The following is a 53,911-nucleotide window of genomic DNA, read 5'->3' as shown; positions in this document are numbered from 1 at the left end:
GCAACTACTTCAAGTGCGTTGACAAAGCGACCGAGCGCACCGATATCCCGGTAGAGCACACCGCCTAACGTCGACCGATGACTACGCCCACCACCGCCCCTAAAATCCCAATCGCTTGGGAAAATCAGAGTCGGTGGTGGGCGTTGCTGATCCGTTGACCAAACAAGAGGAGGGTATCTGATGACAGGAGTAATGACAGCGATCGCTACGCTCGCACTGGCGGCATTTGTAGTTGCCGGCTGGTGTGCATGGCGAGAGGAACGTATGGAGCGGGAGGTAGCCCGATGAGTAAGTATGGATACCGACGCGAGCGCCCGCAGGCGCCTGCTGTGTGCGTAGTCAACTGCAAGGGGTGCGTTTGGTACTCCGACAACGGAGGGCGGCCTTATTGCCCGTTTCCGTGTGTTAAGCAGGATGGGTGGAAGGCAGTAGGTACTTCCGGCGAGGTTGAACACATGCGGGTGCGTGCGACCCCAAAATCCAGCTAGATTCAGTGAGAAAAACTTACTTCCGCTTCCGAGTCGCGAACTTGTGATTTTGGTGAGGAGTCTTGTGCGGCATGGGCTCTGAGGGACGCTTAGAAAGTCAAAAGCGGAAGTGGGTGCCCTTTTTTACTTCCGAACGGGAAAGGAGGTGATTTGATGGCAAACAGCGGCGAATCGGAAGTTTCAACGAGTGAATTGGCCAAAATTCTAGGGAAAACTGCACGTTGGATCAACGAATTGACCCGAGAAGGTGTGCTGGTCCAGACTGGTCGCGGTAAATATCCGCTCGCAGAAAGCGTTCAGCGTTACGTTGAACACCTCAAAAAGCAGTATGAGGAAGTGGGCGGAATCGATTATGCATTCGAAAAAGCGGCTCATGAGCGCGCGAAACGCGAAAAAGCGGAGATTGAACTGGCCGCAATGCGTGGTCAGATGCACCGAGGCGAGGATATCGCAGCCGTTATGAACGATATGGTCGGCGGCTTCCGGGCGAAAATGCTAGGTTTGCCATCGAAGGTTGCCCCGCAACTCGTTGGGAAGACGGAAACTCCGGTCATTTTGGCGATTTTAACCCAAGAGGTTCACGATTCGCTCTCTGAGTTATCCGATTACGACCCAAGGACGTTCCTCGCTGCCAGCGAGGACTACGTGGAGGTCGATGACGATGAAGATAGCGGCTAAGACTCTCAAACTCTTCGCCGCGATCGCCAAAACCGTCGCTCCTCCACCCGTCCTTACTGTTTCCCAATGGGCGGACGAGTACAGGCGCTTATCGTCGGAATCTTCGGCAGAGCCAGGTCGTTGGAGGACAGATCGGGCTCCGTATCAGCGCGGTATCATGGATGCCGTCAATGATCCGGAGTGTGAAACTGTCGTCGTAATGAGTTCGGCGCAGGTTGGGAAGACAGAGTTGATTCTTAACTCGATCGGTTACTACGTCGATTACGATCCTTCACCAATTATGCTGATCCAACCGACCTTAGAAATGGCCCAAGCCTTTTCAAAAGACCGACTCGCGCCGATGCTCCGCGACAGCCCGACACTTCGCGATAAGGTGAAAGACGTTAAGAGCAAGGACAGCGGAAATACCTTGCTTCACAAAACGTTCGTCGGCGGCCAGATTACGATGGCAGGGGCGAACTCACCGGCTTCGCTTGCGAGCCGACCGATCCGAGTTGTTCTGCTTGATGAAGTTGACCGTTACCCAGCTTCGGCTGGAACGGAAGGCGACCCTGTTTCCCTCGTCACAAAACGAACCACGACTTTCTGGAACCGGAAGCGGATCATGGTTTCCACGCCGACGGTCAAGGGCGCGTCGCGGATCGAGGATGAATACTTAACCAGCACAATGGAGCAGTGGTGTCTACCCTGCCCTTCCTGCGGCGAGCATCAGCCCCTTGAGTGGGAACGTGTTCGATTAGATGATGCTACGATGTTGTGTGACTGCTGCGGGCACCACCATACAGAAATCGAATGGAAAAGCGGAATCGCGGCTGGAAAATGGGTTGCGCAACAACCCGCAAAAAAGCGCGGGTTTCACCTGAACGAGCTCGCTAGTCCATGGAAGCGTTGGTCCGAAATCATTGAAGAGTATCACGATGCAAAATCAGACGACGAAAAGCTCAAAACGTGGTGGAACACCGCCTTGGGGTTACCGTGGGATGAGATGGAGCAGCAGGAGGATGACGATGATCGGATTGAACTAGACGAGGAAACCCTCATGTCCAGACGCGAGGAATATGGCGCGATGGTGCCCGACGAAGTGAAAGTACTAACGGCCAGTGTCGACGTTCAAGGAAACCGCTTGGAAGTCGAGGTCGTCGGATGGGGCCGGGGTAAAGAGTCATGGGGCATCGAATACCGGCAAATCGTTGGAGATCCTGCGAAACCTGAGGTTTGGGGAAAACTTGACGATTACCTTGACCGGATCTGGCGCAGGTCAGACGGAATGGGTTTGCGGGTTGCCTGCACTACGGTTGACTCCGGCGGGCATCACACTTCCGAAGTGTACAAGTATTGCGTCGCGCGAGAGTACCGTAACGTTTGGGCAATCAAGGGCAAAGGCGGGATCGGGGTTCCTGTCATCGGTCGAGTCTCTGAGACGCCCCGTGAAAAAGCTCACCTTTTCATCATTGGCGTAGACGACCTCAAGAGCAAGTTGATGACTCGCCTTAAACATCAGGCGACAGGGCCGGGCTACTGTCACTTCCCTGTAAATCCAGACTCAGGGTATGACATTATGTATTTCAAAGGGTTGCTATCTGAGAAGAAAGTGATCAGGCGACATAGAGGTGTCAAGCGCGTCGAGTGGGTGAAGAAATCCAGCGTTCGAAACGAGCCGCTTGACTTACGGAACTACGCGACGGCAGCTTTAGAAATTCTCAACCCGAACTTGGAGGCTCCTGCGAGGCTGATCGGCGATTATAATGCTTCGATTCCACCGAAGCAAGCCGTCAAAAAACGACGGGGTCGGATGATCAGCAAAGGATATTGAAACTTGAAGGGAGGTGAAAGGAACAAATGGCATGGGATTTGACAACAGCAAAGTCGCATTTGAATGCGTGGTTAACCGCAGAGTTGCAAGTTTCATCGGGTCAAAGCTATACAATCGGATCACGATCTCTCACGAGAGCGAATCTTAGCGAAATTAGCGAGCGCATCAAGTTTTGGCAGAATGAAGTGAAAAAATTGTCCAACGGACGCCGTGGCGCGCGTGTCATGCGCGTTGTTCCGCGCGACTGATGGGAAATCCAGGGCGGGTTGACCGCATGATTGCAGCGATCTCTCCGAAATGGGCGATGAAGCGTGAGATTGCGCGTAAGCAGTTGAGCATCATGAACTCCGGTTACGGGAACCATGGTGCAAGCCGATCTAAAAAATCGTTGATCGGGTGGAATTATGCAGGTGGTAGCCCTGAGGAAGACATCACCGACAACCTCGACGTGCTACGCCAGCGCTCACGTGATCTCCATATGGGTGCAGCTCCCCTCGCAACCGGTGCTCTGAAAACCATACGTACAAACGTGATCGGAACGGGATTGCGGTTGAAACCCGCTTTCGATGCCGATTTTCTTGGTCTGGGTGAACAGGAAGCCCGAGATCTGAAGCGGAGTATTGAACGAGAGTTCGAATTGTGGGCTGACTCTACCGACTGCGATGCGATGCGGATGAACAATTTCAACCAGTTGCAACAGTTGTCGTTCCTATCCATGTTAATGTCTGGGGATGCTTTTGCGTTGTTGCCCCTGAAACCACGACCGAACAACGTATACGATCTGAGAATCCGACTGTTTGAGGCGGATCGCTGCTCCAACCCGGACAAAATACCATCGGGCAAGGATATCAAGGGTGGCGTCGAGGTAGACTCTGACGGCGAAGTCATCGCCTATTGGTTTGTGAACAAACACCCCTTGGGTACAGCCTCCGGGAAAACAGAATGGAACCGAGTCGATGTGCGCGGCAAGGATACAGACCGGAGAAACGTGCTTCATCTCATGGAAGCCGAACGACCGGAGCAACGTCGGGGTATTCCGATCTTAGCTCCGGTCATCGAAGCGTTTAAGCAACTTGGGCGGTATACTGAGGCCGAGCTGATGGCTGCTGTAATCTCCGGGATGTTTACGGTATTCGTAAAATCAGAGGAGTCCGGTGATGGGCCACCACTTGGTCAAGCGTTTGACGTAGACGACCGGGTTGATGATGCTGACGATGCGTCATACGAGATGGGCAATGGCGCGATCGTAGGGCTGAATCCGGGTGAGTCCATTGAGACAGCAAACCCCGGACGCCCGAATACTGCCTTCGACGGGTTCGTCACCTCGATCCTCCGACAGATCGGGTCTGCTCTTGAGGTTCCGTATGAGTTGATGGTTAAAAACTTCACGTCCTCGTATTCAGCCAGTCGCGCCGCACTCTTGGAGGCATGGAAGATGTTCCGCATGCGGCGTAGTTGGTTTGCGGCGGATTTTTGCCAGCCTATTTACGAGGAGTGGTTTGACGAGGCTGTAGCAAAGGGGCGCATCAATGCACCTGGCTACTTTGACGACCCGGTCATCCGCAAGGCATACCGCAAAGCGGAATGGCACGGGCCATCTCCGGGACAGCTTGACCCGCTGAAGGAAGCAAATGCCGCGAAAGTCCGGGTTGAAGAAGGTTTCTCTACCCGAGAACGCGAGACGGCAGAGTTGACCGGCGGTGACTACGAATTGAACATTCGCCAGCGAATTCATGAAGAAAAACTCCGTAAGGATGGGGGTTTGGTATCAAGTGAGCAAGGCACTCAAAAAATTCTGGTCGATGACACGCAACCAGTCGACGAATAGCGGAGAGATCATCATTTACGGTGACATTTCCGATATGAGTTGGTGGGGCGATGAGATCACGCCCAAGCAATTCTCCGAAGATCTCACCGCTCTTGGCGACGTCTCTGAGATCCAAGTTCGAATCAACAGCAATGGTGGTGACGTCTTCGCTGGAATGGCGATCCATTCCATGCTTCGCCGTCACAGCGCGACCGTAACTGTCATGGTGGATGGGTTGGCCGCCTCCATCGCTTCCATAATCGCCATGAGCGGCGACAAGGTCATCATGCCCAAGGGAACGATGATGATGATCCACAACCCATGGAGCTCAGTATGGGGTGGCGATGCCGCGACATTCAGGGAGACGGCAGATCTGCTTGATAAGATCCGCGATTCACTCGTAGACGTTTATCATGCCAAGTCAGGTCTCGATGTTGAGGAAATCAAGTCGCTGATGGATTCTGAGACTTGGTTGTCGGCTGATGAAGCAGTATCAAAAGGGTTTGCAGACGAAGTTGAGGGTGCCATTCCAGTGGTCGCGAATGCGGCGAGCAGGATGGCATTTTTTAATGGCATTAGCTTCGACATGTCACCTTACCGAAACGCGCCGGTCTTGCCTGAGAAGCCTTCGTCTCCGGAAGTTCCGGCAGCACCTAAAAACGAAGGAGCGAAGAAACCTATGACGCTGGAAGAACTGAAGAATCAGCATCCGGAACTGTACGCAACAGCCGTTGCCGATGGGGTGGGCCAGGAACGCAGCCGCATGCAGGCACTTGACGGACTTGTACGTCCGGGTGCGGAGGTGATTATCAACAAGGCCCGCTACGAAACGGGTGCATCGGCAGCTGAAACGGCTTTGGAAATTCTGGCTACGGATAAGAGAACACGAGCCAAACACCTCACTGACTTGCGCAACGACGTCGCTGATTCTGGTCTCGAAGAGGTAGCGCCCGCTACTCCGACTACCAAACCGAGCGTAGCCGAAGAGGAATTCGCGGCCGTCGACGCGATGGCCAAACACATGAACAAAATCCGGGGAGGTAAGTAGGAATGTCTGAACAACTGATATCTTCTACCAGTTGCAGTGCTGATAACCTGTTTGCTGGTGGTGTGCAACGTGCAGTAACCGGTGTTGTAACTTTGAAGGCTGGACTTGCGTATACGCGTGGGACCGTTGTTGGGCTTATCACTGCAGAGGACAAGGCTGTAGCTGCGGACTCGACCAAAACTGATGGCTCCGAACGGCCGAATGGCATCCTGACCGATGATGTTGATGCCACCATGGCTGACGTAATCACCACGGTTTATCTAACCGGTGAGTTCAACGAAGCGGCTTTGACCTTTGGCGGAACCGACACTGCTGATGACCACAAACAAACGCTTCGCGATATCGGCATTTTCCTCAAATCAAACGTGAAAGCATAAGGGGGTTGCACAATGGCTATCAACATCTACACTCCACGTACTATGATGGGCGCGGTTCGACAAATGATGCCAGTCAACACGTTCTTGAAGACCACTTTCTTCGGTGGTGTCGCCAAGACGTTCGTTACGGAAGTGATCGACATCGATTACTACAAGGGTCGCCGCAAGATGGCTCCGTTCGTTTCCCCGCGTCTCGCGGGCAAGGTCATGGAACGTGACGGCTTCCAAACCCAGACCTACAAACCGCCGCTGATCAAACCGCTACGCCCGATCACGTCTGAAGATTTGAAACAGCGCGGCGCTGGTGAAAATTTGTACGCGACGAAATCACCTGACGAACGAGCTTTGGAACTTCTGGCGGAGGATATGATCTACTTGGACGATTCGATTACCCGCCGGGAGGAGTGGATGTGTTCGCAAGTCATGTTTCATGGCAAGGTCCACATGATTGGTGAAGGCGTTGACCAAATGTTGGACTACGGATTCACGAACAAAGTCACACTTTTAGGAGCCGAAAAGTGGGACAGTTCGGAAAGTGACCCGATCGAGGACCTCGAAGACTGGCGCTTGGATATCATCCAAAAATCTGGTATCACGCCCGATACGGTGGTCATGTCCACGGACGTTGTACGCACGTTCGTCAAGCACCCCAAAGTAAAAGAGGTAATGGACAACCTCCGTATCAAACTGGGTCAAATCGAACCGCGTCAACTTCCGAATGGCGTAACGTACATCGGCTCGATTACCAGTTTGGGTCTCGACATCTACAGCTACAACGAGTGGTACTTGGATGACGAAACAGACCCAGCGAACCCGGTTGAAGTTCCGATGGTACCTGCTGGTACGGTTTGCATGGCATCCACTCGTGTCCAGGCATCCATCCATTACGGAGCTGTAACCCTGATGGATACCAAGTCCGAGCAATTCAGCACCTACGAGGGTGAACGCATCCCGGACAGTTGGGTAGAAAAAAACCCAGCGCAACGTTGGCTGCAAATGAACAGCCGCCCGCTGCCAGTCCCGCAAAACGTAGAGAGCTGGCTTGTTGCCAAGGTCCAGTAATGAGCTTCAAGGACTCACTGAATGCCGACATCCGCGCCGTATTCCTCAACCCGGACGAGTTCGCGGAAATTCATCTCATCAACGGCAAGGAAACACCCTGCATCATAGATTTTTCCGCATCCGGTACAGATTTTGAAGGAACCTACGTGAAGCGTTTGACGCTTTACGTAGAGCCTTCAAAGCTCGATAAAAAGCCGATCGTCGATGGCCGACTCCGTATCGGAGACAAGCATTATACTGTGATCTCCGTCTCCGAAACTTCTGGGCTTTTAGATATCGGGCTGGAGGCAAACGAATCATGATCGATGTGGAGATCTCCGATAACATCCAACAAAGCATGAAGTATCTCGAAAGCGCGCCTCAGAAGGTGAGACGCGCTTTTTCTGCAGCTCTAAACCGAACTGCGGCGGGGGTTAGAACAGAGGCCGTCAAAGCAGCGCGGAGCACCTACGAAATCCGCGCTGCCGACGTGCGGCAAACCATCCGTTTCACAAGAGCTAGTGCCAAGGATACGAGTTTGGAATTGAGTTCTAAAGGTGGCAACATTCCGCTCATTCGCTTCAATGTCAAGCCGAAGAACCCACCTAAAAAGCAGCCACGCGTACTCAAGGCTTCCGTTAAAAAAGGTGGAGGTGTGAAACCGATTCGAGGTGCCTTTGTAACCCGAATCGGCGGTCATGTCGGCGTCTTGACGCGGATCGGACGAAAGCGACTTCCGATCAAGGAGTTGTACGGCCCTGCCGTACCGCAAATGCTTGGCGAGATCGGAGTCAAGGAACACATCGAGAAAGAAGCGGAGCGTAGGTTGCTGGAGCGTTTCGATCACGAATTGAAGCGCGCTTTAGGAGGTGGGCAAGAGTGACAAAAGTGGGGTTGATGAAAGCAATTCAATCCTTTTTGCAAGAGAATGTGCGGGAGTTTTCGTTCGAAACCAACGAGCAGACGGAAAAAGCACCAGCGGTGGTGCTCCACGGCTTGCCACCAAAAGGCGAAAAGGATACCCCTGACTTCCCTTTCATCATTGTGCGATTGCTTGAAGGCGAGAGCAATGATTCCGGATCGAAGGCACAAGTGAAACTAATATTCGGCACGTACTCCGAAGACTTTGACGGTATCATCGATTTGATGAACCTCATGGAACGCGTCGAGCAAGCCTTGTTTAAAAAGGGGATTCTCGAAAAAAGGTACCGTATCGAGAATCCATTCAAGTGGAAAGTTCCCGAAGAACAGCCTGCTCCAGAGTGGCTTGGAGAGGCTGTTTCTATTTGGAGCGTTCCACAAGTGACAGAGGAGGTGCAATGGAATGATTAAACACGGTGTATACGGAACAGAAGTGTCTACCAGCACTATCCCAGCTGCTATTGCTGCATCTGGGGTCCCTGTAGTTTTCGGGACGGCACCGATCAACTTGTCCAAACGAACTACTTTGCCCTTCAACGTTCCGGTGCTTTGCAGTAGTTTTGATGAAGCTGTCGAGGCGTTTGGTTACAGTGATAATTGGGAGGAATTTACATTGTGCGAGTTCATCTATTCGCACTTCAAACTCTACGCAGGCGGATCAGTTGTGCTAGTCAACGTCCTTAACCCGTCAGAGCATAAATTGCATACAGCCAACGAACTGATCTCGGTGGTTTCTAAAAAGGTCAAGTTAGAGGACACCGGAATTCTCCCACAATCTGTAGCCATCGACAGCGCCGATCACACCCTAGCTGCCAATGAGTACACCCTGTCCTTTGATGAGGTTGGAAAACTCATCATCCAAATCACGGCTGATCTCACTGAAACAGAATTTTTCATCACATATGATCGGATTGATCCGACAAAGGTGGTATCAACGAATGTGATCGCTGGTTTGGATCTCGTTGATGAGGTGTACCCTCGCTTCAGGATGTTGCCTGGCATCGTAATCGCTCCTGGTTGGTCTCACATTAAGGAAGTCGGGATTAAAATGGTCGAAAAGTCGACGAATATCAATGGTCATTTTCGGTGCCTGACCATCACGGACGTTCCGACGGAGACTGTGATGGTGTGGTCTGGGGTAAAAGCGTGGAAAGACGCAAACTTCCAATCGTCGAATCGACAAATGGTCTGCTGGCCGCTTGTGACGCGCGCCGGGAGGGTGTACCACTTCTCCACACATGCCGCCAGCTTGATTGCTGAAACCGATGCAGACAACCAAGCTGTTCCGTTCGTTTCTCCATCTAACAAGACGTTACAAGTTGATGGCGCGATTCTCGCGGACGGCGTGACGAAGGTGTTCCTCGGCCCGGACCAAGCGGCAACGCTGAACAGCGGAGGCGTTGTAACGGCGTTGAATTTCATCGGCGGATGGAAGTTGTGGGGCAACAGAACGGCTGCATATCCGGATTCCGCCATCGAGCCGAAGGATGCATTCATTCCAGTTCGCCGTATGTTCGACTGGTTGAACAACACGATTACGCTCAAGTATTGGGAGCGTCTTGACGGGCCAATCACAAAACGGCTCGTCGAAGCGATCACTGACGAAGTGAATTTGTGGCTGAACGGACTGACGGCAGTTGGGGTTTTGACCGGTGGTCGCGTGGAGTTCAATGCCTCTGAAAATCCGTCTGCAGACATTCTTGACGGCAAGCTAAAGTTCCATATTTACGCGACCCCGCCCTCCCCGGCAGAGCAAATTGAATTTGTGATCGAATACGACGCTCAATACTTGGGTGCCATCACCGGAGGTGCGACAGCGTGAAACAAATCTCTGAAAAACTGATCAACTATTCGGTGTACCGAAACGGCACCGAATTCCTCGGTACGTCCGATGTCACGCTGCCGGATCTCGAATCCCTTTCAGAAACCGTGAAAGGGGCGGGGATTGCAGGTGAGGTTGAGAGCCCGACCCTTGGTCATTTCGGTTCGATGACCGTCTCACTCAACTGGCGCACTTTGGATGCACCGAACTTCCGGCTCGCGCAACAAAAATCGCATGCGTTGGATTTCCGTGGTTCCATTCAAACCTACGACACTGGCGCAGGCGAATACAAGCCTGTCGGCGTTAAGGTGAGCGTCCGTGGTACTCCGAAGAAGACTTCCCTCGGTAAGCTGGAAGTTGGCGGAACGATGGATACGTCCAATGAACTCGAAGTCACGTACATCAAAGTTTTGATCGACAACAAGATCGTGCTGGAGCTCGACAAATTCAACTTCATCTGCGTGATCGATGGAGTGGATGTCCTGAAAGATGTTCGTGAACAACTCGGAATGTAAAAACGAAAGGGGACATGCAAAATGTCTGAAAAAAACACGGAAAAAACCTATCAATTCTCCAAGAGCATCAAGTTCGAAGGGGTTGATTACTCTGAAATCGTTTTGGACTTTGACAAACTGACGGGCGACGATATCCTCAAAGCTGAATCTCAATATCTCGCAACAGGAGGCGCTTCACACGCACCACGCGAGATGTCCAAAACGTACTTAGTAATTGTCGCTGCGCGAGCGGCCGGTGTGCCTGTTGAACTTTTCAACGCACTTCCAGCTAAAGATTTTTCGAAAATCACGGTGCGAACACAAGGTTTTTTGCTGCAATAGAACTTGGACGGAATCCGGGACAGCTACTTCGACAAGTGGCTGTCTCTTTATCTGTCCGAACGTACACTCCTGTCCCATACTGGCTCGGACTTACATTGCCGGAGCTCCGTTCTTGGTTTCAAGACATAGGAAAAATGAAAAGGGGATGAGGCTGTGTCGAGAGAGTTTGAGATTCTGTTCAAGATCGGTTCTCATCTGACATCGCAATTCACCCGCTCCTTCTCTGATGCGACCAAAATAACCGGTCAACTCGGAGATAATGTCGTGAAACTCGGATCGATGTTCAAGGGGCTGGCCGCAGCTGCGGGCGCGGGTTTCGCAATTAACGAAGCATTCAGCTCGGCGAATGATTTTCAGAAGGCGATGAACCACGTGGCGGCTGCAACTGGAGCGTCGAGTGATGAGATGCGTGATATGCAGGAGCTTTCTAAAAATCTCTATAACAAAAATCTGAATGACGACTGGGAAAGTGTCTCGAAGGCACTCATCACCACGAAAAACGTTACAAAACTGACTGGTTCCGAACTTGAGAATGCCACCAACAATGCTCTCGCGCTGAAAGATACCTTTGAGTTCGATGTCGGTGAGTCGGTAAAAACGGCCGACACAATGATGAAGAACTTCGGGATCACCAGCGATAACGCGTTCGGTCTCGTTGCGCAGGGAGCACAACAGGGGTTGGACAAGTCAGGCGAACTTCTAGACTCCGCAAATGAATACAGCCCACACTTTAAAGCGCTCGGATTCAGTGCTAACGAGATGTTTGACACATTCTCGGCAGGAATGGAATCGGGCGCTTTTAATCTTGACAAAGTTGGCGATGCCGTTAAGGAATTCAATATCCGTGCCAAGGATGGATCTGCAGGGAGCGCGGAAGCCTTTCAAGCACTCGGAATGGACGCCGACAAGATGGCTCAAACATTCGCTAAAAGTGGCCCGGATGCAAAAGCATCATTCGATCAAGTCGTACAAGCGATCTCAGCTATCGAAGATCCGGTCAAAAAAAATCAGATTGGAGTACAGTTGTTCGGTACGCAATTTGAGGACCTTGAGGCTGGTGTAATTGCCGCAATGGGCACAGCGCGTTCACAATTCGACATGACTCAAGGAACGATGGAAAAAATTCGTGAAGTTAGGTTCAATACTGTTGGCGAGGCGTTCAAAGGCATCGGCAGACAACTAGAGACGGGACTGGTCATTCCGCTAGTACAAAAAACTCTACCTGCATTCGATTGGTTAGCTACCAAGATCGAATCAGCTATGCCAGGAATCCAAAAGTTCGGTGGAAGTTTTTTGAGTTTCCTTGCGCCGGTTGGCGGTGTTCTCAAAGACATTGGCGGCTGGATCACGGGGATGTTTGCGAATGATTCATCTGCGTCTTTCCTGAACACCTTCAAAGAAAGTTTTTTGACCTTCGGTGAAACTGGAAAGAGCGTGGTCTCGTCAGTTGTCGCGGGCTTCGAGAAATTCAAACCGGTCATCGAAAAGAATGTGAGTTTCATCATGTCTACAGTAATTCCTACATTTGGCAGAATAGCCGGATTCATTATTAACGATGTAGTGCCGCACATCACAGGAGCGTTTGAAAAAATAGCGCCCTTGTTGACGGGAGTTTTTTCGAAATTTCAACCGATCCTCGAAGGTGTATTTGGTGTATTCAACTTCGTATTTCCGGCCATCGCTTCGATTGTTACAAATGTGGTCGATGCGATCGGCGGAGTGATAGGTGGTCTATTGACCACTTTCGGAGGTGTGATAGATTTCGTAGTGGGAGTTTTCTCGGGTGATTGGGGGAAAGCGTGGGGAGGTGTGAGCGATATTTTCACAGGTATTTTCAGCGCGCTAGGTTCGATTCTAGCCGCTCCGATCAACTTCGCTATCGACATGCTCAATCTCGCTATAGGCGGTCTTAATAGTGTCAAAATAAATGTCCCAGATTGGGTTCCGGGGATCGGTGGTGAAAGTTTCGGTGTTAACATCCCACAAATCCCAAAAATCGGCGGATACGCCGATGGTGGTATTGTCAGTAGTCCTGAAGTGGCATGGGTTGGTGAAGGTGGCGACACAGAGGTTATTGTGCCGATCAACAATTCCAAAAGGTCACAATCCTTGTGGCAAACAGCCGGAAGCATGCTTGGTGTCGACATGGGTGGTGGACAAGGTGGAGGGGGAAGTATTACCGTTCACAACAATCCGACAATCGTGGTGCAGGGCGGCGGGCCGGATGTGCAAGGGCAAGTGGAGCGTGGCTTGAAAAATAACAACGACGATTTGATCTCGAAGTTGAAACAAATCCGACAGCAGGAGGCGAGATTGAGCTATGGCTAAGATCTACACCAGCACACTTGGTGATACATGGGACTCGATCTCATACAAACTGTACGGGACCGAAAAACACATGACGGTGCTCATGGAGGCGAACTCCTCGATCATGAGCACCGTCATTTTTGGCGCGGGCGTTGTGCTCATCGTCCCCGAAGTGGGCACGCAGACGACAACCAACCTGCCGCCGTGGAGGAGGTGACGCGATGGAAGCGCGGCGCGTCGAACTCGATTTGACCTACGAGGGTGTCAATATCTCGCGGGAACTTGCAGGCTATCTCCTCGATTTTTCGTACCAAGACAACGCCGACAAAGCCGACGACTTGCAAATCAGTTTACAAGACGCTTCCGGAGTGTGGCATGGGGGCTGGTTGCCGCGTAAAGGTGACAAGATCGAGGTGGCGATCAAGGTTTTGAATTGGGGATCTGACGAATCCGCCGAAACACTGCCGTGCGGCACGTTCGAAGTGGATACAGTAACTTTCGGAGGTCCGCCTGACGTTGTGCAGCTCAAGGCGGCGTCTATCCCCATCGGAGGAGCCCGTTGGGAAGCACGTTCACAGGGTTGGGAAAACATTCGGTTGTCTGCCATCGCCAAAGACATCGCTGACCGCGCAGGACTAAGCCTTTGGTTGGACATCGTTGACGACCCTCTGTATGACCGTCAAGATCAGGCGGAACAATCTGACCTCGCTTTCCTGCAATCGCTCGCAACAAAAGAAGGTGTCACGACTGTCGTGACAATGACCCAGCTCTGTTTGATAGACGAGGAAAGGTACGAAATGGAGTATCCGATAGAGACGATTGAAAAAGGGAAAAGCAACGTCCTTTCCTACTCGTTTGACAGCTCAACGGTGGATTGCGGATACAGCGCATGTGAAGTCACGTACTTCGATCCTCAGAAAAAAGAAACGTATCGGGGGTATTTCAAACCTTCTTGGGCACCGGAAAACGGACCAGTGCTTAAAATCAACGCTCGTGTCGGATCAAATGAGGAAGCCCAACGCCTCTCGAAAACGGCCTTGCGTGAAAAAAACAAATCCGGAACTCAGGGTAAGTTTTCGCTCGTGGGGGACATCAATCTGATGCAGAGCTTCACTGTTGACGTGGTAGGGTGGGGGGACTTTGACGGCAGGTACATCATAGACAGCGCCACGCACAAAATCGGAAGCGGCGGCTACACGGTGGATTTGTCAGTAAGGAAGGTGTTGTATACATGGTAGTTACAAATCTGTTGCGCGCTGGTATCGTGTCGGCCGTCATCCCGGAGCGTTGCGCGGTGGTGGTGGCATTCAGCGACAAGGATAATCTTGTCTCCCGCGAATTGCCGGTGCTGGTCCCGAAGACGCTGCAAACGAAGTATTTCAGGTTGCCGGACGTCAACGAGAGCGTGCTTTGCGGGTTCCTCGGAAACGGCATCGAAACGGGGTTCTGCCTCGGTGCGTTTTACACGTCCGTTGACACACCCCCCGCTGAAACGACAAATTGTCAGGGTGTATGGTTTGACGACGGTAGCTTTTGCATGCGAGACACTGCGACCGGAAAAATGACCGTGCTCAACAAAGGTGACATTGTCCTGCATCCGGAAGGCGGGGCAGTAGTGATCGAAGGAGACCTCAGAGTCACAGGGCAAATCTACGGGGATGGTTACGAATGATCGGGGCATTGGGTGACGTCGTTTTCGTCGCCTCGGCGGACACGATCCGGACGATTGAGGACTTTAAACGATCGTCATCTGGTCGGTGGGCAACGCACGAAGTTCTCGGAAAAAAACCAGTATCTGAGTACGTTGGCCCGAATCTCGACACGGTTTCATTCAGCGTCCGATTCGACGTTTTGTATGGAATGAACCCGCGCGAGGAATTGAATCGATTGTTAGAAATGCAGCGGTCCGGCGCAGTCGTACCGCTCGTAATCGGTGGAAAAGCACTAGGAGTCAACAAATGGTGTGTGACTTCGTTGGAACAGGACTGGACATCGATCGATAACGAGGGCCGTCTGTTGGTTGCGAAAGCGTCTATAACGCTCACTGAATATGCGTAGGGGGTGGCGGGGTTGTACGAAGTATCTGGGAATCAAGCGGTTAAGGTGAATTTTGGCGCTACGGGGATCGAAGAGATCCTTCAAAACGTTTACACGTCAATCACGACGATGCGCGGTTCCGTTCCGCTTGATCGCGGATTCGGACTCGACCCGTCACTGGACGACCCCTTGCCACTCGCGCGCGCCCGCCTCACCACGCAAGTGATAGATGTGGTCCAGAAGTATGAGCCCCGCGTCGTTGTCTCGTCCGTGACGTTCGCGGAGGACGGCTTCGCAGGTGTTCTTGTGCCTACGGTCAATGTCAGACTAAGGGAAGGAGTTGTGTTGTGAGCGACCTTCAATTCGTCGATTCAGATATCGAAAAAACTACAACTGAGTTGATAGCGGCTTACGAATCGATCACAAACAAAAAATTGTTTCCGGCAGATCCGGTACGTCTTTTTGTGCTGTCGATCGCGACCATCATCGTGCAGCAACGAACGTTACTGAATCTAACAGGGAAGCAAAATCGACTCAGGTATGCAAGCGGGGATTTCTTAGACGGACTTGGAGAGTTCGTCGAGACGACGCGCCTCGAAGCCACTGCCGCGAAGGTACTTGTACGCTTCTCACTTTCCGCACCTCAGACAAGCATCATCTACATTCCTTCTGGTCGGCGGGTAACTCCCGGTGCTGGCATCTACTTTGCGACAATCGCAGGGACAGAACTTCAGCCAGGCGCGATGCACGCGGACATTTGGTGCGAGTGCTTGCAGGCCGGAACACTCGGGAACGGATTCGTTATCGGACAAATCAACAGCATCGTCGATCCACAACCTTGGCTCGCTCGTGTCGAGAATATTACGATCAGTGCAGGTGGATCAGATCGCGAAGATGACGAACCATTTCGTGAACGAATTAGAAGTGCTCCTGAGAAGTTTTCGGTAGCCGGTCCGGACGGAGCCTATCGCGCGATCGCCAAGTCTGTTGACTCAGGAATTATCGATGTGGTTGTGACCTCCCCGTCTCCGGGGGTCGTGGAGATTAGACCTCTGATGGAGCAAGGGGAGATGCCAACGTCCAACGTCATTAACGCAGTGCTCGCGGCATGTAGTGACAAACGAGTGCGACCATTGACAGACCATGTCACAGTTTTGGCTCCGGACCAAGTAGCGTTTGAAGTCGATTTCACCTACTGGATCAGTAGCGATCGCATGACGGACGTTGCGGGTATTCAATCCGCTGTACAATTTGCCGTCGACGATTACGTTGTGTGGCAGAAGTCGAAATTGGGACGTGACATCAACGGGTCTGAATTAACCCGACGGATTCTGAACGCTGGTGCGAGCCGCGCGGAGGTTCGGTTACCTATTTACTACCAACTAGAACCTACACAGGTAGCTTCCGACGACGGAGTGAGCATAGTCTACGGAGGTCTTGAGGATGCGTAGCTTACTCGACATCCATCTACTTGAATTGGTTCCTCCGAATTTACGAAGGGACAGTGACGTTGAAGCTCTCGCTGAAGCGATTAACCAACAATTGCTTGCGATCACACAGGCTATCCCAACAGTGGCCATCCTCCAATCGCTCGACTCTCTTTCAGCTGAGATGGTGGATGAACTAGCTTGGCAGTTTCACGTCGACTTTTACGATCCAACTCTCCCAATTGAGCAGCGTAGGGAATTGGTGAAGAAGTCACTTGCTTGGCACCGGAGAAAAGGCACGCCTGCTGCGGTCGAGGAACTGATTACGACGCTGTTCGGAGAGGGCCATGTAGAAGAATGGTTCGATTATGGCGGCGCTCCCTTTTCGTTCCGTGTCCACACGAACAACAAATCTGTCACGCAAGAACGTGCATTAGAGTTCACGCGAGCGGTAAACTCCGTGAAAAACGCGAGATCGATTCTAGAAAAAGTGGTTGTCGGGGATAGCGAGAATTTTCCACTTTATTACGGCGGAGCTATTCACATCGGTGACAACCTAACGATAAGGCAGGTGTAAAAATTATGAGCTCATTCGGTGGTGTAGTTTTCACAGCTCGGGGGCGCACCCTCCAACTGAAAGCGCAGACGGGTGTTGAGATCAAGTACACTCGGTTTGCAGTCGGTGACGGCGAACTGAACGGCAGATCGATCCTCGATCTCAACGCATTGGTGAGCGAACGGAAGTCGCTCGCTATCTCGAAGTTGAAAGTTCGCCCGGATGGAACGGCGGTCGTTGGCGCTGTGTTGTCTAATCAGGCGGTTGTTGCGGGCTTCTACTTTCGAGAGATCGGAGTTTTCGCTCTCGATCCAGACGTAGGTGAAATCTTGTACTGCTACGGAAACGCTGGGACCAACGTGGAGTACATCCCGGCAGTAGGAGGGCCGGAGGTCATAGAGAAGGCCATCGACATCGTCGTGGTCGTCGGAAACGCAACCAACGTCAGCGCAGTGATGAATACCTCTCTCTTGTTCGCAACTCAAGGAGATTTTCAAAGTCACGTTAACGACAAGAACAACCCCCACGATGTCACCGCCGCTCAGATTGGAGCCTTACCTACTTCCGCACTTGGTAAACCAGGAGGCGCAGCTTCACTTGATTCAAACGGTAAGGTGCTGTCAGGCCAACTTCCAGCGCTCAACTACATCCTGACTTCCAGCGCAGGCGCACCGGGTGGTGTTGCCACTCTGGGGTCAGACGGTCATGTCACCACAGCCCAATTACCGATCGCCACGTCAGCGGCGTTGGGCGTGGTGAAGCCGGGTGCAAACATGACGGTCAGCGCGGATGGTTCCCTGAACGCTCCTGCCCCTCCTGCTCCATACACGCTCGTAGCCGCGACTGTATCGGCATTAGGTGGTGTACGTGTAACACAAGTTCCGACCTCGGGCAATCCATACGCCGCGATCCGTGTAATCGATGTGAACGACGTTCTGATCGACGTGACGACCGCGAAGGCTCTCGCGACGTATACGCCGGGGTACAAGGCAACCTTCCAAGTGATGGCATCGATACGGGTCAAAACTTCGCAAACAAACGTAAAACTTGAAATCAGCTACACAAGCGGAGGTGGCGCCCAAACAATGACCATCATCAATCAACCGATGCCGGTCGGAGAATGGAGCCTCCCTGTCGCAGTCATCAACGCCACAACCGCAACGACCATCAGTGTTGTAGCGACGGCGAGCATTGCGAATCAAGTAAATGTCACGACGAACGTTCAGGGGGTGTAGTTTTCATGTCTCAACTATATGTAGCAGGTACCGCCCTCCCGTCACAGGTGCTCACCGGCACCACGTTTAGCGCAGGTACGAACTACAACGCCGCCGGTACAATGCCGAACAATGGCTCACTCAACTACACACCAGGAGTTGCCGCCTTGACGATCCCGCTCGGCTACACGTCGGGCGGCACGATCGCCGGAGATGCCAAACTGCTCGCGGCGAACATCATCGCAGGAAAATCCATTTTCGGGGTTGCTGGGACGGCAAATCGTTTCGTAAAGGGTACTGTCACGAGCGACGCCAGCGGGAATGTCACGGTATCGGGTCTTGGTTTTACGCCGCTCTACATCATGGTCTTGAGTCAGCTTACACAGGCCAATGGCGGATACTCTGCGACGATCGTGTACATGTCGACCGACAAATACCAGACGTTTCCTTTCTCCGGTGTCAGAACAGATTATGACTACGTTTACTACACGGGCAACGGCGGGAGTGTTATCGGGTCAAACCTCGATGGTACGAACAGCTACGTCAACGGTACGGGTTTCAAACTCAAACTTGGGGCGAACAGCATCGCGTGCACCTACATCGCAATTGGCTAAGGGAGGGATTCACTTGCAAATCGGACATAGGCTCTACTATCTGAAAACCGTCGGCAATGTCGTGCTGATCCGGGAGGAGCGCGATGGAGTTGCACGGGACACATCCGTTGAGGAGGATTTTACGATTTACGAACCTCTCCGACAACTCTCGCCAGACGCAGTGGACTACCTACAGCTGGAACTCGGCGAGATCCGCGAACAACTGGCGCGAGGATACATGCCATCGAGGGTCAATCCAGAAACCAAAAACATCGAGTGGAGCCTTCCAGTGGCGGGCGATCTCGAACAAAACCGCACCACGAAGATCGAACAACTGAACTGGTGCTACAAACGAGATGTCGAAGCAGGGTTTCAGTCGGCCGCTCTTGGAATGGAGCACATGTATCCTTCTGATGCGGAAGCTCGTGAAAATCTCCAACTCGTCATCAAGCGGCTGGAGATCGGGGAGAAGCAGGCGCTCACCGCCGGCATCGACTTGAGTAAGCCAGAGAACCGTCCGACCTTCCCGTACCTGACAATCGATGCAGGACCGCTTCCGCATAATCTCGATCAACTGGAACAGGTATTCGCCGACGGCGTTGACGCGGCGGGCCCGGCGTTGGAAAAATTCCGCACACTTCGTGAACGGGCTATGGCGGCGACATCGAATGAAGATCTACAGGCGATCCAATGTTAGACGAGCTGGTGGCAGGCGACATCCTGCTCGTGCGTGGCAAGGATTTGCACCGCAAGCGACGCGAGCGTTTTCGTTGGCTCCTGTCCGCTGCGATCTCCGGGCTGACCGGCAGCGAGTATACGCATGCGGCACTGTACATCGGTCACGGTCTCATCATCGACGTGGACGTTGGCCGATGCGTGGCGGTACGCAACATTGACGAGTTGGACTGCTTCGACGTTTTCCGGGTGGCGGGAGCCACAGTTACGGAGCGTCAACTGGCAGTCTATTTTTGTACGACGCAACGGCTTCGAAAATACGATTACGGCGCTGTTCTGTCCATCGGACTCGAACGGCTTTTCGGCGTACCGTTTTCGGGATCGAAAGATGATCCGCGACGCTGGTTCTGTTTCGAGTTGGTCGCGGCGGCGTACAAGTTGTCCAACACGCCGTGGCGCACGACCGGGGGTGATCTCGAAAATCACAAGCGCTTGGGAAAATCAAAATGTGCTTTAGAGGAGGTATTAGGGTGAACTGGGAAACGCCTTTAAAACTAGGTTCGGCAGCGGGCGGCGGAGTGGTAGGCTATCTGTTTGGCGGGTGGTATTTTCTCCTGAGCGCGCTTCTTGCGTTGGTGGTGATTGACTACGCCACTGGCATGCTTGCAGCGGGTAAAGAGGGGAATCTGAACAGCAAGGTCGGAACGCGTGGCATCCCGAAGAAAATTACGATGCTACTGCTCGTTGCAGTAGCGCACTTGATCGACGGCGTACTCGGCACCGGCAATTCTATGCGTGACGCAGCGGCGTACTTCTACATTGCAAACGAACTGCTGTCCATCATAGAGAACGCCGGGCGGCTGGGCGCACCCGTGCCAGATGTATTGGTGCGAGCTGTTCAGGTACTAAAACAAAAAAACAGCGAAAAGTAGGGCTCCGCGAGGCACGCGGGGCCCTTTCTACACCCGAAAACAGAGGAGGAAAATTTTATGACAAAACTTTTGGTTCTTGATCCGGGTCACGGCGGTCGTGATCCGGGCGCTGTAGGCGCTCACCTGCGCGAGTCGGACGTCAACCTGCGTGTATCCCTACTCCTGCGTGACGCTCTCGATCGTTCCGGGGTGCGCGTGCTGATGACGAGAGAGACTGACGTGTTGCCGCTCAAGTCCGGCACTGTTGGCGAGGATCTCGCGTACCGCGCCCGCATCGCAAACAATGCGGGCGCTGACCTGTACGTCTCCTGGCACTACGACTCATCGGACAACCCATCCACGGATGGTGTATCGGTGTGGGTCCACCCGTCGCAGAAGGGCAAGCGCACTGAGCAGTGGGCCAAAGCGATCTCTGCCAGCATCGCTACAGCCGCCAGCCAGAAGGATCGCGGCGTGAACTTCGGGGACTTCCAAGTCCTGCGCGATACCGCGATGGATGCCGTGCTGATCGAAGGTGGTTTCATTTCCTGCCGGGAAGAGGAGGGGCGCATGGCGGATGGTGCATTCCTGCTCCAGCAAGCTGAGGGGGCGGCTGCGGCGCTGTGCGGTATCCTTGGGGCCGCATACGTGCCACCGTCCAGTGGAGCGCCGACCTGCGACAAGCAAGTAGCGGAGGATGTGATCGCACTCTACAGCCAGCTCGCGAAGCGTGCAACGCCTGCTATGGTGGTCGCGGCCAACTTCGCCGCCAACGCCGTCCGGCGCGCCGCTGGCATCCCGATCACGACCGACCTTGGTAAGCCTAGCGCAGAGGCGGCGGGGCGCATGGAGGCGATAGCGCAGGCCGTGTGGTGGACCGCATCCCCGGAGGCGCAGGAGTGCCACCACATCGCGGCGGATTCACTCCGTGCGTGTAGAGCCTGATGTATAGTTGACAGATTCGATGATTTTAGGATAAGCAGTTGCTACTGCGACAGAGGAGGCCCCCTTGGTTGGATCAAGAAAAAGGGGATGACACCATGAACGACATCACGATAGCCAACGAAGATTGTAGGGATATGTTTCGACGCATCGAATCGGAGTCAGTCGATCTGGCGCTCACCGATCCGCCGTATGGGATCGACTTCTACTCAAACGCAAGGCGTAAATCTGACCTCGCTACGACGAAGGGGATTTTGAACGATGGTAAGGGAAACCTCCCGTTCCTCGAAGAAGTGGCAGCGGAGTTGTACCGGGTGCTGAAACCGAACACCCACCTATACTGGTTCACGCGGTGGGACAAGGTAGAGGAGCACCTGCCGATGCTCAGGCGGTGCGGTTTCAGCCCTAAAAACGCCATGATTTGGGTCAAGGGCGGCGGCGGTATGGGTGACCTCACCGGCGCGTATGCACCGGACTATGAGATCATCCTGTTTTTGCACAAAGGCCGGCGACCGCTGAATGAAGTGGAAGGGAAAAAGCGGCATTCTGATGTGGTGCGCTTCACCAAGATTGCATCGAACAACCTGCTTCACTCACATCAGAAGCCAACCGCACTATTGGAGTTCCTGATACGCAAGTCCAGCTCTGACGGTGACATGGTGATCGACCCGTTCCTTGGATCGGGGAGCACGGCAATTGCGGCCCGGAACACCGGCAGGCGGTTCGTGGGGTGCGAGCTGTCGCCGGATATCTACGCTGTCGCCAAGGCACAACTGCAGACTTGCTGATAAATCGCCCCTCGGCCCGCGTGGTCGAGGGGCTTTTTGCGTTGCAGCGGGCACACGGATGGGTCGCGTGGTGTGAATCGCAAGGAGCGCCCGGCGCTGATCGGAGGGGGTGAGGGTGGAATATTTTCAGATTCCTAAATGCATGAAACAATCCACAAGTGACCTTATTCGATATGTTGATTATCACACATTTGTATATATTCAGGTTGATTGTTATCTAATCAACAATAAGACACTAGATTATCTACGTGCATGTTTAGTGAATGATATGTGTTTTATATCAATATGAAGTTAATTACAGCATTAGTTAACCCGAAGGAATAATGCATTGCATATACTTGCCGTTTTGTCAAACGGTCATTCGAGGCATTGATATCATTGAAGTCTATCAGGTGTAATAGTTTGTTACCAAATAGCTACTTTTGTGAATAATAGTATGATAATTTCGCACACGAAGAATGAATTTATGATACTTCATTCATACGTGTTATGAGTAATCGTTATATTTTAGTGTTTATATAACATAAACTTGAATGTGGATAAACATATGTAGTAATTATTTGTTTCTTATAAACTGGTTGAAATTAACAAGTGCGAACAAATGGCGAACAGTAGCAATTGAGACGATCGACCCTCTGAACGCCCCGACCACCGCCTACCTTGGCCGCTGCTGATCGTCGCCGCGCTCGCAGAGAGGTGGCTGCCACCTCTCTGCGCCGGACATCACGCCGGCAGAGCGTTCACATCCGCGAGGCCGCCGTGCATACCTTAGAGATCGACGACTTGAAGCCGTGGCACCGCGAGTACCTGGCGCAGTTTCTGACCAGCACCACCGACCACGAGGTCACCGTCACAGAGCTCAACCGCGTGCGAGCCGATCCTCGAGCACGACGGACTCAAGGCGTTGAAGGTGATCGCGAATGGATTCACCCCGGAACAAACAAAAGCCCCCGACCTAATGGCCGGGGGCTTTTTTTATATTCTCAAGCGCTTGGGATTTCTTCGTAAGTCCAGCCTGATGACAACCATGTCGCGAGTTCTTCTTTGCTCGATATGGTTTCTGTTGCTACGTCGCAGACAAACATTTGGTATTCGTGAATCCAAGATACTTCGGTAACGGTGGAGCATTCCCAGTCATCTGCGTAATATGTAATTTCTTTATTCGGAACAAAAGGGAGTTCTAGTACCTTGGTGAGTGGTATCATTTTTGATACATTTTCCACTTCAAGGCTAATCAGGATGTGGAATTCTACTCTGAACATGGCCCCGCCCCTTTCAGGTGCGAGTTGGTTTCTTGGAGATCGCATGCTTGGGTTTTTACACGCAAACGTTCTTTCTCTGACTTCAGCACGGCGATCTCTTCGACCAACTTCTGATTTGCTACGAACAACTGCCCGTACTTCGTCCGTAGGGCGTTGTTTTCATTGCGTAGGGCACCGAGTTCAGCGGTGATCCCCTCAACTATGTCAGCGAATGCAGAGACGGGCTGACGGGTAGCGATGAACGCCATGAGGTCATCGTGATTGACCTTCCAACCAATTTGTCGGTGGTCACCCGGAGACTGTCCGATCAACGTTCCTTCGCGTAACCAGCGGCGCACCGTTTGGATCGACTCTGTGATTCCATGTTTCTTCAAGATTTCAAACGCCTGCTCTACGGTGTACTCTTCCAAACTCGTTGGCCCCTTTCAATGTTTCGTTATGTAATATTACCATATAAAACATTGAGGCGCAATAGCAATGTTTCAGCCTGTAATATTGGTATGACCGCCTACCCCTTAGCTGGGATCATTGGCGGCCATTTTTTTATGCAGCGGCTTCAAACCTCCGTGCGCGGTTGCGCTGATCCTTGCCAAAACGTAGCCTGGTATCTGGTCGGTCGCCCTCTGATCGCGGCTGTTGCGGATCTCGACTTCGCCGTCGTCGTCAACAGCGAAACTGTACGATCGTGAGACGGTGGTGCAGACGAGAATCCCGGCGAGCTGACCCGTTACCTGAGCAACGCGCCATACCTTATTTCTTGTTTCCCACACTTTAAACACACCTCTATCAATGTTATACTTTTTACTGAAAGTCATAATCATTTTAAGTGAGGTGTTCTAATGATTCAACGAGAAGAATTCTTGCCACCGACACCGGGCTACAAGTTTGATCAAATGCCGCCCGATCCATTCCGTTATGAAGGACCAGATCCGCATTGCAACGATGTACCGATTGGTCCGTACTCTCTGACGGAGGTTGGGCCAGGACCACTGGGTGGTTGGGAGAGAACAGATCCGCATAACGCAGCAGTTGTGGAGTATGACCCCGAACCTTGGCCGCCTGGTGGTTTGCGAGAGATTGGCCCGGGGCCACATTCGCTGCACTCCAGCGACAAAGTTGAGGTCGGTCCAGACCTTTACGTGGAGGCAGCTTCGTCGGTGCCTGTGCAAATCCCACCCGGTCCATTAATTAGGGGAGAGGTAGCGCCGCCTGCCAAAGAGCAGGATATGCCTCCGGGACCATATCGCTTCGGTGATGTTTTGCCACATACGCACAATTAGAGTAAATTGTACCTATATAAGAAGGTCGCCCTCTGTTGATCGCAGGGCGGCCTTCTTACCGCTTATACATCCTCAATACTTTTCCAGATACACATGCCACGCCACTTGAAACTGCATCAGACACGCCCTCTCTGCAAATTGGTCTATAAAAAACACTCTAAAGTGGTTCTTTTTTCTAGTCAACCTCTCCGTTACGCTAGAAGCACAGAGAGTAGCAGTGGAGAGGGGAACATCAGATGACACAACCGATGCGGCGCAAGGAATTTACCATTGGCGAACAACAAGAGATCGAACAATTTCTGCACGAGGTGAGCTACGGACACCTCGGCATGATCGGCGAGGACGGCTGGCCACACATCGTGGCGCTTAACTTCGTCTATGTAGAGGGCCACTTTTATGTTCATGGGAGCAAGATCGGGGAGAAGATGCGACTGCTCGGCAGCGACCCGCGTGTGACGTTCTCTGTCGCGAAGGAATACGCGATCATCCCGTCCTACTTTTCCGACCCGAAACTGGCGTGCCCGGCGACAGCGTTTTTCAAGTCCGTGCTGGCGCGTGGACGGGCAATTCTGGTAGAAGACCTGCACGAAAAAGCCCGCGCATTCAGCGCGTTCATGTCGAAACTACAGCCAGAAGGGGGTTACGACGAGATCGACCCGGCGGATGACGAGTACCGCAAAAACTTGCTCGGCGTCGCGCTGATCCGCCTCGATGTCGAGGACCTCTCCGCCAAATTCAAGTTCGGGCAGAACCTCACAGAACCGCGCCGCGAGAAACTGATCCACAACCTCCAAGATCGCAACCAAAACCTCGACGCGGAAACGATCGAGTTGATGAAAAAATACTGCCCCGCACACAAGGAGTAGTCAAAAAAAGCCTGTGGTTCTCGAGGCGAGAACCACAGGCTTTTTTCGCATGTATCCCATCAAACGGAGATGTCCAGACTCTGTCCCAGATTCGGGTCCAGTGAGGCGTTGAGGTTGTTGACAATTTGCAGCGACACACTTTGCATCGCTTGGCTCTGCCCAGCGGCGAGAACTTGTTTCAAAGCCCAGAGATCGACAGCTTGTCCGACACTTCCAACGTTCATTTTTATATACACCTCCACTTCTCATTATAAAGGAAGGGACTTCCACCTGTCATGTCGTAATGAAGCGAGTAGAACGAATCAACCCGCGCAACAAGAGGAGGAAATCACATGCTGGCCGCATTGTCTGAACAACTCACGAAGTGCCTCCAAGCTGCCCAAGGCACGTTTGGTGTCGCGATTCACCATTTCCAATCGCAGGAAACCTTCCACTACAACGCCGACGAGGTGTTTTTTGCCGCATCGATCATCAAAGTTCCGGTGATGGCGGCCGTTTTTGACCAAGCATCCAAAGGCGTGCTCACGATGGCGGAGACCATGACCCTGCGCACCGAGGACAAAGCGCCTGGTTCTGGCATCCTCTCCAATCTCAGCACCGGTCTGGAGATCTCGATCTGGGACTTGGTCGTGCTGATGATCATCGAGTCGGACAACACCGCCACCAATATGTTGATCGACCGCATCGGCATGGAAACGGTGCAAGCGTGTATGCAGGAGTGGGGGATGGAGCAGACCCGCATCTACAACAAACTCGCCGTGATCCCCGCCAACCTCCAGCACGTCAATACGATCTCCCCGCGCGAGATGACCGACTTCATGATCAAACTCGCAGAGAGCAAGATCGTGTCTTGGAAAGCCTGCCGGGAGATGGTCGACATCCTCAAGCAACAAAAGTTCAACGACGGCATCCCGAGCCTCCTGCCGACCCGTGATGAACAAGTGGGGGAGTTCCCAACCTTTGAGATGGCACACAAAACCGGCTGGGTGCGCACGGTGGAAAACGACTGCGGTTTGCTCTACTTCCCAGGACACACCTTCGCGATCTCGATCTTCACCAAGGATGTCACCGACAAGCCGGCCACCAAGCGTGTGATGGGCGAGATCGGGCTCCACTTGTACAATGCGTTACAAAGATAATGTCTGTGTAATATAATAACCAAATGGCAACACACATCTGCGACGTACCGTCGGATGTGTGTTGTTTTGTGTTTTTTATCGAGTTCTGAAAGGGCTTTCTTCACAACACACAAAACTTGGCACGATGCTTGCAACGATTGAGGAAATGAAAAGGCTTTCATTTTCCGATCCTGAGGAGGAATTACAAGCATGAAAAAATTATCAACGCTCATGTTGTCGCTTCTGCTGGTCTTCGCACTGGTCCTGACCGGTTGCGGCAGCAAGGACACGAGCGGCACGGCATCTACAGACACGGGCAAGAAAAAAATCAAAATCGGCGTTTCCGTCGCGACTTCCCAAGAAGCGGTCTACAAGTTCATGGAACAAGCGATGCGCGACAACATCGACAAAGACGGTGTCGAACTGGAATGGGTTTCCGCGAACAACGATGCCAACAAGCAAATGGGCGACGTGGAAAACCTGATCGCGAAAAAAGTAGACGTGATCATCCTGCACGCGGTCAACACCGGCACCGCGAAAAACATCGTCAAAAAAGCTGATGCTGCAAAAATCCCGGTCGTCGCGATGGACCGTCTGCCTGATAATTCGAAAGTAACCGCTTACGTCACCGCTGACTCGTTCAAAGTCGGTCAAACCCAAGCGGAGTTCATCCTCAAACAACTCAACAACAAAGGCAACGTCGTCATCCTCGAAGGCGAAGCGGGCAACTCGGTCGCCAAGCAGATCACCGATGGCAACAAAGACATGCTCTCCAAACAACCGGACGTGAAGATCATCGCCGACCAACCGCACCAAGGCTGGGCGCGTGACAAAGCGCTGGCGACGATCGAGAACTTGATCGCCAAAGGCGAAAAAATCGACGCTGTCCTCGCGAACAACTCCGGCATGGCGATGGGGGCTGTACAAGCGCTCAAAGCAAAAGGTTTGATCGACAAAGTTTCTGTCATCGGTTCTGACGCAGACAAAGACGCGTCCACCTCGATCATGCACAACGAACTGCGCGCTGACATCGACAAAAAACCGTATGACCTCGGCCTTGGCGCTTACAAAATCGCTGTCGCAACGGCGAAGGGCGAGAAGTGGCAAGATACGGTGACCGGCCTCGGCACCGCATCCACCACCGACAATGGGGAAGCTGGCAAAGTTGATGTGCTGCTCACCCCGATCAAACTGATCACCAAAGACAATGTCAAGGACATGGAACAACGTTGGGGCAAACTCGAGTAGTCGCCCACATCCCTCGCGAGCGGCCGACGTGGCCGCTTGCGTTTTTCTTGGAGGTGAAGCAAGTCGATGATCAAGCTGGAAATGAAAGGTATCCTCAAGGAATTTCCCGGTGTTCGCGCCTTGAACAATGTCACATTTACCGCAGAGCGCGGTGAAGTGTTGGCACTGCTGGGGGAAAACGGAGCGGGGAAGTCCACGCTGATGAAAATCCTGTCGGGCGTCTATGCGCATGGCACCTACGAGGGCGAGATCCTCGTCGACGGACAAGTCTGCAAGTTTGCGAACACCCGCGAGGCGGAACACGCCGGCATCGCGATCATTCACCAAGAGTTGAACTTGATCCCCGGCCTCTCGATTGCGGAGAACGTGTTTCTCGGTCGTGAGCCCAAGACCAAGTTTGGCACGATCGATTGGAAGCGCGTACACCGTGAGACGCAGGAGTTGCTCGTGCGTCTGCATCTGCCATTTCGCCCGACCGATCTCGTCTCAGCGCTCTCCGTCGGCCAACAGCAGATGATTGAAATTGCCAAAGCGATCTCGATCAAAGCAGAGATCCTCGTCCTCGACGAACCGACCTCCGCGTTGACCGAGTCGGAAGTGGAGAAGCTGTTTGCCATCATCCGTGAACTGAAAGCTCAGAATGTCACGATGATCTACATTTCACACAAAATGGACGAGATCGAAGCGATCTGTGACCGCATCACCGTCCTGCGCGATGGCAGTTCGGTTGGGTCGGCGCTGATCGGCGACGTCACCCGCAACGAACTGATCACGATGATGGTCGGTCGCGACATCTCGCAGATGTTCCCAAAAGTTGAACAGGAACCAGGAGCTGTGCTGCTCTCGCTCCAGAACTATTCGGTCAAAAAAAGCCAAGGCAACGGATACCTTCTACAAGATATCAACTTACAAGTGCGCGCAGGCGAAGTCGTCGGGTTGGCTGGGTTGATGGGCGCTGGACGCACGGAGTTGGTCATGTCGCTTTTTGGCGCACTCGGGTTGAAAAGTGAAGGCAGCGTGCAAGTATCTGGGCGCACCGTACACATCCAAGCGCCGAGTGACGCGATCCGCGAAGGTCTCGCACTGGTGACTGAAGATCGCAAGGAGTCCGGCTTGGTGCTCTCGATGAACGTGCGAGAAAACACATCATTGGTCTCGTTGCAGTCGCTGTCCTCGCGTCTTGGCAAGCTGGATCACAAGCGCGAACAAGCGCTGGCCCAGCGGTACATCAACGAACTGCGGACCAAGACACCGTCTGCTGAAGCGAACGTCAACAACCTGTCCGGCGGGAATCAACAAAAAGTCGTGCTCGCCAAATGGCTGGCGAACAACCCGAAAGTGCTGATCCTCGACGAACCGACGCGGGGCATCGACGTGGGGGCCAAAGTTGAAATCTACCAATTGATCAACCAACTGACCGCTGCGGGTTGTGCTGTGATCATGATCTCGTCCGAATTGCCGGAAGTGCTCGGCATGAGCGATCGCATCTTGGTGATGGCAGAAGGCCGTATCGCGGGGGAGTTGCCTCGCGCGCAAGCTACGCAGGAGAGCATTATGAAACTGGCGACAAAGGGGGCATAAACTATGAAAACCGCAACTCCGCTGCAGCAGGAAACGGTCAGCAGCGGCCTGAATGTGCGTCAACTGATCAACCGCTACAGCACACTGATCGCGCTGGCTGTGCTGTTCATCATCGCAAATTTCGTCTCCGAATACTTCGTACAACCGCAGAACTTAACCAACATTACCTTGCAGATCGCGGTCAACGGCATCCTCGCGGTCGGCATGACGATGGTCATCCTGACCGGCGGGATCGATCTCGGCGTCGGATCTGTTGTCGGCCTCACCGGGGTCGTCCTCGGCATGACCCAAGGCTATGGGGTGGTGCCGGCGATCTTGGCAACGCTTGCAACCGGGATCATCATCGGTCTTTGGAACGCACTTTTTATCTCCAGATTCAACATCCCACCGTTCATCGTGACGCTCGGGATGATGACGATCGCCCGCGGCTTCGCGCTGTATCTCTCCAATGGTGCGGCGGTTTCGCTGAATGAAAACAAGTTCTATGAACAGCTCGGCACCGGGTTTCTCTCCGTCAATCTCTCCGCCGTGCTGCTCGGTCTGATTGCGCTGTTCGTCGCGTTTGTCGGCTTCAAGGCGATGCGGCAAAAGAGTTTCAATCTGGAGTCGGTGATCTCGTTTGTCCTCTCGTTGGCAGGCATCGGTCTGTTCTCGTGGGCGTACCTGAGCTACCAAGGCGTGCCGTACCTCGTGTTGGTGTTCGCGGTGATCGTGCTCTGGGGCATCTGGGTGTTGACTCAGACTACGTTCGGCCGTTACCTCTACGCGATCGGTGGCAACGCCAAAGCGGCCTACCTCTCCGGGGTCAACGTCAAGAAAAACCTCGTCAAAGTCTATGTGACCTCCTCTGTGCTCGCGGCGATCGCCGGGATCATCATGACCACTCGCGTCGGTTCGGCCGACCCGAACGGCGGGAACATGTTCGAACTCGATGCGGTGGCAGCAGCGGTTATCGGCGGCACCTCGCTGGCAGGTGGATTTGGGACGATCGGGGGCGCGATGATCGGGGCGTTCATCATCGGAATCTTGAACAACATCCTGATTCTCGCCAATGTCAACCCGTACTTCCAGTTCATTTTCAAAGGGTTGATCATCATCGCAGCCGTACTGCTCGACATGAAAAACAAGCAACAAAAATAAGCTGTCCGTGGTATCATGGAACGATAGAAAACAGACCGAGGAGAACCCCATGAAGCGTCAGCAACGCGTGAACGTTCAGCTCTACGATTGGACAACTCAACACTTCGACCTCGAGGCAATCAGCCCGAAGCTCACGCAAGGTTTGACCGCCGAAGCAATAGGAGAACGCTTGGGTATCGACCGCAGCAACGCGAGCCGGGATTTAAACGGACTGGTTGCAGAGAAGAAAGCGATCAAGATCGGTGGCAAGCCGGTCTTGTTTTTTTCCTATGCAGGCCTGCTTGAACGCTTGGGGGAAGGGGCGCGCGGGCAGATTGCTCATGAATACGGCTCGTGGGCCAGTTTTGCTGACATCGTCTCGCGGCTGTGCAAAACCGTCTCCAAGCGTGCAGGTCAGACGCTGCTGACGCGCCGCTCGGCGTTTGATGCGCTCCAAGGTCAGGACGGCACGTTACAAAAACCGATCGAACTCGCCAAAGCGGCGATCCTCTACCCGCCAGACGGTTTGCACACCCTGTTGACCGGACCGACCGGTGTAGGGAAAACACTGTTCGCTGATTGCATGTATCGCTTCGCCGTCGAGACGGAGCGCCTGCCGGAGGGCGCTCCCTTTGTCGCCTTCAACTGCGCCGATTATGCACACAACCCGCACTTGTTGCTCGCACAACTGTTCGGGGTGGAAAAAGGCGCGTATACGGGAGCCGATCGCGACCGCGCCGGGTTGGTGGAAAAAGCGGACGGGGGCGTGCTGTTCCTCGACGAGGTCCATCGTCTGCCGCCAGAAGGACAGGAGATGCTGTTCACCTTGCTCGATCGCGGGGTCTTCCGGCGGCTGGGGGAGTCGGACACGGTACGACAGGCCAAAATTCGCTTGATCGCAGCGACCACGGAGAATGTGCAGTCCAGTCTGTTGCTGACCTTCGTGCGCCGTATCCCGATGTGGATCGGCATCCCATCGCTGGAGGAGCGTACCTTGGAGGAACGCTTCGGACTGATCCACTTCCTGTTCATGCAGGAGAGCACCCGGGTACAACGTCCGTTCTACATTGCGCCCGATGTGCTCAAGGCGTTGCTGCTGTTTGACTGCCCTGCGAATGTCGGGCAGCTCAAGAGCGAGATCCAACTGCTCTGTGCGCGCGCGTTCCTTTCGCAGATGCAGGAGGAGAACGCCAACCTGCTCAAAGTCGCGCTGGAAAACGCCTCCGACCATGTCTATCGGGGGCTGTTGAAAATTCCCGACCGCAAGCCGGAACTGGATCGACTGTTGCAAAATGCACCGAAGGGGCTTTTGCTGCACGGTCAGGAAGGGCGAGGGCAGCCGCCTGAGCACGATGACAGCGTCTATGAAATGCTGGAGCAACAAGCGGTGGAACTGCGGCGACGCGGGTTGAACGAGGAGGAAATCAACCGGGTCTTGTCCGGGGAGATCGATGTGTACTTCCGTCGCTTCCTGCAACGCGTGTCTCGACAGTTCGAATCCCGTCGTCACGAGTTGGCGCGAATGGTTGGCGAGGAGTTCCTGCAAGTGGTGGAGGAGATGTTCGACCTCGCCTCGCGCCTGTTGGAGCGCGTGTTTTCCTCGCAGACGGTGTTCGGTGCGGCCTTGCACATGCGCGCCGCCGTCGATCGCTACGGATCGGGATCGACCCTGCAAAGTCCAGGGCTCGCCAATCTCTATCTCGAATCGCCAGAGGAGTACCGGACGGCGGGAGAGATGGTGAACTTTTTTGCCAATCGAACAAGCATTCAGTTGCCGGAGAACGAAGTTGGGTTTCTGGCGACGATGCTGGCTTCCGCAGAGGAGACGCCGCAGTTTGCTCGTGTCGGGGTGGTCGTCGCTGCACACGGGGCATCAACCGCCACGTCGATGTTGGAGACAGCCCAGCAGTTGCTCGGAACTGCACATGGGGTGGCCTTCAACGTGCCGCTCTCGATGCAACCAACCGATGCGAGAGAGCGCTTGGCGCAACTGACAGAAGCCGCGGACGAGGGCAAGGGCGTGCTCTTGCTCGTGGACATGGGCGATCTGCTCGGCGCGGGTGAGTGGGTGCAAGCTCATACGACGATTCCCGTGCGCACGATGCCGAACTTGACGACTCGCATGGTGGTGGACGCGGTGCGGCGGGCCGCTTTTGCCCCCGGGACGACCTTGGAGTCGTTGCACAACTCACTGATGCAACGCAGTTTGGGTGACGTCGCAACCTACACAGATGCAGGCGGTCGCCGTCGAGGTGTGTTGCCGGTGGTCTGTGTGACCGGTCAAGGGTCAGCGATGCAATTGAAAGCGATCTTGGAGGAACGCATGGTCTTGCCGGAAGACTTTGAATTGCAGATCGTGCCGGTGTCGATCGCCTCCTTGGAGGAGACGCCAGAGCGGATGCGCAAGTTGGTGGGCGACGGGCCGCTGTTGGCGGTTGTCGGAACGCTCAATCCGAACTTGGAGGGCGTGCCGTTCGTCTCCGCACAGGAGATTCTGACAGGTGTTGGATTGCGCCGCCTCTCGCATCTGATCGGGGCGACGATGCAATGGCGAGCAGGGGATACTCCCCAGACACCGGTCTGGGAAGCGTTGATCGAGACGTTGCGCCGCACGGTGCGTCGGGTCAATCCGTACTTCCTCGTACCGGAGATCGTCAAGGCGTTGGAAAAACTCAGCGAGACCTGGGAACGTGAATTGGATATCGATTTGCAGATTGGGATCACGATGCATCTCGTCATGGCGATCGAACATCGCTTGTGGCGCGGGATGTGGCCGACGGAAGCACGCGGCGAATTGCCGCCGCCGCTGGCCGGTGGAGAGCAGATCCTCGAAGCGCTTCGTGAGGTGAGCGAAGCGCTCGACATCGAAGTGCCCGCCTGTGAGTTGGGGCATCTGTGGAGATTGTTGGCGCAAGGAGAGGAGGTGCGAGGATGAACAAGATCGTGCTGGTCTGCTCCTACGGACTTTCCACATCGTTGCTCGTCCATTCGATGGAGAGCGCGGCGAAGGAGATCGGCGCGCCGGTGCAAGTGCGCGCCGTAGGCAGCAGCGAAGTACCCGACATCGCAGAAGAAACAGACGTATTCCTCGTGGCCCCGCAAGTGCGCTACCTATTGCCGACCATCCATTCGCACGGGCGACCGGCTGGTGTGATCGAGGGCCGAACCTATGCGCTCGCTGATGGAGCAGCAGCCTTGCGACAAGCGCTGGCCCTCCTCGAGCAAGGAGCGTAAAACGGCATGGAAAAACTCTTGCTCTATATGGAACGAACCCTGTTACCCGTCACGATGCGGGTGGTGGAGAATCGCTACATGCAGGCGATTCGCAACGCATTTATTGGCAGCGCGTTGCCGATGATCATCGTCGGCTCGATTTTCTTGATATTGGCGATTCCTCCGTTGCCTGCTGATCTGCACGCAGGCGTGTTGGGGTCTGTCAACGAATGGCTGATCGAGGCGCGCCCGATGCTGATGATCCCCTTTCAGTTCACGTTCGGACTGATCGCGCTCTGGGTATGTTACGGAGTTGCGGAGAGCCTCGCCAAGCACTACAAGATCGACGGCGGGCGTATCGGGCTGATGGCGATGGCGACGCTGTTGGTGTTCTGCTTGCCAGTCGGCGTGCGGGAGAACGGGCATCTCGTCGGCTTGCAAGCGCTGACGCTCGACCGCTTTCTGGACAATCTCGGGGCCATCGGGCTCTTCGTTGCGATCTTGACGGGCATCGGGGTGGCGGAGCTGAACGCCTTTCTGCTGCGGCGTGGCTTCGTGATCAAGATGCCGCCGGCCGTTCCACCGAATGTGGCACGCTCGTTTGAGATGATGATCCCCGCCTTTCTCGCTGTCGGGGGGGCGTTTTTGCTCGAATGGTGGGCGACGACTACCTTTTCACCACAGCCGCTCGACCCGAACACGGCGTTGACGATGCCGCAGATCGTGATGGCGAAATTGAGTTTTCTCGTACAAGCGTCCGACACCTTGCCCTCAGCAATCTTGCAAATTCTGCTGATGATGTTGCTTTGGGTAGTCGGCATCCACGGCATGAACGTCGTGTCGTCTGTCGCCTACCCGCTCTGGCAGAACAACCTTGGGGCGAACATCGCTGCGCTAGGGGTAGGAGAGCCGGCGACGCACATCGTGAGCGAGCCGTTTTTTCATATGTATGCGCACTTAGGCGGCTCGGGGGCGACGTTGCCGCTGGTCTTCATGCTGTTGCGCTCCAAAGCCCTGCAACTCAAGCAGGTGGGGCGGGTCGCTCTGGTTCCGGGGCTGTTCAACATCAACGAGCCGATTGTGTTTGGCGTACCGATTGCGTTGAACCCGCTGATGGCGATTCCCTTTTTGCTCGCGCCGACGGTGATCGTCACACTGAACTACCTCGCGATGCACACTGGGCTCGTCCCGGTAGCGACGGTACAACCGCCATTGACGATGCCTGTCTTGCTCGGCGGCTTTTTGGCCGATGGATCGTGGCGTGGAATGCTCTTGCAAGGAATCGACCTCGTGATCGCCAGTTTGATCTACTACCCGTTCTTCAAGCTCTATGAACGCCGATTGCTGGCCGAGGCATAAAAAATCTCTCATTCCTCCTGCGAGGATGAGAGATTTTTGCGTTACGGCTGGCCCGGCGCGACATAGTAGGGGGGCACTTTCAACCAGCCGTGTTTGCGCAGCAGGTTTTTGAGGAGGAACGCAGAGATAAAAGATTCCGACTGCATTTCCACAAACATCATCCCGATGTCATTGCGAACGGTCTCCGCCGCACTGGAGGCCAGCATGACGACCGCAGTGGTCGCTTTCACGGCAAGCCCATTGGCGATCTCGTAGTCGGTGAGTTTGACACCATGCGGGATCGCGGTGCTGTCCGAGTGCGGCTTTTCCTCAGATGGGGGCGGCAACGGGACCCCCGCGCTCAGTAAAAGTTCGCGAACCCTTTGCCCATGCTTGTTGTTGATTTTCAAGCAATCGTGCAGGGCGTGGCGCAATTCCTCATCTGTCGTGGTGTTCAAGGCAACTTGAATGTACATTTTAGATTCTTGATTAAATGCAAGATACGTCCAGAGTGCCATCACCTCACCGACGTGCAAGGGCGCTTTTGGATCATCATCGCTGGCAGCATTTTTTATCATGGTCGCAATAGCCTCTAGTAGACTCACATGAATCACCCCGTTTTTACCATGCCAAGGCGTACTTCTTTTTATACGAAATCTCTCATTTCGTTGCTTTCTGACAATTTGTATGCTAGACTTTCAACATGTCGAAATTGGCCGAATCTGGTTCAAAAACCAGTACGGGGGACTATTTTCCCTTGGGGTGAATCCGCTGATCCTAGCGGTAGGGTTACTCTCAACCCGAACCCGTCAACTAACCTCGGAGGCCGCGTAGGGAGGAAGACTGAATTTGAAACGTATTGTACAAGCCTTTTTGATTGCTGCAACTGTATTTGTCGCGCCGTCGTTGTCCATCTCGCACGCTCATGCGGCTGTTTCGTACGGGCAAACGAATGTCCTCACCATCGGTTCGAGTGGCTCAGACGTGCAACAACTGCAGGCTGATCTTCGCCTGCTCGGTTATTTTACATACTCGCAAAATACCGGCTACTACGGTGAAATTACCGCAGATGCCGTCAAAGCATTCCAGCATGACCACGACATTGAAATCAATGGCAAGGTTGGCGTGCAAACGGGCCCGGCGATCCAAGCGGAGGCTGCGAAAGTCCGTGCAGCCAAAGGCTCGACCGCAGGTGGCAAGATCGTCGACACCGCCGAAACGTATATCGGTACCCCGTATGCATGGGGCGGCCGTAGCGCGGCTGGCTTCGATTGCTCTGGCTTCGTCGGGTTCGTGATGTCGCAATACGAAATCGATGTACCGCGCACCGCAGCCGACATGTTTGCAAGTGGCGGCAGTGTTGACGGATTGAAAGCGGGCGACCTCGTGTTCTTCACAACCTATGGCGAAGGCGCGACACATGTCGGCATCTATGTCGGCAACGACCAGTTCATCTCGGCAACCTCATCGCATGGGGTGAAGATCGACAGCCTGCACGATGGCTACTGGGGTCCGCGTTACCTTGGAGCACGCAGCTACCTATAAGCAAACAGAACCGACTTGGCAATGTGCAAGTCGGTTTTTTTCTGGCATTTTCCAGTTGTCAGAGAAGGAAAAATTCACAAACTTGTCGTATAATTCGAATAGTAAGCGATTTCATAGTCCATTCATCTTACAACCAAAGGGGGAGCTTCTACACGTGAACAAGAACTTGCTCTCGATCCTGATCTGGACGGCAGTTTCCGTACTGGGCGGCGTTGCTTTCGCACTGCTCGCCATCAACACAGGTGAGACGATCAGCGCATCCTGGATCGTCATCGCGGCACTCTGTACGTATGCGATCGGGTATCGCTTCTACTCGAAATTCATGGCAAACAAGATCTTTGGGCTCGACGACAAACGCGCGACGCCTGCTGAGATCAACAATGATGGCAAGGACTTCGTACCTACGAATAAGTGGGTGTTGTTCGGTCACCACTTCGCGGCCATCGCGGGTGCTGGCCCGCTGGTCGGCCCGATACTTGCGGCACAGATGGGCTATCTGCCGGGCATGATCTGGATTCTCGTCGGCGTCGTGCTCGGCGGTGCAGTCCAAGACTTTGTCATCCTGTTCGGCTCGATGCGCCGCAACGGGAAATCGCTCGGTCAGATGGCGAAGGAAGAGATCGGTCCGTTTGGCGGCGTGCTGGCCTTGGTCGGCGTGCTCGCGATCATGATCATCCTGATCGCCGTGCTTGGCATGGTTGTCGTCAACGCCCTGTTCCATTCTCCGTGGGCGACCTTCACGATCGTTGCGACGCTTCCGATTGCGCTGTTTATGGGTGTTTACATGCGCTACATACGCCCCGGTCGTGTCTTGGAAGGCTCATTGATCGGTTTCGTACTCTTGATACTCGCCCTTATCTTCGGTCAACAAGTGGCCGATTCGTCCTTCGCACACTACTTCGATTATGAAAAAACCACGTTGGCGTGGTTGATGATGGGCTACGGCTTCGTCGCATCTGTCCTGCCTGTCTGGATGATGCTCGCACCGCGTGACTACCTGTCCTCGTTCTTAAAAGTCGGTACGATCCTGCTGCTCGCTATCGGCATCCTCGTCGTCCGACCGGAGATCCACATGCCGAAGTTCACAAACTTCCTCGACGGTTCTGGCCCGGTCTTTGCAGGCCCGCTGTTCCCGTTCTTGTTCATCACGATCGCCTGTGGGGCGATCTCCGGGTTCCACTCGCTGGTATCGTCTGGCACCACGCCGAAAATGCTCCAACGTGAATCGCATGCGCGGATGATCGGCTACGGCGGCATGTTGATGGAATCCGGTGTCGCGATCATGGCGTTGATCGCAGCCTGTGCGCTCACACCGGGCGTCTACTTCGCGATCAACTCCCCGGCAGCTGTGCTCGGTGCCGATGTGAACACTGCGGTATTGGCGATCCAAAAACTCGGCTTCACCGTCGACGCCGCAACGCTTACGCAATGGGCGAAGGATGTCGGGGAAAACTCGATCCTCGCCCGCACCGGTGGCGCACCAGCGCTGGCGGTCGGCATGGCGGCGATCTTCGCCAAGTTCCTCGGCGGTTCTGCGATGACCGCGTTCTGGTATCACTTCGCAATCCTGTTCGAAGCGGTGTTCATCTTGACCACCATCGACGCAGGCACGCGGATCGGCCGCTTCATGTTCCAAGATTTGTTTGGCAACATCGTTCCGGCGCTGGGTCGCACCGATAACTTTTTTGCCAACATCTTGGCATCCGGCTTGATCACCGCCGGCTGGGGGTACTTCCTCTACGCAGGCGTCGTCGACCCGCTGGGCGGGATCAACTCGCTGTGGGCGATGTTCGGGATCTCGAACCAGATGCTGGCCGGGATCGCGCTGACCGTGGCGACGACCTACCTGCTGAAAATGGGCAAGGCCAAGCACATCTGGGTCACCGTCGTGCCGCTGGCGTTCCTGTTGCTCACCACGCTGACGGCGGGTTGGATGAAGATCTTCTCCACCGATGTGAAGATCGGATTCCTCTCCCATGCGGACAAGTACCAAGCCTCGCTCGATGCTGGCAAACTGCTGGCACCGGCGAAGACGACGGCGCAGATGGACCAGATCATTTTTAACGACCGTCTCGACGCTGTGGTCTGCGGATTCTTCATGGCGATCGTCGTGCTGATCGTGCTCGATGCGGCGCGCGTGTGGATCAAGATCCTCGGTGGTCGCCACACCAAGCCGCTGTCTGAGACGCCGTTCATCCAAACCAAGAACTCGAACCTCAACCTATGAAAAACGCCCTCGTCTGGATGAGCAAGGCGCGCTCCAATGTGAAGACGATGTTCGGCATGCCTGATTATGAGAAGTACATCGAACACCACAACGCCACCCATCCCGACCAAGAACCGCTCTCGGAGCGCGACTTCTACATGCAACGTTTGAAGGAGCGCTACGAGTCGGGAGAGGCGACGCGCTGTTGTTAGAAAAAAGACTGTGTCCGCTGCGGCGGGCGCAGTCTTTTTTACCAACAGAAGGAATTTCCGCTCAACTCACCGAATTGTAAGGACATCAACTAAGGTGAGTTTTTACGAAGGTAGGTCATTGGAATGGCTGTCTATCAACGTTTCCTGCGCATATTAATTCGCAATTATATTATCGGGTCGACGGTCGCTGTGTTCGGGATCGGGGGCCTCTATATGTTTTCCACCCTGCACTTGCAACGGGAGGATATGTTGGCGATGGTCGTGATCCTCCTGATCGCCGTCACCACGATGTTCACAGCCGAAGCGATCATGTTCAAGCGTTACTTCGATCCGATCCGGCAAGTCTTCCTCCGTCAAGCTCGAACGGCGCAGGATATTGAGCGTGCCTATCTGGTCGTGCACCGCTTGCCGCTGTTGACGGTCAAGCGAACGCTCGGGCCGCATCTGATCGGCTTCTCTGTACCTGGGATGTCGATGGCCTTGCTTGCGATCTCCAACGGCTGGCTACACCTGCCGAACCGTTTCGTGTGGTTAGCACTGGTGGGGTGTCTGCTGGTCTCGCTGATGCACGCGATGATCGAGTTTTACTTGACGACCGAGGCAATTCGCCCGGTGCTGTCCCATCTGCGCGGATGGTCGTTACAGGACTACTCGCTCGACTTGTCGTTGCACGGCGAAGTGCTGGTCTCCACCCGCCGCAAGTACACGCTCTCGGCGTTGTTGATCGGGACGATTCCCACGATGCTGTTCGGCCTCGCGACCAACGTGCGGCTCGCGGAGACAGACAGCTCTTTTGAGAGCTACTGGCAGTGGGCGTTGATCATCCTCTTGCTCGGGGTCGGGTTCTCAGCGGCGAGCGCGATGCTGATGTCGCGTTCCGTCCAACAGCCGATCGAGGAGTTGCAGGAGATGATGCGCCACGTCCAGCGTGGACGCTTCACGGTGCAGGCGTCCGACCTCTACTCCGACGAGTTCTCGCGGTTGATCTCCGGCTTCAATTTGATGGTGCAGGATCTGCGCGTGCGCGATGAGATGAACACGCAACTGTTGGAATCGTACTTCTCCACGCTGGCCGCCACACTCGATGCTCGTGACCCGTACACGGCGGGTCACTCGACGCGCGTCGCCAAGTATTCGGTGCAGATCGGGCGCACGTATGGCCTGCCGCCTGAGCAACTCGACCTGTTGAACAAATCGGCGCTCCTGCACGACATCGGCAAAATTGGCATCCGCGACAACGTCCTGCTCAAGGAAGGCAAGCTGACGGATGAGGAGTTCGCCCAGATCAAACTGCATCCGGTGCTGGGCGAGGCGATCCTGTTGCAGATCCAGCCTGCCGAAGCGATGGCACCGCTCCTGCCAGGCGTGCGCTCGCACCATGAGCGTTACGATGGACGAGGTTATCCAGATGGGTTGGTTGGGGAGAACATCCCGCTGTTCGGACGGATCATGGCGGTCGCCGATGCGTTCGACGCGATGACCTCAGACCGTCCCTACCGCCAAGGGATGGCGATCGAAAAAGCCCTCGCCATCCTCGCAGATGGCAAGGGCACGCAATGGGACCCGCAGTTTGCACAGCTTTTTATCGACATCCAACGCGTGGAAATGGCGGAGGATCGGCATCCAGCGTTTGGCAAGGCGCTGTAGGCGGGCAATAAATTACCATGCGACATCAAAAAGGATTTTTCGACACTTTTGTCTAATACCAGTAATACAACAGTGCATGTCGGGAAAAAACCTCTGTCCTACGCTCGAGCCGGGCACAGAGGTTTTTTCCTTTTTTATTTTGTCCTTCTGTGATATCCTCAACAGGTGACGGATGAAATGGGGATTTTTTCACATACCTATACAGAGGTGAAACCTATGCGTCGTTTGGTACCGAGCCTGTTCGTGGAATCAGTGTACGAGATTGATCTTGAACAACTGAAGGCACGAGGCGTGCGCGGCATACTCACCGATCTCGACAACACGTTAGTCAGATGGGACGAACCTGATGTGACGCCCAAGATCTTGCAATGGCTCGACCATGTGCGCGATACATACGGCATCAAAGTCTGCATCGTCTCCAACAACAATCATGCACGGGTGGAGCGCTTCGCGAGACCCTTGAACATCCCGTGGGTCGCCTCGGCGAAAAAACCGAGCAACTCACCGTTCCGCCGTGGCTTGCAGACACTTGGCACCAAGCCCGAGGAAACGGTCGTGATCGGCGACCAACTGTTTACCGACGTGCTAGGCGGGAACAGAATGGGGTTGTATACGATTCTCGTCGCACCTGTTGGCGAGAAGGAATTTATCGGCACAAAAGTCTTGCGTGCGATGGAACGCGTGGCGTTCTCGATCTTGCGCAAGCGCGGAATGCTACCTTGGGAGTGAGATAACCATCATGTCTGAACTTGAATTGATCTGCAGCGGATGTGGCATTGGCATCCAGACGGAGGACAAGACTGCGGCGGGCTATGCTCCGCTGAACTCTGTCGTCGAACGTGAATACCCGGTCTGCCAACGTTGCTACCGGATCAAACACTACAATGAAGTAGCTCCTGTCGCCCTGAACAACGAAGGTTTTCAAAAGATTCTCTCCGATATCGGCAAGCGCAACGCCTTGGTCGTCAAGGTTGTCGACCTGTTCGACTTTGCGGGTTCTTGGGTGAAGGACATCAAGAAATACGTCGGACAGAACCCGATCCTGCTCGTCGCGAACAAGGCCGATCTGTTGCCGCGCAGCACGAACTGGGAGCGCGTCGAGAACTGGCTGTCATATGAAGTGAAGAAGCAAGGTGTCGAAGTCGAACAAGTCTTTCTCGTCTCTGCGAAAAAGCGCGTCGAGATCGAGCATGTCAAAGCGGCGATCGAAGCCAAAGTCGGCACGCGTGACGTCTATGTCGTCGGAACTGCCAATGTTGGCAAGTCCACGTTGATCAACGGGCTGTTGCAGTTGTTCGGGGAAGAGGACGGCGCAGAGCTGACCACCTCGCGCTATCCGGGCACCACGCTGTCCACGATCCGGATCGACCTGCCGAACCACGAGGGTTCGATCATCGACACGCCGGGGATCATGACCAGACATCGCCTGACCGACCTCGTGTCGCCAAAAGGCGTGCGCGACATCACCCCAGAGGAGTACATCAACCCGAAGACTTACCAGTTGAACGATAAGCAATCGCTGTTCCTGGGCGGTCTCGCGCGTGTCGACTACGTGGAAGGCCCCAAGCAAGGTTTCACCGTCTACTGTGCGAACCAACTCAATGTCCACCGGACGAAGTTGGAGAACGCGGACGAGCTCTACGACAAGCATCTCGGCACGCTGTTGACTCCCCCGTATGAAGGGGAGGAGAACCCGCTGTTGCACAAGCTCTACGCGCATTCGTTCACGATCAAGTCGGGTCACCCGCAGGATATCGTGATCTCCGGCATCGGCTGGATCACGTTGCGCGGTCAACACTTCACCACCGTCAAAGTCCATGCGCCCAAGGGCGTCGATGTCCATATCCGCCGCGCGCTGATCTAGTCACAGCCGGAGCTGACCGACTACCTTTTGTATGACTTGCAGTTTTCCTTCGAAGAACAAGGGATGCGGCTGCAACTGGAATTTCGCAAGTAAAAGAGCCCGCTTTCGCAACCTGCGAAAGCGGGCTTTTTCGGCACATCAATTCTCGCTTCGATGGAAGAATAAGCAGGATGAACCAAAAGCAGGTTGGACAGCGGGTATCTGATCGTTTGAGGGAACTTGTCGTTTTTTCGAAGAGAATAGGCAGGGTCTTGGATTCGTGCTAGACTGTGGGTAAGGAGGGATTGGACATGGTTTCCAGCTCTACGCGCTTGACCGGTTTGTTTGGACATCCGGTTGCGCACTCCAAGTCGCCTCAGATGCACAATGCAGCCTTCGCCCATCTCGGGCTTGACTATGTATACCTCGCGTTTGACATCCCGCCCGAGGCCATCGAGCAAGGCGTGCAGTCGATTCGAGCCTTGAATCTGCGCGGGGTCAACGTCACGATCCCGCACAAAGTCGCGGTGCTTCCGTTTCTTGACGAGCTCAGCGATGCGGCGCGCCGGATCGGGGCGGTCAACACGATCGTCCATGAGCAAGGCCGCTTGATCGGGCACAACACGGACGGCATCGGCTATCTCGCAGCGTTGCGGGAGGAGACCGGTTTCACGCCAGCGGGCCAATCAGTGCTGTTGCTCGGCGCAGGTGGTGCCGCCCGTGCAGTCGCCACCCAACTCGCGCTCGATGGTGCCGCACAGATCACCATCGCCGCACGCGCTGTGGCAAAGGCAGCGGAGCTTCTCGCACCGCTGGAGAGTTTAACAGCCGCCGATGCGGTGTCACTGAGTGGTGTTGTCCCCGCCGAGTACGACCTCGTCGTGAACACCACACCGATCGGCATGCACCCACAGGTTGACGAGTTGCCGATTGATCCGAACTTGTTGCGGGCCGGGCAGTGGGTCAGCGATCTGATCTACAACCCGCGCCAGACGCGCTTTTTGCAGGAAGCTGCAGCACGTGGTTGTCTGGTCAGCGGCGGGCTTGGCATGTTCATCCACCAAGGCGCGGAAGCCTTCCGATTGTGGACAGGACATCCCGCTCCCACGGATGTGATGCGAAAAACGGTGGAATCCTATCTGTGACAGTGGTATACTTTCAATTTGGACAAGCTCACAGACAAAAGGAGTTCATCGCATATGCTGACTGGCAAACAAAAACGTTATCTGCGCTCCCAAGCGCATCATTGCACCCCGGTAACCCAAGTAGGCAAGGGTGGAGTTTCGGACAACATGATCGACCAACTCAACCTCGCCCTCGAATCGCACGAACTGATCAAAGTCTCGATCCTGCAAAATTGTGAAGTACACAAAAAGGATGTCGCTGTGCAACTCGCAGAAGGCACCGGTGCCGAATTGGTGCAACTGATCGGCAAGCAGGTCGTGCTCTACAAGGAATCGGCAGAGAACAAGCAAATCAAGCTGCCGAACTAACCCTCTGTGTAGGAGGTAGCCCTTATGCGGCTAGGAATTTTCGGCGGGACGTTCGACCCGATCCATATCGGACACCTCGTGGTGGCGCAAGTCGCCTTGGAAGAGGCGAGTCTCGACCGCGTGCTGTTCGTCCCCGCCGGGGTCAACCCGCTCAAGGTCGGACGGAGCATCACCGACGGGTCGCATCGGCTCGCGATGGTGCAACGGGCGTTGCAGGACTGTCCACAGTTCACCGTCACGTCCTGGGAACTCGACCGGCCGGGCCCGTCCTTCACGGTGGAAACGGTGCTGCACGTCCGCGAGCAATACCCTGATGCCGAGCTGTTTTTGATCATCGGTGCGGACAATTTGCGGCTGTTGCCAAAGTGGAAATCGGTCGAGAACATCCTAGAACAAGTCACGATCTTGGCCTTGAACCGACCGGGCGAAGACCTCAAATCGAGCTGCCAGATGATGCTTGCGCTCTACCCGCACATCAACGAGCAGATCCGCATCGTGGACATGCCTGGACTTGACATCTCCTCGACGTGGTTGCGCGACAGATTGGTTAAGAATTTGTCTGTCAAGCATCTCCTACCCGCCGAGGTCATACGGTATAGTGAGGAGAACAAGTTATATGAACGACGCGATGATCAATGAAACGACTGTTAAAGAAATGGTGCGCTCCGTTTTGAGCAAGCCGCGTTTCCGCCACGTTTCAGGCGTTGTGGAAGCGGCCGACCAACTGGCGAAACGGTATGGCGCTGACCCGTTGAAGGCACGACTCGCTGCATGGACGCATGACTATGCCCGTGAATGGCCGGTTGACAAGTGGTACGAAGTCGCCCGTGCGCGCGGCGTCGATCCGTCGTTTCTCGAAGTGGCGGAGGCGTTGCACGGCCCGATCGTCGCCACGTTGCTGCCGGAGGAGTTTGGCATCGACGACGCAGAGATTGCCGATGCGGTGCGCTACCACACCACCGGGCGCGTAGGGATGACCTTGTTGGACAAAGTGGTCTGCTTGGCAGACTACATCGAAGCAGGTCGCACGTTCCCGACGGTCGATGAGTTGCGCAAACTCGCTGAGGAGGATCTCGACGTGGCGCTCGCCACGGCATTTGACGGGACGATCCGGTTGTTGCTCGATAAACACAAGCCCGTTTTTCCCTTGACCTTGATGGCGCGCAATGATTTGTGGCAAAAAATCAAGGACAAGCGGAAACTTTAATACCCATTGTCGAATACGATGGTAGCAGGTACACCCCACCCCGTATCTAGGAGGCATGTCAATGAGAGAACGAGTCTTGGAATTGGCGCGATTTGCGGCTGACGCTGCCGCAGATAAGAAGGCGAACGATGTGGTGCTTTTGGACATAGCGAACCTGTCCGCGCTCGCCGATTATTTCATCATCTGCAGCGGGAATTCCAACACTCAGGTTCAAGCCATCGCGAATGGCGTCGTGGAGAAGATGGAAAAACGCGGCGTCTACAAAAAGTCGATGGAGGGGTACGACGAAGCCCGCTGGGTTCTGGTGGATTTTGGTGACGTCGTGATTCATGTCTTCCGTGCGGAAGAGCGTGAATTCTATAACCTGGAGCGCGTCTGGGGCGACGCGCCGCAATTGAGCGTGGTGTGACGAGTTTTTGGCAAATTTAGCAGTTCATAATTGAATAGAGAGAGGTCTTACACTGTGAGTGCTTATGGAGAGTTCGCCGAGTATTACGATCTGCTCATGCAGGATGCTCCTTATGAACGGTGGATGACCTTTTTGGAACAGGCGATGGCGCGGTATGAGTTGAGACCGCGCCATATTGCCGATTTGGGCTGTGGCACAGGCAAGCTCTCTGTCCAGTTGTTCCAACAAGGCTACACTGTGACCGGCGTCGATCTATCGGAGGACATGCTGATGATCGCGCAGAGCAAATTGGAGCGCCCATCGCCGAAGATGCGCTTCCTCTGCCAAGACTTGCGCGAGCTGGTGTTGCCGGAACCGTGCGACCTCGCGATTTCCTTTTGCGATTCGTTGAGTTACCTTTTAGAGGAAGACGGGTTGCGAGCGACATTTGCACGCGTGCGGCAGAATTTGAAGCCGAACGGGTGTTTTTTGTTTGACGTACATAGCGAATACAAGTTGCGCGAGAAGCTCGGCAACAACGTATTTTATGAAGTTGGGGATGATGTGACCTACTTGTGGCAGAGTCGGTTTGATGCCGAAAAGTCACAGGTGGAGTATGACATCACGTTTTTTGCGGTGGAGGATGAAGAGGACGAGTTGTACCGCCGGTTTCAGGAGTGCCACGTACAGCGGGCGTATCCGGTGGAAGTTCTGCGCGGGATGTTGCTGGACAGTGGATTCACAACGGTAGAAGTATATGCAGACTTTGCTTGGGACGTGCCGACCGAAAGCTCGGAACGGCTGTTTTTTGTAGCGAGATAGGCAGATCTCACATATCCTGTGGGTACTCCAACCGCAGGAGGGTGGAAGGTCGCACATGTATGTACACGTCGTCAAAAGAGGCGAGAACCTCCAAGCCATCGCCCGCGCCGTCGGGGTCGAGGCCGGACGCATCGTCGAGGTCAACGGGCTAGAATCGGAGGAACTGGTGCCGGGCACATCGTTGCTCGTTCCGACACAAGTGCCGACGATCTTGGCGGCGTACACCGTCAAGGAGGCGGACACGCTCCGCAAGATCGCCAACCATTTTCATATACCAGAAAAAATTCTCCTCGCCGCCAACCTGCCGCTGAACAAGGAAGCGCTGCCAAAAGGTCGCGTGCTGACCGTCCCGGTGCCCGTGATGCACAAGCGTGGCATCGAGATCAATATGCGGCTGGAAGTGCAAGGCGAGTACGATGAACTGGCGACGATCGACGATGCCAGCAGCAGCCTGTCGAGCATGAGCTTGGCGGCTGCGATTGTCTCAGCAGACGGAACGCTGCACATGCCACCGCTGTTTGAAAATAGGAGGGACCACCTCCGCCAAGCGGAACGCTACGACAGGGAAGCCCGAGCAGAGGAAGCAGACCGACAGTCGGGTGAGCTAGGTGCATCTACAAGTTCGGGTGTGTCAAATCTGCCGGGAGCGTCGGGGTCAACAGGGTCATGTGAGCGCAGAGTTCGCCTTTTGCTTTTAATCGCCCCGGAGGATGAGGAGGCAGCACTGCGTGTCATCTCCTACGGCCCCAGCCGGCAGGAGTTTTTTCAACAGTTGCGCCCGTGGATTGCACAGGATGAGTTTGCGGGCATTCACTTGGAATTTACGCACCTGCCACCGTCTGCCCGGCTTGCCTTCTCCCGCTTCGTGCGTGAGTTGGCGATGCGCGTTCACCAGAAACGGGGCAAGCTCTATCTCTCCGTGCCCCCGCACAACACGGACGACCCCCAACATCCTCGCTCTGGCGCATATGACCTCGGTCTGATGGAAGCCTCTGCCGATCGCATCATCTGGAATGCGGAGGAATCGGGGGGTCGCATCGACGGCCCGCCGATGGCGCTGGCACCGTTGCACATCGTCCGCCGTTCGCTGGAGTTTGCGCTCCAGACGATCCCCCGTCACAAGTTGTTGCTGGGGGTTCCTTTCTACGGTTTCGACTGGCCGATGCCTTACAAAAGCGACAAGGTCGCGTCACTCGTGCTGTTCGGCCCGGAGCTCGATCCTGACAGCGTGACCGAAGTCCCGAAACAGATCCACTGGGACGACCTCGCCGTCACCCCGATGTACACCTACCGCGCCGAGGGCGGGCATCTGCGCCAAGTCTGGTACGAGGATGCCCGCAGCATCGCCGCCAAACTCCAGCTCGTACAGGAACTTGGATTGGCTGGTGTGTCCGCACAAGTGCAGGGCTTGACGTCATCTGTGTATTGGGAGTTGCTGCGCGATACATTTGAGGTGCTCTAAGCAGGATGCACGATCTATGCGCACTTCTGTCCTCTGAAAAAACACAACGAAAATAGTTCGTCCGCGTTGACAAAACAAAATTTTTTTGCGTATACTACTATCAAACGAATCGACAAGAACTGTCGAAAAAAGCCATGACGAGGACCAGTAGTTTGCAGAGCCCTTTCAGAGAGTCGGTGCATAGGTGCGAGCCGATAGGAGGATGCGAACGAACTCACCTCAGAGCTGTAGCTGGGAAGCGCCTACCGCGACTACTTGCTACCGGAATCGCCTACGTTATCAGGCGTCAATGAGGGTCACAACTATTCGTGACCGAATTAGGGTGGTACCACGGGAAGATTACCTAACCTCTCGTCCCTAGCGCAATCGACGCTGGGGGTGGGGGGTTTTTTACGTATGTCCCTCTCAGCGACTACCTTACACCGAGGAGGAATCTCTCATGACTGAACGTCGTTATGTACCGTCTGAAGTCGAAACCAAGTGGCAGCAGAACTGGGAAGCGTCGAACGCACACGACACGACCACCGATTCTTCGAAGCCCTACTACTATTGCATGGAGCAATTCCCGTACCCGTCGGGTCGTCTGCACATGGGCCATGTCCGCGTCTACTCGATCGGTGATGTCGTCGCTCGCTTCAAGAAGATGAGCGGCTACAACGTCCTGCATCTGATGGGCTGGGATGCTTTCGGGATGCCAGCGGAGAATTTTGCGATCCAACACGGTGTACACCCGAACGTCTCCACGTTCGACAACATCGCCTTCATGCGCAACCAACAGAAGCAATTGGGACTCTCCTACGACTGGTCTCGCGAACTCGCGACCTGCTCGCCCGATTACTACAAGTGGACCCAGTGGATCTTCCAACTGTTCTATGAGCGCGGACTGGCGTACAAGAAAAAAGCGGCGGTCAACTGGTGCCCAGAGTGCTCAACCGTGCTTGCCAACGAGCAAGTCATCGACGGTGCTTGCTGGCGCTGTGACAGCGAAGTGGTCAAAAAGGATCTCGAACAATGGTTCTTCAAAATCACCGAGTACGCAGACCGCCTGCTGACCGACCTCGACCAACTGCAAGGCGGCTGGCCAGAGAACGTCATCACCATGCAGCGCAACTGGATTGGCAAGAGCACAGGGGCGGAGATCACCTTCTCCATCGCGGGCCAAGCCGAGCAGTTGACCGTGTTCACCACGCGCCCGGACACCGTGTACGGCGTTTCCTACATCGTGCTGGCACCGGAGAACGCGCTGGTTCAACAACTGATCGCCGGCTACGAACACCAAGCAGACGTACAAGCCTTCATCGATAAAGTCCGCAAAGCCTCCGAGATCGAGCGCACCTCGACCGATGCGGAGAAGGTCGGGATCTTCACCGGCGCCTACGCGGTACACCCGCTGACGGGCGAAAAACTGCCGATCTGGATCGCCAACTACGTGCTGCCCGACTATGGCACCGGCTGTGTGATGGGCGTCCCGGCGCACGACCAGCGCGACTTCGAGTTTGCGACTAAGTACGAACTGCCGATCATCCCGGTCATCGAGCCGGAGGAGGGCCTGGAATCCAATCAGACCTCTGCTGTCACCGGCGAGGGCAAACTGATCAACTCTGCGGAGTTCAACGGTCTCTCCAACGCCGAAGCACTGACTCAAATCGTCGAAGCGCTGGAGCAAAAAGGCATCGGCAAAACCACTACCTCGTTCCGCCTGCGCGACTGGCTGATCTCCCGCCAACGCTACTGGGGCGCTCCGATCCCGATGATCAACTGCCCGTCCTGCGGCACCGTGCCCGTTCCGAAGGAACAACTGCCGGTCCTGCTGCCCGAGCACGTCGACTTTGGCGTCAAAGGCAAGTCGCCGCTGGAAACCAACGACGAGTTCGTACAGACCACCTGCCCGTCCTGTGGGGGTGCGGCACGCCGTGAGACCGACACGATGGACACGTTCATCGATTCCTCGTGGTACTACCTGCGCTACACGGGCGAGGGCGATGGCACGCTGCCGTTCGACACCGAGGCGGCGAACAACTGGATGCCAGTCGATAAATACGTCGGCGGGATCGAGCACGCCATCCTGCACTTGCTCTACAGCCGCTTCTTCACCAAAGTTCTGCATGACGCTGGGCTGGTCAACTTCGTGGAACCGTTCGAGAGCCTGCTGACCCAAGGCATGGTCGTCCTGAACGGGGCGAAAATGTCGAAGTCCAAAGGCAATGTCGTCTCGCCAGAAGACATCGTCTCCAAGTACGGCGCTGACACCGCCCGCGTGTTCATCCTGTTCGCTGCACCGCCGGACCGCGACCTCGAGTGGAGCGACCAAGGCGTCGAAGGCGCAAACCGCTTCCTGAATCGCGTCTGGCGCATGGTCGACAACCACATCCCGATCCTGCGCAAAAAGAACCTGACTGCCGACGCATCGGGTGAAGCCGCGAAGAAACTGCGGATGGCGACACATGCGACGATCAAAAAAGTCACCGAAGACATCGGCACCCGTTACAATTTCAACACGGCGATCTCCGCGATCATGGAATTGGTCAACGCGATCTACACGTACCCGGATGCAGCAGACGCTGGGACGAAGGCCGAAGCGATTCGCACCGCAGTGATCCTGCTGCACCCGGCTGCACCGCATGTCACCTCTGAACTGTGGGAGATGATGGGCGAAACCTCGAAGCTCTATGCGCTGGAATGGCCGTCCTACGACGAGTCGGCACTGGTGCTCGACGAGATCGAGTACGTCGTCCAGATCAACGGCAAAGTGCGCGAGCGTCTGGTCTTCCCGAAGGATGCAACCAAGGAAGAGATCGAAACGCAAGCCGTCGCTTCTGACAAGGTCCAAGCGTTGCTGGAAGGCAAGTCGATCAAGAAAGTGATCGTCGTGCCGGGCAAGCTCGTCAACCTCGTGGTTGGATAAATTGGAAAATCCTGCAGAGAGATCATCTCTGCAGGATTTTTTCGTCGCATGTCGAAAACGTAAAGGTACGGGATTTCAAAGTAGGAGGAACACACAGAGATGAGTGAATCGAACACAACGCATTACATTAAACAAGTCTGGCGGCAAAAAGGGGACGTTCTCTTTGATCACATCCCGTTCAAGGAAGCGAACAAAGCGAACGACCTGAGCCAGACGACTCGTCCTGTTCTTGTCTTGGAAACCAAATCGAACGGCGGTAGCGGTACTGTCTTCGCGATTGGCCGCGTCACGAACGCGTCGGTCGTCGAGAAGGCGATTGAATATCCGAACGGTGAATTTCTGTACCATGTACCGTTTGCATATGACTTGATTTTGGAAGACAAAAAGAACGGGATCACCCGTGAGGAACTGCAAGAGCTGACGGGTCAGAAATTCACTCCGCAAGCCAAGGGTGGACTTTTTGAAATCAGCGCAGACCACTACGGCCAACTCGTCGAACTCCTCCACGCACGGAACACCGTGGCAGCTGTCGCAGCAACCGCAGAAGCTGTAGCTCCGAAGGTAGAAGTGGCTCCGAAACCCAAAGCCGCTCCGCAAGTAGAGGCTACCCCTCCGGCTTCACCTGCACCCAAGGCAAGCGGATCACTCGCAGACGCATTGCTTGCAGCGAAGGACAAGCTGGCATCTGAGCCGCACCTGCGCCTCGTCATCGAGGACGGCAAGCTCAGCTACTACCCGGCCGCTCTGCTCGCAGAGACCGACCTGACCACGCTCCAGGAGAACATAACCAATACCATCAGCACAGACAGCACCGCAAGTGTCGAGGCAACGGAGGCGGCAGCAACCTCTAGCTATGCCAACCTCATCGGCCTCGTCGAGCGTCTCCTGCGCGAGGGCAAGTACGATTCCGTACAGACCCCGACCTTGGCAAAAGCGTTCTACCGCGGCACCACCAACCTGCCACATCCGTACTTAGCGATTGAATTACAGGGCACCCTCGGCCACCACGTTCTCGGACTCAACGGGACGCTTTACACCGTGGACGGCAAGCGCGTGCAACATTTCTTGGGTCTATAAGCATACGTCGTTTGGACTATTTTCGTGTACTCATCAACATCCTGTACTTTTGTACAGGGTGTTTTTGCGTTTTCGACAGATTACGACATTCACGATACGGGCATACTTGTAAACACAAGATTTGAACAGAAGAGAGGGGGCGGTGGAGAAATTGGACTATCGTTGGGTGAGTTGGGTTGCGGTGGCCATCTCGATTTTGGTGATCGTGTTTGCTCCCAAACGCGTACCCGGACATGAGAATTTCTTTATTTTATCGTTCACCTCCTCCTTCGCCTTTATGTTCGATTTGGTGGTCGGGAACATCCTCGATCTGTATGACTACGGGACTCACAGGGTGGAAGTTTTAGACCTCGCCCAGATCTCGATTGTCAATCCCGCCATCGGCATCCTGTTGCTCAACTACTGGCCAGAACGCAAGGGTTGGTGGCGCGTCATCGGGTACCTCATGCTCGTCGTGGCGCTGTTGTTGTGCTTCGAACTGCTCTGGCTGAAGTTGGATCTGATGCGGTACAAGGGCTGGAGCCTTTTGAAGTCGGCGATCTCCTACCCGTTCCTGTTGACGACATTGCGAATCGCGCAGCTCACCTATCGTCACATGGTGCGTACAGCCAGCGCCGCGAAGTAAAAAAAGCTGCATTCCTCCGCGGAGGAATGCAGCTTTTTTTAACGGGTGGAGTTCTTGTCTTCGTGACGCTCAATCGCCAAATGGATCAGCGACTCGATCAATTGGTCATACGGCAAGCCGCTGGCTTCCCACATCTTCGGGTACATGCTGTACTGGGTGAAGCCGGGGAAGGTGTTGATTTCGTTGATCAAAAACTTGCCGGTCTTGCGGCAGAGGAAGAAGTCGGCACGCGAGAGGCCCGATCCGTCAATCGCTTGGAACGATCGAACTGCCAGTGCGCGGACTTCCTCGATTTGTTCCGCCGTCAATTCGGCCGGGATCACCATCGCGGACTCGCCGCTCAGGTACTTGGCGTCGTAGTCGTAGAACTCTTCGTTCGAGGAGATGATCTCGCCGGGCATCGAGGCTTGCGGGTCCTCGTTGCCGAGCACCGCGACTTCGATCTCCCGGCCATCGACCGCTTCTTCGACGATGATCTTGCGGTCATACTTGGCGGCGATCTGCAACGCGGCGATCAAGCTGTCGCGATCCTTCGCTTTGGAGATGCCGACGCTCGAGCCGAGGTTCGCCGGTTTGACGAAGCAGGGAAAGCCGAGTTGAGCAGCCAAAGCGTCTGCAACCACTTCCGGTTCGCGCTCAAAGCGTGAGCGCAACACCACTTCGTAACGACATTGTGCGAGGCCAGCTTGGGCAAATACAGTTTTCATCATCGCTTTATCCATACCGACAGCCGACGCGAGCACGCCCGCGCCTACATACGGGATGTTCATCAATTCAAACAAACCTTGCACCGTGCCATCCTCACCGTAGGGCCCGTGCAGGATCGGCAGGATGACGTCGATCTGCGCTGCGGCTTGTGACGGCAGGACCGCTCCTTGTGCGATCGGCAGCAGGTTTTCCACATCGGACGCTTGCCCGGCAGCACCCAACAATTTCGTCGGGACGGGTGCGCCGAGGGCCTTGTAGGCACCGATGCCGACATGCCACGTGCCGGACTTGTCAATTCCGATCGGGAGGATTTCATATAGATCACAATTCAAATTCTCGATGACCGACTGGGCGGATTTGATGGAGACTTCGTGTTCGCCGGACTTGCCGCCAAAGACGACGCCAACTCTGATTTTCTGAGTCATCCGCTCACTCCTCTCTTGGCTGAAAAAAAGCTCCGTCGCC

The 53,911-nt window shown here is 54.7% G+C and carries 58 protein-coding genes, 1 riboswitch and 1 other annotated feature; of the genes, 52 read left to right on the top strand and 6 right to left on the bottom strand.

Going from position 1 to position 53,911, the window contains the following annotated elements:
• Positions 1-641 precede the first annotated feature (641 nt).
• From C7459_RS03870 to C7459_RS03735, 28 genes are all read left to right on the top strand, one after another.
• Positions 642-1,166, top strand: coding sequence for a hypothetical protein (locus C7459_RS03870; RefSeq protein WP_109686509.1), 525 nt, complete (start codon positions 642-644; stop codon positions 1,164-1,166).
• Entirely contained in the window at positions 1,150-2,979 is a 1,830-nt protein-coding gene (locus tag C7459_RS03865) for a phage terminase large subunit family protein (RefSeq protein ID WP_109686506.1), read from the top strand. Before C7459_RS03870 ends, C7459_RS03865 begins: the two co-directional genes overlap by 17 nt.
• Positions 2,980-3,005: 26 nt before the next feature.
• Positions 3,006-3,227, top strand: coding sequence for a DUF6148 family protein (locus C7459_RS03860; protein WP_109686504.1), 222 nt, complete (start codon positions 3,006-3,008; stop codon positions 3,225-3,227).
• 26 nt (positions 3,228-3,253) lie between these two features.
• Positions 3,254-4,807 (top strand): phage portal protein, encoded by a 1,554-nt coding sequence (locus C7459_RS03855; protein ID WP_245884379.1) that lies wholly within the window; start codon positions 3,254-3,256, stop codon positions 4,805-4,807.
• Entirely contained in the window at positions 4,752-5,834 is a 1,083-nt protein-coding gene (locus C7459_RS03850) for a head maturation protease, ClpP-related (protein WP_170119245.1), read from the top strand. The genes C7459_RS03855 and C7459_RS03850 overlap by 56 nt, the downstream gene beginning before the upstream one ends.
• A 2-nt stretch (positions 5,835-5,836) precedes the next feature.
• On the top strand, positions 5,837-6,211 hold the full coding sequence (locus C7459_RS03845; protein WP_109686498.1) for a head decoration protein: 375 nt from the start codon (positions 5,837-5,839) through the stop codon (positions 6,209-6,211).
• A gap of 12 nt (positions 6,212-6,223) precedes the next feature.
• The gene (locus C7459_RS03840) at positions 6,224-7,273 is read left to right on the top strand and encodes a major capsid protein (protein WP_109686496.1); all 1,050 of its coding nucleotides are present in this window, start codon (positions 6,224-6,226) and stop codon (positions 7,271-7,273) included.
• On the top strand, positions 7,273-7,575 hold the full coding sequence (locus tag C7459_RS03835; RefSeq protein ID WP_109686494.1) for a hypothetical protein: 303 nt from the start codon (positions 7,273-7,275) through the stop codon (positions 7,573-7,575). Before C7459_RS03840 ends, C7459_RS03835 begins: the two co-directional genes overlap by 1 nt.
• Positions 7,572-8,135: a phage tail protein gene (locus C7459_RS03830; protein WP_109686493.1), complete on the top strand. Its 564-nt coding sequence runs from the start codon at positions 7,572-7,574 to the stop codon at positions 8,133-8,135. Before C7459_RS03835 ends, C7459_RS03830 begins: the two co-directional genes overlap by 4 nt.
• On the top strand, positions 8,132-8,584 hold the full coding sequence (locus tag C7459_RS03825) for a hypothetical protein (RefSeq protein WP_109686491.1): 453 nt from the start codon (positions 8,132-8,134) through the stop codon (positions 8,582-8,584). The genes C7459_RS03830 and C7459_RS03825 overlap by 4 nt, the downstream gene beginning before the upstream one ends.
• Complete coding sequence (locus C7459_RS03820) at positions 8,577-9,995, top strand: phage tail sheath family protein (RefSeq protein WP_109686489.1); 1,419 nt, start codon at positions 8,577-8,579, stop codon at positions 9,993-9,995. The genes C7459_RS03825 and C7459_RS03820 overlap by 8 nt, the downstream gene beginning before the upstream one ends.
• On the top strand, positions 9,992-10,510 hold the full coding sequence (locus tag C7459_RS03815; protein ID WP_109686487.1) for a phage major tail tube protein: 519 nt from the start codon (positions 9,992-9,994) through the stop codon (positions 10,508-10,510). The genes C7459_RS03820 and C7459_RS03815 overlap by 4 nt, the downstream gene beginning before the upstream one ends.
• 21 nt (positions 10,511-10,531) lie before the next feature.
• Positions 10,532-10,831, top strand: coding sequence for a phage tail assembly protein (locus C7459_RS03810; RefSeq protein WP_109686485.1), 300 nt, complete (start codon positions 10,532-10,534; stop codon positions 10,829-10,831).
• Between the two features lie 153 nt (positions 10,832-10,984).
• The gene (locus C7459_RS03805) at positions 10,985-13,159 is read left to right on the top strand and encodes a phage tail tape measure protein (RefSeq protein ID WP_109686483.1); all 2,175 of its coding nucleotides are present in this window, start codon (positions 10,985-10,987) and stop codon (positions 13,157-13,159) included.
• Entirely contained in the window at positions 13,152-13,355 is a 204-nt protein-coding gene (locus C7459_RS03800) for a tail protein X (RefSeq protein ID WP_109686481.1), read from the top strand. The genes C7459_RS03805 and C7459_RS03800 overlap by 8 nt, the downstream gene beginning before the upstream one ends.
• 4 nt (positions 13,356-13,359) lie before the next feature.
• The gene (locus C7459_RS03795; RefSeq protein WP_109686479.1) at positions 13,360-14,376 is read left to right on the top strand and encodes a phage late control D family protein; all 1,017 of its coding nucleotides are present in this window, start codon (positions 13,360-13,362) and stop codon (positions 14,374-14,376) included.
• Positions 14,370-14,810 carry a phage baseplate assembly protein V gene (locus tag C7459_RS03790; protein ID WP_109686477.1) on the top strand — a complete coding sequence of 147 codons (441 nt, stop codon included), beginning with the start codon at positions 14,370-14,372 and terminating at the stop codon, positions 14,808-14,810. Before C7459_RS03795 ends, C7459_RS03790 begins: the two co-directional genes overlap by 7 nt.
• On the top strand, positions 14,807-15,196 hold the full coding sequence (locus C7459_RS03785; RefSeq protein ID WP_109686475.1) for a phage tail protein: 390 nt from the start codon (positions 14,807-14,809) through the stop codon (positions 15,194-15,196). The genes C7459_RS03790 and C7459_RS03785 overlap by 4 nt, the downstream gene beginning before the upstream one ends.
• A 12-nt stretch (positions 15,197-15,208) precedes the next feature.
• Positions 15,209-15,526 carry a GPW/gp25 family protein gene (locus C7459_RS03780; RefSeq protein WP_109686473.1) on the top strand — a complete coding sequence of 106 codons (318 nt, stop codon included), beginning with the start codon at positions 15,209-15,211 and terminating at the stop codon, positions 15,524-15,526.
• The gene (locus C7459_RS03775; RefSeq protein WP_109686471.1) at positions 15,523-16,626 is read left to right on the top strand and encodes a baseplate assembly protein; all 1,104 of its coding nucleotides are present in this window, start codon (positions 15,523-15,525) and stop codon (positions 16,624-16,626) included. The genes C7459_RS03780 and C7459_RS03775 overlap by 4 nt, the downstream gene beginning before the upstream one ends.
• Positions 16,619-17,179 (top strand): phage tail protein I, encoded by a 561-nt coding sequence (locus tag C7459_RS03770; RefSeq protein WP_109686469.1) that lies wholly within the window; start codon positions 16,619-16,621, stop codon positions 17,177-17,179. The genes C7459_RS03775 and C7459_RS03770 overlap by 8 nt, the downstream gene beginning before the upstream one ends.
• 5 nt (positions 17,180-17,184) lie before the next feature.
• Positions 17,185-18,393 (top strand): phage tail-collar fiber domain-containing protein, encoded by a 1,209-nt coding sequence (locus tag C7459_RS03765; RefSeq protein ID WP_109686467.1) that lies wholly within the window; start codon positions 17,185-17,187, stop codon positions 18,391-18,393.
• Positions 18,394-18,398: 5 nt separating this feature from the next.
• Positions 18,399-18,986 carry a hypothetical protein gene (locus tag C7459_RS03760; protein ID WP_109686465.1) on the top strand — a complete coding sequence of 196 codons (588 nt, stop codon included), beginning with the start codon at positions 18,399-18,401 and terminating at the stop codon, positions 18,984-18,986.
• A 13-nt stretch (positions 18,987-18,999) separates the two neighbouring features.
• Positions 19,000-19,662 (top strand): hypothetical protein, encoded by a 663-nt coding sequence (locus C7459_RS03755; RefSeq protein ID WP_109686463.1) that lies wholly within the window; start codon positions 19,000-19,002, stop codon positions 19,660-19,662.
• Positions 19,656-20,174, top strand: a complete 519-nt coding sequence (locus C7459_RS03750; protein ID WP_109686461.1) for a C40 family peptidase — start codon at positions 19,656-19,658, stop codon at positions 20,172-20,174. Before C7459_RS03755 ends, C7459_RS03750 begins: the two co-directional genes overlap by 7 nt.
• Positions 20,171-20,572, top strand: coding sequence for a phage holin family protein (locus C7459_RS03745; RefSeq protein WP_425450713.1), 402 nt, complete (start codon positions 20,171-20,173; stop codon positions 20,570-20,572). Before C7459_RS03750 ends, C7459_RS03745 begins: the two co-directional genes overlap by 4 nt.
• 57 nt (positions 20,573-20,629) lie before the next feature.
• Complete coding sequence (locus tag C7459_RS03740) at positions 20,630-21,496, top strand: N-acetylmuramoyl-L-alanine amidase family protein (protein ID WP_109686456.1); 867 nt, start codon at positions 20,630-20,632, stop codon at positions 21,494-21,496.
• A gap of 68 nt (positions 21,497-21,564) precedes the next feature.
• Positions 21,565-22,281 carry a DNA-methyltransferase gene (locus C7459_RS03735; protein WP_109686454.1) on the top strand — a complete coding sequence of 239 codons (717 nt, stop codon included), beginning with the start codon at positions 21,565-21,567 and terminating at the stop codon, positions 22,279-22,281.
• Positions 22,282-23,264: 983 nt separating this feature from the next.
• Here C7459_RS03735 and C7459_RS03730 read toward each other — a convergent pair.
• The 3 genes from C7459_RS03730 to C7459_RS03720 all read right to left on the bottom strand — a co-directional run bounded on the left by C7459_RS03730 (position 23,265) and on the right by C7459_RS03720 (position 24,313).
• Positions 23,265-23,543, bottom strand: a complete 279-nt coding sequence (locus C7459_RS03730; RefSeq protein ID WP_109686453.1) for a hypothetical protein — start codon at positions 23,541-23,543, stop codon at positions 23,265-23,267.
• Positions 23,531-23,953 (bottom strand): helix-turn-helix domain-containing protein, encoded by a 423-nt coding sequence (locus tag C7459_RS03725; RefSeq protein ID WP_109686451.1) that lies wholly within the window; start codon positions 23,951-23,953, stop codon positions 23,531-23,533. The genes C7459_RS03730 and C7459_RS03725 overlap by 13 nt, the downstream gene beginning before the upstream one ends.
• Positions 23,954-24,058: 105 nt before the next feature.
• Positions 24,059-24,313, bottom strand: coding sequence for a hypothetical protein (locus tag C7459_RS03720; RefSeq protein ID WP_109686449.1), 255 nt, complete (start codon positions 24,311-24,313; stop codon positions 24,059-24,061).
• Between the two features lie 758 nt (positions 24,314-25,071).
• Between C7459_RS03720 and C7459_RS03715 the strand changes: the two genes are divergently transcribed.
• Complete coding sequence (locus C7459_RS03715) at positions 25,072-25,689, top strand: pyridoxamine 5'-phosphate oxidase family protein (RefSeq protein ID WP_109686554.1); 618 nt, start codon at positions 25,072-25,074, stop codon at positions 25,687-25,689.
• Positions 25,690-25,748: 59 nt separating this feature from the next.
• Here the strand turns inward: C7459_RS03715 and C7459_RS23130 are convergent, their stop codons facing one another.
• The gene (locus C7459_RS23130) at positions 25,749-25,913 is read right to left on the bottom strand and encodes a hypothetical protein (protein ID WP_170119244.1); all 165 of its coding nucleotides are present in this window, start codon (positions 25,911-25,913) and stop codon (positions 25,749-25,751) included.
• Between the two features lie 108 nt (positions 25,914-26,021).
• Here C7459_RS23130 and C7459_RS03710 point away from each other — a divergent pair, with 108 nt between their 5' ends.
• The 7 genes from C7459_RS03710 (at position 26,022) to C7459_RS03680 (ending at position 35,327) form a co-directional block, all read left to right on the top strand.
• Positions 26,022-26,828: a serine hydrolase gene (locus C7459_RS03710; protein WP_109686447.1), complete on the top strand. Its 807-nt coding sequence runs from the start codon at positions 26,022-26,024 to the stop codon at positions 26,826-26,828.
• A gap of 189 nt (positions 26,829-27,017) precedes the next feature.
• The gene (locus C7459_RS03705; RefSeq protein WP_109686445.1) at positions 27,018-28,055 is read left to right on the top strand and encodes a substrate-binding domain-containing protein; all 1,038 of its coding nucleotides are present in this window, start codon (positions 27,018-27,020) and stop codon (positions 28,053-28,055) included.
• 66 nt (positions 28,056-28,121) lie between these two features.
• The gene (locus C7459_RS03700; protein WP_109686443.1) at positions 28,122-29,636 is read left to right on the top strand and encodes a sugar ABC transporter ATP-binding protein; all 1,515 of its coding nucleotides are present in this window, start codon (positions 28,122-28,124) and stop codon (positions 29,634-29,636) included.
• A gap of 3 nt (positions 29,637-29,639) precedes the next feature.
• Positions 29,640-30,776 (top strand): sugar ABC transporter permease, encoded by a 1,137-nt coding sequence (locus C7459_RS03695; protein WP_109686441.1) that lies wholly within the window; start codon positions 29,640-29,642, stop codon positions 30,774-30,776.
• 49 nt (positions 30,777-30,825) lie between these two features.
• A complete protein-coding gene (locus C7459_RS03690) occupies positions 30,826-33,690 on the top strand; it encodes a sigma-54-dependent transcriptional regulator (protein ID WP_109686439.1) in 2,865 nt (954 codons plus the stop codon).
• On the top strand, positions 33,687-33,989 hold the full coding sequence (locus C7459_RS03685; protein ID WP_109686437.1) for a PTS sugar transporter subunit IIB: 303 nt from the start codon (positions 33,687-33,689) through the stop codon (positions 33,987-33,989). The genes C7459_RS03690 and C7459_RS03685 overlap by 4 nt, the downstream gene beginning before the upstream one ends.
• A 6-nt stretch (positions 33,990-33,995) precedes the next feature.
• The gene (locus C7459_RS03680) at positions 33,996-35,327 is read left to right on the top strand and encodes a PTS sugar transporter subunit IIC (protein ID WP_109686435.1); all 1,332 of its coding nucleotides are present in this window, start codon (positions 33,996-33,998) and stop codon (positions 35,325-35,327) included.
• Positions 35,328-35,368: 41 nt separating this feature from the next.
• On the opposite strand, the gene C7459_RS03675 is transcribed toward C7459_RS03680, so the two are convergent.
• Positions 35,369-35,884, bottom strand: a complete 516-nt coding sequence (locus tag C7459_RS03675) for a DUF3231 family protein (RefSeq protein WP_109686433.1) — start codon at positions 35,882-35,884, stop codon at positions 35,369-35,371.
• 126 nt (positions 35,885-36,010) lie between these two features.
• Positions 36,011-36,149: riboswitch (cyclic di-AMP (ydaO/yuaA leader) on the top strand.
• A 6-nt stretch (positions 36,150-36,155) separates the two neighbouring features.
• Between C7459_RS03675 and C7459_RS03670 the strand changes: the two genes are divergently transcribed.
• From C7459_RS03670 to C7459_RS03595, 16 genes are all read left to right on the top strand, one after another.
• Complete coding sequence (locus C7459_RS03670; RefSeq protein WP_109686431.1) at positions 36,156-36,851, top strand: C40 family peptidase; 696 nt, start codon at positions 36,156-36,158, stop codon at positions 36,849-36,851.
• 154 nt (positions 36,852-37,005) lie between these two features.
• The gene (locus tag C7459_RS03665; protein ID WP_109686429.1) at positions 37,006-39,078 is read left to right on the top strand and encodes a carbon starvation CstA family protein; all 2,073 of its coding nucleotides are present in this window, start codon (positions 37,006-37,008) and stop codon (positions 39,076-39,078) included.
• The gene (locus tag C7459_RS03660; RefSeq protein WP_109686427.1) at positions 39,075-39,269 is read left to right on the top strand and encodes a YbdD/YjiX family protein; all 195 of its coding nucleotides are present in this window, start codon (positions 39,075-39,077) and stop codon (positions 39,267-39,269) included. Before C7459_RS03665 ends, C7459_RS03660 begins: the two co-directional genes overlap by 4 nt.
• Before the next feature lie 123 nt (positions 39,270-39,392).
• Positions 39,393-40,916, top strand: coding sequence for an HD-GYP domain-containing protein (locus tag C7459_RS03655; RefSeq protein ID WP_109686424.1), 1,524 nt, complete (start codon positions 39,393-39,395; stop codon positions 40,914-40,916).
• Between the two features lie 216 nt (positions 40,917-41,132).
• Positions 41,133-41,645, top strand: a complete 513-nt coding sequence (locus tag C7459_RS03650) for a YqeG family HAD IIIA-type phosphatase (RefSeq protein WP_109686422.1) — start codon at positions 41,133-41,135, stop codon at positions 41,643-41,645.
• Between the two features lie 10 nt (positions 41,646-41,655).
• Positions 41,656-42,780 carry a ribosome biogenesis GTPase YqeH gene (yqeH, locus tag C7459_RS03645; RefSeq protein ID WP_109686420.1) on the top strand — a complete coding sequence of 375 codons (1,125 nt, stop codon included), beginning with the start codon at positions 41,656-41,658 and terminating at the stop codon, positions 42,778-42,780.
• Between the two features lie 290 nt (positions 42,781-43,070).
• Positions 43,071-43,904 carry a shikimate dehydrogenase gene (aroE, locus tag C7459_RS03640; RefSeq protein WP_109686419.1) on the top strand — a complete coding sequence of 278 codons (834 nt, stop codon included), beginning with the start codon at positions 43,071-43,073 and terminating at the stop codon, positions 43,902-43,904.
• A gap of 54 nt (positions 43,905-43,958) precedes the next feature.
• The gene (yhbY, locus tag C7459_RS03635) at positions 43,959-44,252 is read left to right on the top strand and encodes a ribosome assembly RNA-binding protein YhbY (RefSeq protein WP_109686416.1); all 294 of its coding nucleotides are present in this window, start codon (positions 43,959-43,961) and stop codon (positions 44,250-44,252) included.
• Between the two features lie 24 nt (positions 44,253-44,276).
• Entirely contained in the window at positions 44,277-44,891 is a 615-nt protein-coding gene (gene nadD, locus C7459_RS03630; RefSeq protein ID WP_109686414.1) for a nicotinate-nucleotide adenylyltransferase, read from the top strand.
• Positions 44,869-45,459: a bis(5'-nucleosyl)-tetraphosphatase (symmetrical) YqeK gene (gene yqeK / locus C7459_RS03625; RefSeq protein ID WP_245884378.1), complete on the top strand. Its 591-nt coding sequence runs from the start codon at positions 44,869-44,871 to the stop codon at positions 45,457-45,459. The genes nadD and yqeK overlap by 23 nt, the downstream gene beginning before the upstream one ends.
• A 61-nt stretch (positions 45,460-45,520) precedes the next feature.
• Positions 45,521-45,868, top strand: coding sequence for a ribosome silencing factor (gene rsfS / locus C7459_RS03620; RefSeq protein ID WP_109686412.1), 348 nt, complete (start codon positions 45,521-45,523; stop codon positions 45,866-45,868).
• Between the two features lie 54 nt (positions 45,869-45,922).
• A complete protein-coding gene (locus tag C7459_RS03615; protein ID WP_245884377.1) occupies positions 45,923-46,669 on the top strand; it encodes a class I SAM-dependent DNA methyltransferase in 747 nt (248 codons plus the stop codon).
• 55 nt (positions 46,670-46,724) lie between these two features.
• A complete protein-coding gene (locus C7459_RS03610) occupies positions 46,725-48,131 on the top strand; it encodes a LysM peptidoglycan-binding domain-containing protein (RefSeq protein ID WP_109686410.1) in 1,407 nt (468 codons plus the stop codon).
• A 125-nt stretch (positions 48,132-48,256) separates the two neighbouring features.
• Positions 48,257-48,493, top strand: a binding site (T-box leader).
• Between the two features lie 77 nt (positions 48,494-48,570).
• Positions 48,571-51,036 carry a leucine--tRNA ligase gene (leuS, locus tag C7459_RS03605; protein WP_109686408.1) on the top strand — a complete coding sequence of 822 codons (2,466 nt, stop codon included), beginning with the start codon at positions 48,571-48,573 and terminating at the stop codon, positions 51,034-51,036.
• Between the two features lie 99 nt (positions 51,037-51,135).
• Positions 51,136-52,113 carry a hypothetical protein gene (locus tag C7459_RS03600; RefSeq protein ID WP_109686406.1) on the top strand — a complete coding sequence of 326 codons (978 nt, stop codon included), beginning with the start codon at positions 51,136-51,138 and terminating at the stop codon, positions 52,111-52,113.
• Positions 52,114-52,264: 151 nt separating this feature from the next.
• Positions 52,265-52,738, top strand: coding sequence for a CBO0543 family protein (locus C7459_RS03595; RefSeq protein WP_146200938.1), 474 nt, complete (start codon positions 52,265-52,267; stop codon positions 52,736-52,738).
• 38 nt (positions 52,739-52,776) lie between these two features.
• Here C7459_RS03595 and C7459_RS03590 read toward each other — a convergent pair whose 3' ends face one another.
• Positions 52,777-53,871 (bottom strand): D-alanine--D-alanine ligase, encoded by a 1,095-nt coding sequence (locus C7459_RS03590; RefSeq protein ID WP_109686402.1) that lies wholly within the window; start codon positions 53,869-53,871, stop codon positions 52,777-52,779.
• Positions 53,872-53,911: the final 40 nt, after the last annotated feature.

It is taken from the genome of Tumebacillus permanentifrigoris (genome assembly GCF_003148565.1).
Classification (GTDB): Bacteria; Bacillota; Bacilli; order Tumebacillales; family Tumebacillaceae; genus Tumebacillus; species Tumebacillus permanentifrigoris.
The sequence above is the reverse complement of the archived record's forward strand: the minus strand, read 5'-3'. Positions and strand labels throughout refer to the sequence as shown.

What these genes read in the sequence shown, in the direction of transcription:
- C7459_RS03870 (WP_109686509.1), top strand. Translation starts at nt 642, where the DNA reads ATGGCAAACAGCGGCGAATCGGAAGTTTCAACGAGTGAATTGGCCAAA.
- C7459_RS03865 (WP_109686506.1), top strand. Translation starts at nt 1,150, where the DNA reads ATGAAGATAGCGGCTAAGACTCTCAAACTCTTCGCCGCGATCGCCAAA.
- C7459_RS03860 (WP_109686504.1), top strand. Translation starts at nt 3,006, where the DNA reads ATGGCATGGGATTTGACAACAGCAAAGTCGCATTTGAATGCGTGGTTA.
- C7459_RS03855 (WP_245884379.1), top strand. Translation starts at nt 3,254, where the DNA reads ATGATTGCAGCGATCTCTCCGAAATGGGCGATGAAGCGTGAGATTGCG.
- C7459_RS03845 (WP_109686498.1), top strand. Translation starts at nt 5,837, where the DNA reads ATGTCTGAACAACTGATATCTTCTACCAGTTGCAGTGCTGATAACCTG.
- C7459_RS03840 (WP_109686496.1), top strand. Translation starts at nt 6,224, where the DNA reads ATGGCTATCAACATCTACACTCCACGTACTATGATGGGCGCGGTTCGA.
- C7459_RS03835 (WP_109686494.1), top strand. Translation starts at nt 7,273, where the DNA reads ATGAGCTTCAAGGACTCACTGAATGCCGACATCCGCGCCGTATTCCTC.
- C7459_RS03830 (WP_109686493.1), top strand. Translation starts at nt 7,572, where the DNA reads ATGATCGATGTGGAGATCTCCGATAACATCCAACAAAGCATGAAGTAT.
- C7459_RS03820 (WP_109686489.1), top strand. Translation starts at nt 8,577, where the DNA reads ATGATTAAACACGGTGTATACGGAACAGAAGTGTCTACCAGCACTATC.
- C7459_RS03810 (WP_109686485.1), top strand. Translation starts at nt 10,532, where the DNA reads ATGTCTGAAAAAAACACGGAAAAAACCTATCAATTCTCCAAGAGCATC.
- C7459_RS03800 (WP_109686481.1), top strand. Translation starts at nt 13,152, where the DNA reads ATGGCTAAGATCTACACCAGCACACTTGGTGATACATGGGACTCGATC.
- C7459_RS03795 (WP_109686479.1), top strand. Translation starts at nt 13,360, where the DNA reads ATGGAAGCGCGGCGCGTCGAACTCGATTTGACCTACGAGGGTGTCAAT.
- C7459_RS03790 (WP_109686477.1), top strand. Translation starts at nt 14,370, where the DNA reads ATGGTAGTTACAAATCTGTTGCGCGCTGGTATCGTGTCGGCCGTCATC.
- C7459_RS03785 (WP_109686475.1), top strand. Translation starts at nt 14,807, where the DNA reads ATGATCGGGGCATTGGGTGACGTCGTTTTCGTCGCCTCGGCGGACACG.
- C7459_RS03770 (WP_109686469.1), top strand. Translation starts at nt 16,619, where the DNA reads ATGCGTAGCTTACTCGACATCCATCTACTTGAATTGGTTCCTCCGAAT.
- C7459_RS03765 (WP_109686467.1), top strand. Translation starts at nt 17,185, where the DNA reads ATGAGCTCATTCGGTGGTGTAGTTTTCACAGCTCGGGGGCGCACCCTC.
- C7459_RS03760 (WP_109686465.1), top strand. Translation starts at nt 18,399, where the DNA reads ATGTCTCAACTATATGTAGCAGGTACCGCCCTCCCGTCACAGGTGCTC.
- C7459_RS03750 (WP_109686461.1), top strand. Translation starts at nt 19,656, where the DNA reads ATGTTAGACGAGCTGGTGGCAGGCGACATCCTGCTCGTGCGTGGCAAG.
- C7459_RS03740 (WP_109686456.1), top strand. Translation starts at nt 20,630, where the DNA reads ATGACAAAACTTTTGGTTCTTGATCCGGGTCACGGCGGTCGTGATCCG.
- C7459_RS03730 (WP_109686453.1), bottom strand. Translation starts at nt 23,543, where the DNA reads ATGTTCAGAGTAGAATTCCACATCCTGATTAGCCTTGAAGTGGAAAAT.
- C7459_RS03715 (WP_109686554.1), top strand. Translation starts at nt 25,072, where the DNA reads ATGCGGCGCAAGGAATTTACCATTGGCGAACAACAAGAGATCGAACAA.
- C7459_RS23130 (WP_170119244.1), bottom strand. Translation starts at nt 25,913, where the DNA reads ATGAACGTTGGAAGTGTCGGACAAGCTGTCGATCTCTGGGCTTTGAAA.
- C7459_RS03710 (WP_109686447.1), top strand. Translation starts at nt 26,022, where the DNA reads ATGCTGGCCGCATTGTCTGAACAACTCACGAAGTGCCTCCAAGCTGCC.
- C7459_RS03705 (WP_109686445.1), top strand. Translation starts at nt 27,018, where the DNA reads ATGAAAAAATTATCAACGCTCATGTTGTCGCTTCTGCTGGTCTTCGCA.
- C7459_RS03700 (WP_109686443.1), top strand. Translation starts at nt 28,122, where the DNA reads ATGATCAAGCTGGAAATGAAAGGTATCCTCAAGGAATTTCCCGGTGTT.
- C7459_RS03695 (WP_109686441.1), top strand. Translation starts at nt 29,640, where the DNA reads ATGAAAACCGCAACTCCGCTGCAGCAGGAAACGGTCAGCAGCGGCCTG.
- C7459_RS03690 (WP_109686439.1), top strand. Translation starts at nt 30,826, where the DNA reads ATGAAGCGTCAGCAACGCGTGAACGTTCAGCTCTACGATTGGACAACT.
- C7459_RS03685 (WP_109686437.1), top strand. Translation starts at nt 33,687, where the DNA reads ATGAACAAGATCGTGCTGGTCTGCTCCTACGGACTTTCCACATCGTTG.
- C7459_RS03680 (WP_109686435.1), top strand. Translation starts at nt 33,996, where the DNA reads ATGGAAAAACTCTTGCTCTATATGGAACGAACCCTGTTACCCGTCACG.
- C7459_RS03675 (WP_109686433.1), bottom strand. Translation starts at nt 35,884, where the DNA reads ATGATAAAAAATGCTGCCAGCGATGATGATCCAAAAGCGCCCTTGCAC.
- C7459_RS03660 (WP_109686427.1), top strand. Translation starts at nt 39,075, where the DNA reads ATGAAAAACGCCCTCGTCTGGATGAGCAAGGCGCGCTCCAATGTGAAG.
- C7459_RS03655 (WP_109686424.1), top strand. Translation starts at nt 39,393, where the DNA reads ATGGCTGTCTATCAACGTTTCCTGCGCATATTAATTCGCAATTATATT.
- C7459_RS03650 (WP_109686422.1), top strand. Translation starts at nt 41,133, where the DNA reads ATGCGTCGTTTGGTACCGAGCCTGTTCGTGGAATCAGTGTACGAGATT.
- yqeH (WP_109686420.1), top strand. Translation starts at nt 41,656, where the DNA reads ATGTCTGAACTTGAATTGATCTGCAGCGGATGTGGCATTGGCATCCAG.
- aroE (WP_109686419.1), top strand. Translation starts at nt 43,071, where the DNA reads ATGGTTTCCAGCTCTACGCGCTTGACCGGTTTGTTTGGACATCCGGTT.
- yhbY (WP_109686416.1), top strand. Translation starts at nt 43,959, where the DNA reads ATGCTGACTGGCAAACAAAAACGTTATCTGCGCTCCCAAGCGCATCAT.
- nadD (WP_109686414.1), top strand. Translation starts at nt 44,277, where the DNA reads ATGCGGCTAGGAATTTTCGGCGGGACGTTCGACCCGATCCATATCGGA.
- yqeK (WP_245884378.1), top strand. Translation starts at nt 44,869, where the DNA reads ATGAACGACGCGATGATCAATGAAACGACTGTTAAAGAAATGGTGCGC.
- rsfS (WP_109686412.1), top strand. Translation starts at nt 45,521, where the DNA reads ATGAGAGAACGAGTCTTGGAATTGGCGCGATTTGCGGCTGACGCTGCC.
- C7459_RS03610 (WP_109686410.1), top strand. Translation starts at nt 46,725, where the DNA reads ATGTATGTACACGTCGTCAAAAGAGGCGAGAACCTCCAAGCCATCGCC.
- leuS (WP_109686408.1), top strand. Translation starts at nt 48,571, where the DNA reads ATGACTGAACGTCGTTATGTACCGTCTGAAGTCGAAACCAAGTGGCAG.
- C7459_RS03600 (WP_109686406.1), top strand. Translation starts at nt 51,136, where the DNA reads ATGAGTGAATCGAACACAACGCATTACATTAAACAAGTCTGGCGGCAA.
- C7459_RS03590 (WP_109686402.1), bottom strand. Translation starts at nt 53,871, where the DNA reads ATGACTCAGAAAATCAGAGTTGGCGTCGTCTTTGGCGGCAAGTCCGGC.